65 protein-coding genes (2 of these 65 running past the window's edge) are annotated in these 54,888 nt (G+C 61.4%); 39 read left to right on the forward strand and 26 right to left on the reverse strand.

Features of this window, described 5'->3' with window-relative positions; genetic code table 11:
- The 15 genes from MWU52_RS03705 to MWU52_RS03775 form a co-directional block, all read left to right on the forward strand.
- Positions 1–114, forward strand: the final stretch of a protein-coding gene (locus tag MWU52_RS03705; protein WP_246949558.1) for a hypothetical protein. Its footprint begins 381 nt before the window's first position; the window shows 114 of its 495 coding nt (coding positions 382–495); its start codon lies beyond the left edge, outside the window; the stop codon is at positions 112–114.
- 179 nt (positions 115–293) lie between these two features.
- Entirely contained in the window at positions 294–1,265 is a 972-nt protein-coding gene (locus MWU52_RS03710; RefSeq protein WP_246949561.1) for a DNA cytosine methyltransferase, read from the forward strand.
- Positions 1,265–2,110 carry an NgoMIV family type II restriction endonuclease gene (locus MWU52_RS03715; RefSeq protein ID WP_246949564.1) on the forward strand — a complete coding sequence of 282 codons (846 nt, stop codon included), beginning with the start codon at positions 1,265–1,267 and terminating at the stop codon, positions 2,108–2,110. The genes MWU52_RS03710 and MWU52_RS03715 overlap by 1 nt, the downstream gene beginning before the upstream one ends.
- Before the next feature lie 233 nt (positions 2,111–2,343).
- Complete coding sequence (gene trbB, locus MWU52_RS03720) at positions 2,344–3,327, forward strand: P-type conjugative transfer ATPase TrbB (protein ID WP_246949566.1); 984 nt, start codon at positions 2,344–2,346, stop codon at positions 3,325–3,327.
- The gene (locus MWU52_RS03725; RefSeq protein ID WP_246949567.1) at positions 3,324–3,650 is read left to right on the forward strand and encodes a TrbC/VirB2 family protein; all 327 of its coding nucleotides are present in this window, start codon (positions 3,324–3,326) and stop codon (positions 3,648–3,650) included. Before trbB ends, MWU52_RS03725 begins: the two co-directional genes overlap by 4 nt.
- A complete protein-coding gene (locus tag MWU52_RS03730) occupies positions 3,650–3,919 on the forward strand; it encodes a VirB3 family type IV secretion system protein (RefSeq protein WP_246949569.1) in 270 nt (89 codons plus the stop codon). Before MWU52_RS03725 ends, MWU52_RS03730 begins: the two co-directional genes overlap by 1 nt.
- Before the next feature lie 4 nt (positions 3,920–3,923).
- A complete protein-coding gene (gene trbE, locus MWU52_RS03735) occupies positions 3,924–6,404 on the forward strand; it encodes a conjugal transfer protein TrbE (RefSeq protein ID WP_246949572.1) in 2,481 nt (826 codons plus the stop codon).
- Between the two features lie 37 nt (positions 6,405–6,441).
- On the forward strand, positions 6,442–7,170 hold the full coding sequence (gene trbJ, locus MWU52_RS03740; protein ID WP_246949575.1) for a P-type conjugative transfer protein TrbJ: 729 nt from the start codon (positions 6,442–6,444) through the stop codon (positions 7,168–7,170).
- A gap of 4 nt (positions 7,171–7,174) precedes the next feature.
- Entirely contained in the window at positions 7,175–7,441 is a 267-nt protein-coding gene (gene trbK-alt, locus MWU52_RS03745; protein WP_246949577.1) for a putative entry exclusion protein TrbK-alt, read from the forward strand.
- A 4-nt stretch (positions 7,442–7,445) separates the two neighbouring features.
- The gene (gene trbL, locus MWU52_RS03750; RefSeq protein WP_246949579.1) at positions 7,446–8,732 is read left to right on the forward strand and encodes a P-type conjugative transfer protein TrbL; all 1,287 of its coding nucleotides are present in this window, start codon (positions 7,446–7,448) and stop codon (positions 8,730–8,732) included.
- Complete coding sequence (gene trbF / locus MWU52_RS03755) at positions 8,732–9,415, forward strand: conjugal transfer protein TrbF (RefSeq protein ID WP_246949581.1); 684 nt, start codon at positions 8,732–8,734, stop codon at positions 9,413–9,415. Before trbL ends, trbF begins: the two co-directional genes overlap by 1 nt.
- On the forward strand, positions 9,412–10,392 hold the full coding sequence (gene trbG / locus MWU52_RS03760) for a P-type conjugative transfer protein TrbG (protein ID WP_246949583.1): 981 nt from the start codon (positions 9,412–9,414) through the stop codon (positions 10,390–10,392). Before trbF ends, trbG begins: the two co-directional genes overlap by 4 nt.
- The gene (locus tag MWU52_RS03765; RefSeq protein ID WP_246949585.1) at positions 10,389–11,588 is read left to right on the forward strand and encodes a TrbI/VirB10 family protein; all 1,200 of its coding nucleotides are present in this window, start codon (positions 10,389–10,391) and stop codon (positions 11,586–11,588) included. Before trbG ends, MWU52_RS03765 begins: the two co-directional genes overlap by 4 nt.
- Positions 11,585–11,860, forward strand: a complete 276-nt coding sequence (locus MWU52_RS03770; RefSeq protein ID WP_246949587.1) for a DUF2274 domain-containing protein — start codon at positions 11,585–11,587, stop codon at positions 11,858–11,860. Before MWU52_RS03765 ends, MWU52_RS03770 begins: the two co-directional genes overlap by 4 nt.
- A gap of 195 nt (positions 11,861–12,055) precedes the next feature.
- Positions 12,056–12,664, forward strand: a complete 609-nt coding sequence (locus MWU52_RS03775) for a hypothetical protein (RefSeq protein ID WP_246949590.1) — start codon at positions 12,056–12,058, stop codon at positions 12,662–12,664.
- Here MWU52_RS03775 and MWU52_RS03780 read toward each other — a convergent pair.
- Positions 12,661–13,170, reverse strand: coding sequence for a disulfide bond formation protein B (locus MWU52_RS03780; RefSeq protein WP_246949592.1), 510 nt, complete (start codon positions 13,168–13,170; stop codon positions 12,661–12,663). The genes MWU52_RS03775 and MWU52_RS03780 overlap by 4 nt on opposite strands.
- An 88-nt stretch (positions 13,171–13,258) precedes the next feature.
- Positions 13,259–13,558 carry an SHOCT domain-containing protein gene (locus tag MWU52_RS03785; protein ID WP_246949595.1) on the reverse strand — a complete coding sequence of 100 codons (300 nt, stop codon included), beginning with the start codon at positions 13,556–13,558 and terminating at the stop codon, positions 13,259–13,261.
- Between the two features lie 162 nt (positions 13,559–13,720).
- Here MWU52_RS03785 and MWU52_RS03790 point away from each other — a divergent pair, with 162 nt between their 5' ends.
- Genes MWU52_RS03790 through MWU52_RS03800 form a run of 3 tightly spaced genes read left to right on the forward strand, consistent with a single transcriptional unit; the run spans position 13,721 to position 17,134 of the window.
- Complete coding sequence (locus MWU52_RS03790) at positions 13,721–14,503, forward strand: DsbA family protein (RefSeq protein ID WP_246949597.1); 783 nt, start codon at positions 13,721–13,723, stop codon at positions 14,501–14,503.
- A gap of 51 nt (positions 14,504–14,554) precedes the next feature.
- Entirely contained in the window at positions 14,555–15,007 is a 453-nt protein-coding gene (locus MWU52_RS03795) for a rhodanese-like domain-containing protein (RefSeq protein ID WP_246949599.1), read from the forward strand.
- The gene (locus MWU52_RS03800) at positions 15,008–17,134 is read left to right on the forward strand and encodes a protein-disulfide reductase DsbD domain-containing protein (protein ID WP_246949602.1); all 2,127 of its coding nucleotides are present in this window, start codon (positions 15,008–15,010) and stop codon (positions 17,132–17,134) included. It abuts the gene before it with no gap.
- A 5-nt stretch (positions 17,135–17,139) separates the two neighbouring features.
- On the opposite strand, the gene MWU52_RS03805 is transcribed toward MWU52_RS03800, so the two are convergent.
- From MWU52_RS03805 to MWU52_RS03830, 6 genes are all read right to left on the reverse strand, one after another.
- Positions 17,140–17,790 (reverse strand): DUF3047 domain-containing protein, encoded by a 651-nt coding sequence (locus MWU52_RS03805; RefSeq protein WP_246949605.1) that lies wholly within the window; start codon positions 17,788–17,790, stop codon positions 17,140–17,142.
- A 5-nt stretch (positions 17,791–17,795) separates the two neighbouring features.
- Positions 17,796–18,563 (reverse strand): MauE/DoxX family redox-associated membrane protein, encoded by a 768-nt coding sequence (locus MWU52_RS03810; protein WP_246949608.1) that lies wholly within the window; start codon positions 18,561–18,563, stop codon positions 17,796–17,798.
- A 23-nt stretch (positions 18,564–18,586) separates the two neighbouring features.
- Entirely contained in the window at positions 18,587–19,549 is a 963-nt protein-coding gene (locus MWU52_RS03815) for a DUF305 domain-containing protein (RefSeq protein WP_246949610.1), read from the reverse strand.
- 80 nt (positions 19,550–19,629) lie between these two features.
- Complete coding sequence (locus tag MWU52_RS03820; RefSeq protein WP_246949614.1) at positions 19,630–21,102, reverse strand: multicopper oxidase domain-containing protein; 1,473 nt, start codon at positions 21,100–21,102, stop codon at positions 19,630–19,632.
- A gap of 110 nt (positions 21,103–21,212) precedes the next feature.
- The gene (cueR, locus tag MWU52_RS03825; protein WP_246949616.1) at positions 21,213–21,611 is read right to left on the reverse strand and encodes a Cu(I)-responsive transcriptional regulator; all 399 of its coding nucleotides are present in this window, start codon (positions 21,609–21,611) and stop codon (positions 21,213–21,215) included.
- A gap of 13 nt (positions 21,612–21,624) precedes the next feature.
- Positions 21,625–24,135 (reverse strand): heavy metal translocating P-type ATPase, encoded by a 2,511-nt coding sequence (locus tag MWU52_RS03830; protein ID WP_348645516.1) that lies wholly within the window; start codon positions 24,133–24,135, stop codon positions 21,625–21,627.
- A gap of 157 nt (positions 24,136–24,292) precedes the next feature.
- Between MWU52_RS03830 and MWU52_RS03835 the strand changes: the two genes are divergently transcribed.
- Positions 24,293–24,487, forward strand: coding sequence for a heavy-metal-associated domain-containing protein (locus MWU52_RS03835; protein ID WP_246949620.1), 195 nt, complete (start codon positions 24,293–24,295; stop codon positions 24,485–24,487).
- A gap of 2 nt (positions 24,488–24,489) precedes the next feature.
- Here the strand turns inward: MWU52_RS03835 and MWU52_RS03840 are convergent, their stop codons facing one another.
- The 10 genes from MWU52_RS03840 to MWU52_RS03885 all read right to left on the reverse strand — a co-directional run bounded on the left by MWU52_RS03840 (position 24,490) and on the right by MWU52_RS03885 (position 33,157).
- Positions 24,490–25,218, reverse strand: a complete 729-nt coding sequence (locus tag MWU52_RS03840) for a DsbA family protein (RefSeq protein ID WP_246949622.1) — start codon at positions 25,216–25,218, stop codon at positions 24,490–24,492.
- A 1-nt stretch (position 25,219) separates the two neighbouring features.
- Positions 25,220–25,705, reverse strand: a complete 486-nt coding sequence (locus MWU52_RS03845; protein ID WP_246949624.1) for a cytochrome c — start codon at positions 25,703–25,705, stop codon at positions 25,220–25,222.
- Positions 25,702–27,087 carry a multicopper oxidase family protein gene (locus MWU52_RS03850; protein WP_246949626.1) on the reverse strand — a complete coding sequence of 462 codons (1,386 nt, stop codon included), beginning with the start codon at positions 27,085–27,087 and terminating at the stop codon, positions 25,702–25,704. The genes MWU52_RS03845 and MWU52_RS03850 overlap by 4 nt, the downstream gene beginning before the upstream one ends.
- Positions 27,088–27,096: 9 nt before the next feature.
- Complete coding sequence (locus MWU52_RS03855) at positions 27,097–27,936, reverse strand: cytochrome c (RefSeq protein ID WP_246952750.1); 840 nt, start codon at positions 27,934–27,936, stop codon at positions 27,097–27,099.
- 69 nt (positions 27,937–28,005) lie between these two features.
- Entirely contained in the window at positions 28,006–28,605 is a 600-nt protein-coding gene (locus tag MWU52_RS03860; RefSeq protein WP_246949629.1) for a cytochrome c, read from the reverse strand.
- Positions 28,606–28,647: 42 nt separating this feature from the next.
- Complete coding sequence (locus MWU52_RS03865; RefSeq protein WP_246952752.1) at positions 28,648–28,962, reverse strand: cytochrome c; 315 nt, start codon at positions 28,960–28,962, stop codon at positions 28,648–28,650.
- 125 nt (positions 28,963–29,087) lie between these two features.
- Positions 29,088–29,657 carry a L,D-transpeptidase gene (locus MWU52_RS03870; protein WP_246949632.1) on the reverse strand — a complete coding sequence of 190 codons (570 nt, stop codon included), beginning with the start codon at positions 29,655–29,657 and terminating at the stop codon, positions 29,088–29,090.
- Positions 29,658–29,802: 145 nt separating this feature from the next.
- Positions 29,803–31,230: an ATP-binding protein gene (locus tag MWU52_RS03875; protein WP_246949634.1), complete on the reverse strand. Its 1,428-nt coding sequence runs from the start codon at positions 31,228–31,230 to the stop codon at positions 29,803–29,805.
- Complete coding sequence (locus MWU52_RS03880) at positions 31,230–31,958, reverse strand: response regulator (protein ID WP_246949637.1); 729 nt, start codon at positions 31,956–31,958, stop codon at positions 31,230–31,232. The genes MWU52_RS03875 and MWU52_RS03880 overlap by 1 nt, the downstream gene beginning before the upstream one ends.
- 2 nt (positions 31,959–31,960) lie before the next feature.
- Entirely contained in the window at positions 31,961–33,157 is a 1,197-nt protein-coding gene (locus MWU52_RS03885; RefSeq protein WP_246949640.1) for a sialidase family protein, read from the reverse strand.
- 221 nt (positions 33,158–33,378) lie between these two features.
- On the opposite strand from MWU52_RS03885, the gene MWU52_RS03890 reads away from it, so the two are divergent.
- The 4 genes from MWU52_RS03890 to MWU52_RS03905 are packed head-to-tail and all read left to right on the forward strand — an operon-like array spanning position 33,379 to position 35,918.
- Positions 33,379–33,831, forward strand: coding sequence for a DUF6010 family protein (locus MWU52_RS03890; protein ID WP_246949643.1), 453 nt, complete (start codon positions 33,379–33,381; stop codon positions 33,829–33,831).
- Positions 33,828–34,487, forward strand: a complete 660-nt coding sequence (locus MWU52_RS03895; protein WP_246949646.1) for a TVP38/TMEM64 family protein — start codon at positions 33,828–33,830, stop codon at positions 34,485–34,487. Before MWU52_RS03890 ends, MWU52_RS03895 begins: the two co-directional genes overlap by 4 nt.
- Position 34,488: 1 nt before the next feature.
- On the forward strand, positions 34,489–35,472 hold the full coding sequence (locus MWU52_RS03900; RefSeq protein WP_246949650.1) for a cation diffusion facilitator family transporter: 984 nt from the start codon (positions 34,489–34,491) through the stop codon (positions 35,470–35,472).
- On the forward strand, positions 35,469–35,918 hold the full coding sequence (locus MWU52_RS03905; RefSeq protein ID WP_246949652.1) for a DUF411 domain-containing protein: 450 nt from the start codon (positions 35,469–35,471) through the stop codon (positions 35,916–35,918). Before MWU52_RS03900 ends, MWU52_RS03905 begins: the two co-directional genes overlap by 4 nt.
- Here the strand turns inward: MWU52_RS03905 and MWU52_RS03910 are convergent.
- Positions 35,915–36,484, reverse strand: coding sequence for a Crp/Fnr family transcriptional regulator (locus MWU52_RS03910; RefSeq protein WP_246949654.1), 570 nt, complete (start codon positions 36,482–36,484; stop codon positions 35,915–35,917). The genes MWU52_RS03905 and MWU52_RS03910 overlap by 4 nt on opposite strands.
- Positions 36,485–36,519: 35 nt before the next feature.
- Here MWU52_RS03910 and MWU52_RS03915 point away from each other — a divergent pair, with 35 nt between their 5' ends.
- Positions 36,520–37,086 carry a hypothetical protein gene (locus MWU52_RS03915; RefSeq protein ID WP_246949655.1) on the forward strand — a complete coding sequence of 189 codons (567 nt, stop codon included), beginning with the start codon at positions 36,520–36,522 and terminating at the stop codon, positions 37,084–37,086.
- Between the two features lie 56 nt (positions 37,087–37,142).
- On the opposite strand, the gene MWU52_RS03920 is transcribed toward MWU52_RS03915, so the two are convergent.
- The 4 genes from MWU52_RS03920 to MWU52_RS03935 form a co-directional block, all read right to left on the reverse strand.
- On the reverse strand, positions 37,143–37,361 hold the full coding sequence (locus MWU52_RS03920; RefSeq protein WP_246949657.1) for a hypothetical protein: 219 nt from the start codon (positions 37,359–37,361) through the stop codon (positions 37,143–37,145).
- Between the two features lie 343 nt (positions 37,362–37,704).
- Complete coding sequence (locus MWU52_RS03925; RefSeq protein ID WP_246949659.1) at positions 37,705–38,574, reverse strand: cation diffusion facilitator family transporter; 870 nt, start codon at positions 38,572–38,574, stop codon at positions 37,705–37,707.
- A gap of 13 nt (positions 38,575–38,587) precedes the next feature.
- Positions 38,588–39,175 carry an isoprenylcysteine carboxylmethyltransferase family protein gene (locus tag MWU52_RS03930; protein WP_246949662.1) on the reverse strand — a complete coding sequence of 196 codons (588 nt, stop codon included), beginning with the start codon at positions 39,173–39,175 and terminating at the stop codon, positions 38,588–38,590.
- On the reverse strand, positions 39,172–40,101 hold the full coding sequence (locus tag MWU52_RS03935; protein ID WP_246949665.1) for a cation diffusion facilitator family transporter: 930 nt from the start codon (positions 40,099–40,101) through the stop codon (positions 39,172–39,174). The genes MWU52_RS03930 and MWU52_RS03935 overlap by 4 nt, the downstream gene beginning before the upstream one ends.
- A gap of 129 nt (positions 40,102–40,230) precedes the next feature.
- On the opposite strand from MWU52_RS03935, the gene MWU52_RS03940 reads away from it, so the two are divergent.
- Positions 40,231–40,647: a helix-turn-helix domain-containing protein gene (locus tag MWU52_RS03940; protein WP_246949666.1), complete on the forward strand. Its 417-nt coding sequence runs from the start codon at positions 40,231–40,233 to the stop codon at positions 40,645–40,647.
- Positions 40,648–40,671: 24 nt separating this feature from the next.
- Here MWU52_RS03940 and MWU52_RS03945 read toward each other — a convergent pair whose 3' ends face one another.
- A complete protein-coding gene (locus MWU52_RS03945) occupies positions 40,672–41,202 on the reverse strand; it encodes a Crp/Fnr family transcriptional regulator (RefSeq protein ID WP_246949669.1) in 531 nt (176 codons plus the stop codon).
- Positions 41,203–41,276: 74 nt separating this feature from the next.
- On the opposite strand from MWU52_RS03945, the gene MWU52_RS03950 reads away from it, so the two are divergent.
- The 9 genes from MWU52_RS03950 (at position 41,277) to MWU52_RS03990 (ending at position 47,859) form a co-directional block, all read left to right on the forward strand.
- Positions 41,277–41,849 carry a hypothetical protein gene (locus MWU52_RS03950; protein WP_246949670.1) on the forward strand — a complete coding sequence of 191 codons (573 nt, stop codon included), beginning with the start codon at positions 41,277–41,279 and terminating at the stop codon, positions 41,847–41,849.
- 71 nt (positions 41,850–41,920) lie between these two features.
- Positions 41,921–42,229, forward strand: a complete 309-nt coding sequence (locus MWU52_RS03955) for a hypothetical protein (RefSeq protein WP_246949671.1) — start codon at positions 41,921–41,923, stop codon at positions 42,227–42,229.
- 92 nt (positions 42,230–42,321) lie between these two features.
- Positions 42,322–42,816, forward strand: coding sequence for a DUF411 domain-containing protein (locus MWU52_RS03960; protein ID WP_246949673.1), 495 nt, complete (start codon positions 42,322–42,324; stop codon positions 42,814–42,816).
- Between the two features lie 35 nt (positions 42,817–42,851).
- On the forward strand, positions 42,852–43,274 hold the full coding sequence (locus tag MWU52_RS03965; RefSeq protein WP_246952753.1) for a c-type cytochrome: 423 nt from the start codon (positions 42,852–42,854) through the stop codon (positions 43,272–43,274).
- Positions 43,274–43,618 carry a copper resistance CopC family protein gene (locus MWU52_RS03970; RefSeq protein WP_246949674.1) on the forward strand — a complete coding sequence of 115 codons (345 nt, stop codon included), beginning with the start codon at positions 43,274–43,276 and terminating at the stop codon, positions 43,616–43,618. Before MWU52_RS03965 ends, MWU52_RS03970 begins: the two co-directional genes overlap by 1 nt.
- A 3-nt stretch (positions 43,619–43,621) precedes the next feature.
- A complete protein-coding gene (locus tag MWU52_RS03975) occupies positions 43,622–44,500 on the forward strand; it encodes a CopD family protein (protein ID WP_246949678.1) in 879 nt (292 codons plus the stop codon).
- A gap of 71 nt (positions 44,501–44,571) precedes the next feature.
- Positions 44,572–46,014: a multicopper oxidase domain-containing protein gene (locus tag MWU52_RS03980; protein ID WP_246949681.1), complete on the forward strand. Its 1,443-nt coding sequence runs from the start codon at positions 44,572–44,574 to the stop codon at positions 46,012–46,014.
- Positions 46,011–47,453 (forward strand): multicopper oxidase family protein, encoded by a 1,443-nt coding sequence (locus MWU52_RS03985; protein ID WP_246949683.1) that lies wholly within the window; start codon positions 46,011–46,013, stop codon positions 47,451–47,453. The genes MWU52_RS03980 and MWU52_RS03985 overlap by 4 nt, the downstream gene beginning before the upstream one ends.
- A 208-nt stretch (positions 47,454–47,661) precedes the next feature.
- On the forward strand, positions 47,662–47,859 hold the full coding sequence (locus MWU52_RS03990) for a hypothetical protein (protein WP_246949685.1): 198 nt from the start codon (positions 47,662–47,664) through the stop codon (positions 47,857–47,859).
- A gap of 3 nt (positions 47,860–47,862) precedes the next feature.
- On the opposite strand, the gene MWU52_RS03995 is transcribed toward MWU52_RS03990, so the two are convergent.
- Complete coding sequence (locus MWU52_RS03995) at positions 47,863–48,135, reverse strand: metal-sensitive transcriptional regulator (protein WP_246949688.1); 273 nt, start codon at positions 48,133–48,135, stop codon at positions 47,863–47,865.
- Positions 48,136–48,242: 107 nt separating this feature from the next.
- On the opposite strand from MWU52_RS03995, the gene MWU52_RS04000 reads away from it, so the two are divergent.
- From MWU52_RS04000 to MWU52_RS04015, 5 genes are all read left to right on the forward strand, one after another.
- The gene (locus MWU52_RS04000) at positions 48,243–48,773 is read left to right on the forward strand and encodes a DUF305 domain-containing protein (RefSeq protein ID WP_246949691.1); all 531 of its coding nucleotides are present in this window, start codon (positions 48,243–48,245) and stop codon (positions 48,771–48,773) included.
- 18 nt (positions 48,774–48,791) lie between these two features.
- Positions 48,792–48,923: a hypothetical protein gene (locus MWU52_RS17935; protein WP_281493899.1), complete on the forward strand. Its 132-nt coding sequence runs from the start codon at positions 48,792–48,794 to the stop codon at positions 48,921–48,923.
- A 19-nt stretch (positions 48,924–48,942) separates the two neighbouring features.
- Positions 48,943–49,731: a glutaredoxin family protein gene (locus MWU52_RS04005; protein WP_246949694.1), complete on the forward strand. Its 789-nt coding sequence runs from the start codon at positions 48,943–48,945 to the stop codon at positions 49,729–49,731.
- A complete protein-coding gene (locus tag MWU52_RS04010) occupies positions 49,731–50,504 on the forward strand; it encodes a DsbA family protein (RefSeq protein WP_246949697.1) in 774 nt (257 codons plus the stop codon). The genes MWU52_RS04005 and MWU52_RS04010 overlap by 1 nt, the downstream gene beginning before the upstream one ends.
- Positions 50,505–51,331: 827 nt before the next feature.
- The gene (locus MWU52_RS04015; RefSeq protein WP_281493900.1) at positions 51,332–52,246 is read left to right on the forward strand and encodes a sugar kinase; all 915 of its coding nucleotides are present in this window, start codon (positions 51,332–51,334) and stop codon (positions 52,244–52,246) included.
- Positions 52,247–52,301: 55 nt separating this feature from the next.
- On the opposite strand, the gene MWU52_RS04020 is transcribed toward MWU52_RS04015, so the two are convergent.
- Positions 52,302–54,888, reverse strand: partial view of a glycoside hydrolase family 38 C-terminal domain-containing protein gene (locus MWU52_RS04020; protein ID WP_246949702.1) — the 3' portion only. It continues 467 nt past the right edge of the window; only the last 2,587 of its 3,054 coding nucleotides appear in the window; its start codon lies off the right edge, out of view; its stop codon occupies positions 52,302–52,304.

A 54,888-nucleotide genomic window follows, 5' to 3' on the forward strand; every position in this document is an offset into this window, starting at 1 on the left:
TCTAGAGCCATGGACCAGGCGAAGGACAGGCGTTGGTGGCTGCCCGTTCTGACCGCCTTCATTGGCGCGGCTTCGGGTATCGCAGGCACACTGTTGGGAGCGCTGCTCACCTAGCTGCCGCCGCTTGACGGATTGTTGCAAACGGTCACGTCTGACCCTCCGATGCAATTTGTTATTGTTCCTGCAACCACGTCGTGAGAACATAAAGAGAACTTTTGATTTGGGAGAAGCCACATCTAGTGTCTTCCATGCCTATCTCTACAAGAGTATGGTTTAGGAAAATGAGGCGATCGATGCAGTCGAATCTTACATCTGTTGAACTTTGTGCCGGTGCAGGCGGGCAGGCTCTTGGCATGGAACGTGCCGGATTCAGTCATCAAGCGCTTGTTGAGATCGACAATCATTGTCGCAACACATTGTTGTTCAATCGTCCGTCGTGGAACGTCGTAGACGGCGAACAGGCCGATCTAGCTAGTTTTGATGGCCGCCCTTACAGGGGCGTCGATGTGTTGGCTGGCGGTCTGCCGTGCCCGCCTTTTTCCGTGGCTGGCAAGCAGCTTGGCCACGCAGATGAGCGCAACCTTTTTCCCGATGCTTTGCGGCTGATCGATGAAATTAGACCACAAGCCGTCATGATTGAGAACGTACGTGGATTTCTTGACGCGGTGTTTGCAGATTACCGACAAAAGCTTAAACGACAACTGAGCAAGCTAGGTTATCAAGCTGACTGGCATCTCTTCAACGCATCTGACTTTGGTGTGCCGCAGCTGCGACCACGTGTAGTCATCGTCGCCATGCGAAAAGACTTGTCGGAACATTTCTCTTGGCCAGTTTCATCTAGCACCTCACCTGCAACAGTAGGTGAAACTCTACGTGATCTCATGGCAGAGAATGGCTGGCGAGGCGCCACGCGTTGGAGTAAGCAGGCCGATGATATTGCCCCGACCATTGTTGGAGGCTCAAAGAAACATGGCGGTCCTGATCTTGGACCAACACGAGCAAAGCGAGCTTGGGCCACGCTCGGAGTTGACGGCATGGGTATCGCTAATGAAGCCCCAGAACGAGACTTTGTAGGCATGCCCCGATTAACGGTGCCCATGGTCGCAAGATTGCAAGGCTTCACCGATGATTGGCGCTTTTCCGGCAAGAAAACACCCGCCTATCGGCAGGTGGGTAACGCGTTCCCACCACCAGTAGCGGAAGCTGTAGCTGTCAAAATACGCGAAGCGATTTTAGCGCGCAAGTCCGTTCGGGTTGTTGCCTAATGAGCGTTGCATGGCTCACAAAAGCACGTCGTGAGTTCCATGCGACTCTTCTCGGCGGCATCTTAACCAAGAGCGCGGCAGGCGTCCCAAGTAATGCCGACAAAGCATCCAAACCCAGCAGAGAGATCGCCAGCTCTATTCTTGATCAGCTCGGACCAGCCACAACCGCACTAAAACTTCCTGGTCAGACAGCTGGCGCTGACTTTGAAAGTGTGTGCGCAAGTTTTGTGCGCGTTTGCTTTGAACGAATGCAGCATCTCCGCCCTGGCTTCTTCACTGTGACCAAAGGCGGCGGCATCGCAATGTTCGATCAGTATGCACACCTCGATGACCTTGAAGCAATCGCCAAAGCCAATCGAGAAATCGCCACAGCCATCGGCTCGGACTATTTGATCAAGCCTGACATTGTCGTAACAAGAGCACCCGAGTCAGATGAGGTCATCAATGCAAAAGGTGTATTGGTCGATACTGATACCGCGCGGCTTTCGAGTTTGCGTGCAGTCAATCAACCGCTTGAAATCCTCCATGCCTCAATTAGCTGCAAATGGACGTTGCGAAGTGACCGTGCGCAAAATGCCCGCTCTGAAGGTCTTAACTTAGTTCGGAATCGCAAAGGAAGGCTACCGCATATCGCAGTGATTACTGGAGAACCGACACCGGGGCGAGTGGCGTCTTTGGCCCTTGGAACGGGCGATATTGATTGCGTCTATCACTTTGCCCTTTATGAGCTTCGCAGTGCGCTGGTGGATCAGGGTCGCGATGAGACACTCGAACTCTTAGACACTATGATTGAAGGCAAACGCTTAAGAGACATCTCGGACTTGCCGCTCGATATGGTGACTTAAACACTGCCTAAATGTCTTTGGAATTACGAGCTATTTTCCTGTGTGGTTTGCGCCAACGCAGGAATGATCTTTACGTTACCAAAGTGTCCAAAGGCGGTGAGTGATCCCTGCTAGCGGCGTTTCGCAATATCCCTGCCTTCACGCGCCACACCCCTACTACGCCTTCACAGCTGTTGCCCGTAACCAAATAACGGTCTTCTTGATCGGTCTCGTGATCCATCGCGAGGCCAGTCATGACCGTTACCCCTTTCAAAACCGAGACGTCTTCCCGCGGCGCACGCATGTTGCGCACGGCACTTGGGCCGGGCATCGCCGCCTGGCTCGAGGATGCTGGCGTCGTCGAGGTGATGCTGAACCCTGACGGGCGGCTCTGGGTTGACCGGCTGGCCGATGGGCTGAGCGACACAGGCGCGGTGCTGTCTCCCGCCGATGGCGAGCGCATCATCCGTCTTGTCGCCCATCACGTCGGGGCGGAGGTCCATCCCGCGGCCCCGCGTGTTTCGGCTGAATTGCCGGACACGGGCGAGCGCTTCGAGGGTTTGCTGCCCCCAGTGGTTTCTGCACCCACATTTGCCATTCGCAAGCCCGCCGTCGCGGTGTTCACCCTCGAGGACTATGTCGCAATGGGCATTCTCTCCTCAGATACGGCTGCGCAGTTGCGCGACGCGGTCACCAGCCGGGCCAATATTCTTGTCGCGGGCGGGACCTCCACAGGCAAGACGACCCTCACCAATGCGCTGTTGGCGGAAGTTGCCAAAACCTCGGACCGCGTGGTCCTGATCGAGGACACGCGCGAACTGCAATGCCTGACCCCCAACCTCGTGGCCCTGCGCACGAAAGACGGGGTCGCGACCCTGTCCCATCTCGTGCGCGCGTCGCTGCGGCTGCGGCCGGATCGTATCCCCATCGGCGAGGTGCGCGGCCCGGAAGCACTGGACCTGCTGAAAGCCTGGGGCACCGGCCATCCGGGCGGGATCGGGACGATCCATGCAGGGTCCGCCATTGGCGCGCTGCGGCGGCTCGAACAGCTGATCCAGGAAGCGGTTGTCACCGTCCCACGCGCGCTGATCGCAGAAACCATCGACCTGATCGCCGTTCTGTCCGGACGGGGGGCCGAGCGTCGCCTCTCCGAGTTGGCGCGTGTTACCGGCCTGACCGCCTCGGGCGATTACGCCCTCACCCCCCTTTTCCCACCAACACAAGGAAGCCATCCATGACCCTTCTGCCATCATTTCGCACAGCCTTTGGCGCAACCGCGCTCGGCCTCGTCGTCTTCGCCCTGCCTGAGCCGGCGCTCGCCGCCGGGTCCGGCATGCCGTGGGAAGCCCCCTTGCAAACCATCCTCGAATCGATCGAAGGCCCGGTCGCCAAGATCGTCGCGGTGATCATCATCATCGTCACCGGGCTGACGCTCGCCTTCGGCGACAGTTCAGGAGGGTTCCGGCGTCTGGTGCAGATCGTCTTCGGCCTGTCCATCGCCTTCGCCGCCTCGAGCTTCTTTTTGTCCTTCTTCTCCTTCGGCGGCGGAGCACTGATCTGATGGAGAACCACAACGACATTGCCGGCTATTTCGCGCCGGTGCACCGCGCGTTGATCGATCCGATCCTGCTGGCCGGTGCGCCGCGCACGATCGCGATCACCAACGGCACTCTCGCCGCCGCCATCGGGCTCGGCTTGCGGCTCTGGCTTGTAGGCCTCGCGTTCTGGATTATTGGCCATCTCCTCGCCGTCTGGGCAGCGAAGCGAGACGCACAGATCGCCGAGGTGGCACGGCGGCATCTTCGTTACCCGTCCTGGTTCGGGGTCTGAGCCGATGATGCGTCTCGCCGAATACCGCTCCAAATCCGCCCTACTGGCCGATTTTCTGCCTTGGGCTGCATTGATCGCGCCCGGCGTCATCCTGAACAAGGACGGCAGCCTGCAACGCACAGCGCGGTTTCGGGGGCCGGATCTGGATTCAGCCACGCCCGCCGAACTGGTCGCCACGTCGGCCCGGCTGAACAGCGCCCTCCGGCGGCTTGGTTCTGGCTGGGCCGTCTTCATCGAGGCGCAGCGGATCCCGGCACAGGACTATCCGGCCTCCGAGTTCCCCGATCCTGTCTCCGCCCTCGTCGATGCCGAACGCCGCGCGCAGTTCGAAGAAGCGGGCGCGCATTTCGAGAGCGCGTATTTCCTGACGCTGATATGGATGCCGCCCGCTGACGACGCGAGCCGCGCCGAGGGCTGGTTGCTAGAAAACGCACCGGATCGCAGCACCAAGCCTCAGGATCTTGTCTCCAGCTTTGTCAGCCGCGCCGACCGGCTGATCGATCTGCTTGACGGGTTCATGCCGGAAATCGCCTGGCTCTCCGATGCCGAGACTCTGACCTACCTGCATTCGACCGTTTCGACCCGGCGTCAGCGCGTCCGCGTCCCGGAGGTCCCGATGCATCTGGACGCGGTGCTGGCCGATGATCCGTTGGTGGGTGGGCTGACACCACGGCTCGGGGCCGCGCATCTCAAGACCCTGACCATCATCGGCCTGCCAAGCGCCACCTGGCCCGGTTTGCTCGACGAATTGAACGCTCAGGGTTTCGAGTATCGCTGGTGCACGCGCGCGATCTGCCTCGACAAGACGGATGCCGCCCGGGTGTTCACCCGTATCCGACGCCAGTGGTTCGCCAAGCGCAAGTCGGTGGCCGCGATCCTAAAGGAGGTGATGACCAACGAAGCCTCGACCCTGCTCGACAGCGATGCGGCCAACAAAGCGGCCGATGCGGACGAGGCGTTGCAGGAACTCGGTGCCGATGTAGCGGGCGCGGCCTACGTCACCGCGACGATTACCGTCTGGGACGAGAATGCCCGTACCGCCGAAGCGAAGCTCAAGGCAGCAGAGAAGATCGTGCAGGGGCGCGATTTCACCTGCATCCCGGAAACATTGAACGCGCTCGAGGCCTGGCTCGGCTCCTTGCCCGGCCATCTATACGCAAATGTCCGTCAGCCACCCATCTCGACGTTGAACCTTGCTCACATGATCCCGATCTCGGCGGTCTGGGCGGGGCCGAACCGGAACGACCACCTCGACGGCCCGCCGCTGTTTCACGCCGAAACCGACGGCACGACCCCGTTTCGCTTCTCCACACATGTGGGCGATGTCGGCCATACCTTGATCGTCGGCCCGACCGGCGCTGGCAAATCGGTCCTGCTGACCCTCATGGCGCTGCAGTTCCGGCGCTATGCCAGTGCGCAGGTCTTCGCCTTCGATTTCGGCGGATCGATCCGTTGCGCCACGCTCGCCATGGGTGGCGATTGGGAGAACCTCGGCGATGCGCTGGCCGACGAGGAACCGGCGGTTCAGTTGCAGCCGCTGGCGCGGATTGACGAAGCGGCGGAACGCACCTGGGCCCAGGACTGGCTCGCGGGCATCCTCGGCCGCGAAGGCGCGATGATCGACCCGGCGGCGCGGGACAATCTCTGGTCGGCGCTGACCTCGCTCGCCTCGGCTCCGCGCGAGGAGCGCACACTCACAGGCCTCTCGGTCCTGCTGCAATCGACCGAACTCAAACGCGCGCTGAAGCCCTTCTGCCTCGGCGGGCCTTTCGGCCGGCTTCTGGATGCGGAGGTCGAAGACCTGGGCAGCGCGGACGTGCTCGCGTTTGAAACGGAGGGGCTGATCGGCTCAGCAGCGGCACCCGCGGTGCTCGCCTATCTCTTCCACCGGATCGAGGCGCGGCTCGACGGACGTCCCACGATGATCCTAATCGACGAGGGCTGGCTTGCGCTGGATGACGCCAATTTCGGCGGGCAGCTGCGCGAATGGCTGAAGACGCTCCGAAAGAAGAACGCTTCGGTGATCTTCGCCACCCAATCGCTGGCCGATATCGACGGGTCCCTCATCGCACCGGCCATCATCGAGAGCTGCCCCACGCGGATCTTCCTTCCCAACGAGCGCGCTTTCGAGCCGCAGATCGCGCGCATCTATCAGAATTTCGGGCTGAACGACCGCCAGATCGACATCGTCGCCCGCGCGACGCCGAAGCGGGACTACTACTGCCAGTCGCGGCGGGGCAACCGGCTCTTCTCGCTGGGGCTCGGCGAGGTGGCGCTGGCCTTCACCGCCGCCTCCTCCAAGGCCGACCAGACCGCCATGGCCGAGTTGCTCGCCAGCCATGGCCGGGATGGCTTTGCCGCCGCCTGGCTGCGCCATCGCGGTCTTGATTGGGCCATCGACCTGCTCGGGCCCGACATCGCACCAGCCGATCCGACACCCCCTCACCCTGACCAAAAGGAGACAGAACATGCCCCACAATCCTGAGCGCCCTACACGGCCCCGCAAACTTGCCGCCGCATTGATGGCCAGCGCCCTCGTCCTGACGCCGGTCCTGACGACACCGGCTCAGGCCTTCTTCTTCGGCGGTGGTGGGCGGATCGTTTACGACCCGCGCAACCATGCCGAAAACATCCTCTCGGCCGCCCGTGCGCTTGAGCAGATCAACAACCAGATCGCGCAGATCCAGAACCAGGCGCAGATGCTGATGAACGACGCGCTGAACCTCGCGAACCTGCCACATTCCTCACTGGCGCAACTGCAAAACGCCATCGGCGAAACCCAGCGCCTCTTGGCCGATGCCCAGAGCCTCACCTTCGACGTCGCCACCATCGAACAGGCCTTCGCGCAGGACTACGGCGCTGCCGCAGCGCAGGGCGATTTCGATGCGATGATCGCCGGCGCGCGCGAGCGTTGGGAGACCTCCGTCGCGGGCTTCGAGGACGCGTTGCGCGTGCAGGCCGGGGTCGTGGGCAATATCGACGGCGCGCGAACTCAGATGGACGCGCTCATCCGCGAAAGCCAAGGAGCCGTTGGGGCCCTGCAGGTCGCGCAGGCTGGCAACCAACTGCTCGCATTGCAATCGACACAGATCGCCGATCTGACGGCAGCCATCGCCGCGCAGAACCGGGCCGAAGCGCTGGAAGCCGCCCGCATCGCCTCCGCCGAGGCGCAGGGCCGCGAAAACCTCGCCCGGTTCCTCGATTACGGCGGCGGCTACTCCCCCGGCACAGTACGGCTGTTCGAGGAGTAAGCGCATGGCCCTCGACACCCCGCGAACTCTGCGCCTCGTCGCCTTCGGTGTGGGCGGTCTCGCTGCCCTCGCCGCCGCTGTGGAACTCACCCGGACGATCCTGCCAGAGAAAGGGCATGTGGTCACGGATAGCGCGCTGCGCAGCACGCTCGCACGCTGCCGTGACCTGACGCCCGAAGACTACGCCACCGACACCGAATGCCGCGCCGCCTGGGAGGCGGCCCGGCAGCGCTTCTTCGATCTGGCTCCTGAGCCGGCCGGGACGGAGTAAGGCAATGGGCGGCGTCAGCGTCATCGACCGGTTTCTCGAGGTCTTCGCCTCCTACATCGATTCCGGTTTCGGACTTCTCGGCGGCGACGTCGCCTTCCTCGCCACCACGCTGATCGTCATCGACATCACGCTGGCCGCCCTCTTCTGGGCCTGGGGCGCGGATGACGACATCATCGCGCGGCTGGTGAAGAAGACCCTCTTCGTCGGGGTCTTTGCATACATCATCGGCAACTGGAACACGCTGGCCCGGATCGTCTTTGACAGCTTCGCGGGGCTTGGCCTGGTCGCCACCGGCGGCACCATTTCCGCCAGCGAGCTGCTGCAGCCCGGGCGCATCGCGCAGGTCGGGCTCGAGGCCGGGCAGCCGATCCTCGCCTCCATCGCCGACCTCTCCGGGTTCGTCGCCGTCTTCGAGAACTTCATCCAGATCGGGATCCTGTTCTTCGCCTGGCTGGTGGTGCTGCTCTCGTTCTTCATCCTCGCAATCCAGCTCTTCGTCACCCTGATCGAATTCAAGCTGTCCACGCTGGCAGGCTTCATCCTCGTGCCCTTCGGCCTGTTCAACAAGACCGCCTTCATGGCCGAACGCGTGCTGGGCCTCGTCATTTCTTCGGGCGTCAAAGTATTGGTGCTGGCCGTGATCGTCGGCATCGGCTCCACCATCTTCAGTGAATTCACCGCCGGATTCGCGGGCGAACCCACGATCAACGACGCGATGTCCGTGGTCCTCGGCGCGCTGGCGCTCCTCGCCCTCGGCATCTTTGGACCGGGCATCGCCAATGGCATCGTCTCGGGCGGGCCGCAACTTGGCGCAGGGGCCGCGGTCGGCACCAGTATCGCCGTGGGCGGGGCCGCGGTCGCCGGTGTGGCCGGAACCCGGATGGCCCTTGGCACCGGTGGCGCGGCCCTGCGTGGTGCCAGCGCTGTCGGCAGCGGAACCGCCACTGCATACCAGCTTGGCGCGGCTTCCCGCAGCACAGGCCTCGGAAAAACCGTCGGTGGCGTGGCAGCGGTCGGCAAGACCGGTGCCGTCGCAGCGTTCAGCCCGCTCCGGCGCGCGATCTCGGAAGGCGCGCAGTCTGGTGCCCGCGCAGCCTATGCCGCCACCGGGGGACGGATGGCGGGTGGTGCCCTGCCCTCCCCGGCCAATGACGGCCCGCCCGATTGGGCGCGCCGGATGAAGCGCCAGCAATCCCTTCAACACGGCCTTTCCACCGCCGCCCATGTCATCCGCTCCGGAGACCATGGCGGCGGCGGCACGGTCGTCAGCCTCTCCGAAAGGTCCTCCTGATGTTCCGACGCCCCAGTGTTCGATATGGCACCACGCCCGAGCCCGTCACCCCCTACCAGAAGGCCGCCCAGGTCTGGGACGAGCGCATCGGCTCGGCCCGCGTTCAGGCCCGAAACTGGCGCCTCATGGCAATGGGCTGCCTCGCCCTGTCCGCCGGGCTCAGCGCGGCGCTCACCTGGCAATCGACGCGCAGCAGCGTCGTCCCCTACGTGGTCGAGGTCGACGATCTCGGTGCGGCACAGGCCGTCACGCCAGCCTTGGCCGAGTATCGCCCGACCGATCCGCAGATCGCCTGGCATCTCGCCCGCTTCGTCGAGCTTGTCCGGCAGGTCCCGGCCGATCCGATCGTGCTGCGCCAGAACTGGCTTCGTGCTTATGACTTCGCCACGGATCGCGGCGGGATTGCGCTGAACGACTATGCCCGCGTGAACGATCCCTTCGCCAGCGTTGGTGACACACAGGTCTCCGTCGAGGTCTCCAGCGTCATCCGTGCATCAGAGTCGAGCTTCCGCGTCGCCTGGATCGAGCGGCGCTATGAAAACGGTCAGCTCGCCACAACCGAACGCTGGACCGCCATCCTGACCGTCGTGATCCAGCCCCCGCGCGATGCAGAGCGCCTGCGGGCCAACCCGCTCGGCGTCTATGTCCATGCCATCAACTGGTCGAGGGAGAATGCCCAATGAGACGACTTCGCCCCATCCCCATTCTTCTCCTAGCGGCCACGGCGCTGACCGCCTGCACGGGGCAACGCCCGCCCGAAATCGCCTATGACGACCAGGTCCCGGCCCTTGCTCCGCCACCGCCGCCGCCCCCTGTTGAGGGACCACCACGCCCGGTCCACACACCCCCGGCCTGGACGCCCTCCCGCGGCGGCGATCCGGAAGCGGACACACCGGAGGCCCGCATCATCGCCGCCAATGCCGCCGCCCGCGTCGAACCCCGCCAGCAGGGCTATTACAACGCCATGCAGATCTTTCCGTGGAGCGAGGGCGCGCTCTACCAGGTCTATGCCGCCCCCGGGCAGATCACGAATATCGCGCTCGAACCTGGCGAACGCCTGACCGGCCCCGGCCCCATTGCCGCTGGCGACACCGCGCGCTGGATCATCGGCGACACCACAAGCGGGTCGGGACGCAGCGAGCGTGTCCATATCCTCGTGAAACCCACGCGCCCCAACATCGCCACCAATCTCGTCGTCAACACCGACCGGCGCACCTATCACATCGAATTGCACGCGAACGAAGAGACCTGGATGCCCAGCGTTGCATGGGCCTACCCGGAGGTGCGATCCACGCCCCGCGCCCCGATCCTCCGGCGTCCGGCGATCCCGCCAGAGGCCGACCGGCACTACCGCTACGGCCTGCAGGGCGACACGCCGCCGTGGCGCCCGGTCTCGGTCTTCGACGACGGGCGGCGTGTCTACGTCGTCTTCCCGCCGGGCATCGCCCAGGGCGAAATGCCCCCGCTCTTCGTGATCGGCGCGGATGGGCGTGGCCAGATCGTCAACACCCGCGTGCTCGGGAACGTGCTGATCGTCGACCGTCTGTTCGGTGCGGCGGAGCTGCGCCTCGGCGAAAGCCAGCAACAGGTCGTACGGATCGTGCGGACGGATGGCATCCGACGTCAGCCGAGCGGCCCTCGACCGGAGGCGGAGCGATGACACACCCACCCGAAATGCCCGAGCGCCCAAAGATTGAAGAGGACATCGCCCGCGAACTTCGCCTGAGGCCGGACCCACCCCGGGTGATGCGTCTGTCCCGCCGGGCCATCGCGATTGCAACGGCAGTCGGCGGGCTCGGGCTCGGCGCAATCCTGATCATGGCACTGCAAAGCAACCGACCGGTCGGAAGTCAGACCGAGCTCTACTCCACGGAACGGATCCAAGCCGCCGAAGGGCTCTCGACGCTGCCACGCGACTATGCCGATATCCCGCGTCTCGGACCGCCTCTGCCCGGTGAGCTTGGCCGCGCCATTCTCGGCGCTCAGGATCGGGGTCAGCCTGTGCCTGCTCCGCCGCTTGCGGGGCCGGTCCCGACGACCGTCGATCCGGACGAACAACGCAGACTTCAGGAGATCGAAGCCGCCCGCCTGAGCGCCCTCTTTGCCGAGGCCCAGACCGTGCCGCGCGGCGGCACGCCGTCAGTCCCGTCCTTGCCCGCGACGGGCGCGCTCTTCCCCAACAGCCCGAACGCCGGCGCGACCAACGACCCCGTCTCGAGCCGAGAGACCTTCCTCACGCGGACCGGCGATACGGGATCCGTGAGCGCTGAGCGCATCACGGCACCGCCCAGTCCCTACATCCTGCAGGCGGGCACCGTGATTCCCGCGGCCCTCATCACCGGCCTTCGCTCCGACCTCCCCGGCCAGATCTCGGCGCAGGTGACCTCGAACGTCTATGACAGCCCCTCGGGTCGCTACCTGCTGATCCCGCAAGGCGCACGGCTTCTGGGAGAATACGACAGCCGTGTCGCGGCCGGGCAAAGCCGCCTGCTCCTCGTATGGACCCGCCTCATCCTTCCGGATGGTCGCTCCATTGTTCTGGAACGCGCGCCCGGTACGGACGGAACCGGCGCGTCCGGCCTCCAGGACCGGGTGAACTACCATTGGGGTCGCGTTTTCCTCGCTGCTGGCCTCGCCACGATCCTGAACCTCGGCCTGGAGAGCGGAGCCGACAGCGAGGATGATGTCGCCCGTGCCATCCGCGAAGCCGCACAGGACACGATCGGGCGGACCGGGGACGAGATCGTGAGACAGCAACTCGCCGTCCCGCCGACACTGACCATCCGCCCGGGCTTCCCCGTCCGCGTCATGGTCACCCGCGACCTGATCCTCGAACCTCTGGGAGAAATTAGATGACGAAGCTGAAGCTCGGCCCGATCCATGACGACAAGCCGGTCAAGCTGACCGTCGAGCTGCCCGCCGACGTGCACCGCGACCTCTGCGACTATGCAGCGGTCCTGGGCCACCAGACAGGCCAGGACCTGGAGCCTGCGCGCCTCGTTGCCCCCATGCTCGCCCGCTTCATGTCAACGGACCGTGGGTTCGCAACAGCGCGCAAGACGGGGTCGCGGGCCAGCCGCAAGAAGCCTCCGGATGCGCAAGCGCAACCCGATGGCGAGCAGGGTTAAGCATCTTTGGTCGGAGACTCTGTGGCGGATCGATTTGCACACGGATCGCACATCAGCCCGCCCTAGCCGCATCAGGTCGCTACGGAGTCGGTCCGATCCTCCATGGCCAACTTGGCTCCATCGCGCTTAAACTATTTTCTAACGCGAACAGAGGCTGGTGGTTTGGAACGGTACTTCTCAACCCGTATGCCAGGAATGCAGTTTCTCAGAAATGTCCTGCTCTTCAGTTTGGCTGGATTGCTGCCTGTCCTAGTGTTCTACGTTGCGCTTTCGCCAGGTTTTGCAACCGCTTTGGCCGACGGAGGACCTGCCCTAAAGCGGTTTCTGAGACAGGTTTTGACGAATGGCCTACCAGTGGTCGTGATCGTCAACTACGTCGGTTTCTTTCTTTTCGCAGTTTCTAAAGAAAGTTCCGGAGGTGGTCGCGACCCGGGCACCTACATCGTCGTCGATTTCTTCTCCAGACTCGGTCTTTTCGTTGGCCTTCACGCGTTAATCTACGTTGTTTCAGCCGACTGGTACGGATCGTTTGGCGGAAGCCGTACGACAGCTTTGCGGGTCGTCGCACCGACACTTGCGCGCTCTGCACTCTTCGAGAACATCTCCGGGGTCTATCTCTATGCGACTCTGGTAAGCGCCATCCCTTTGTACATTTCTGCGGTCCGAAGCTCGCCACGCCTCGCACCGGTCATCCGTTTTTTTCCGGATCCGATCGGACCGGTAGCAATCGCGCTTCTGATATTTGCGGCTGGGGCGGCCTGCCTGACAGCTTTGGCGGCCCTCTTTGTTGGTCTGCAAGCCTAACTGGGCTTTGCAGCTTCAAGCGACTGCCTGTGGGTGATTACTCGAATAATCACCAGGACCCAAATCCAGGCAAGAACTGCACTCCAAATAGCGTTCCAGCTTGCCATGGACAGAGTTAGGAACTCCCAGGCGACCTCGTCGCACATGACCAGGTTGGACGGACCCGACGATGCTGATGGTAACAGATCCGACCCGGTCAGACTCGAGAGATCCAGCCCGGACCCGGTGCAAGATGTAGGCCCTTGCCACCAGTCACGTTCGACACCCGTGTGGTACACTCCGATTATGGCGGTCGTCGCTGCGGACGCCGCGCCAACAGCTAGGAGAACCAATGGAGCAAACCCAATGGCCAACAACACCCCCGCCCCAATCGCCACGGCATGGGGATATCTCTGCCAAATGCACATAGCACACGGTGCATATCCGAGTGCCTGAAAGATGAATGCTGACAGAAGAAGAACAGCGGATCCCCCCGCAGCGAGCAACCCAAGTTGTTTGCCTGTCACTTTTGCCTCGCAAAGTCAGATTGATTTGGCCCAAGGTTCGTTGAGCAAAGATCCTGAGCCTTCGCGCGCCATGCATTGACCTGCATGGCTATTCGCCTGTCAGCAGCTTCTTTCGAGCCGTGTAATCCTCAGCGTCTATTTCGCCCTTCGCGAAACGCAAATCTAGTTCGCTCATCGCGTCGGACTTCCCCCGCGTGCTCGATCCAACATCCGTATTGCGAACGAACCAAACGACACCCGCAACAACCAATCCCAGAACAACAATCCAAAGGATAGGACCAAACATCATGCCCATCCCATATCCCCAGCCCGACATGTGCCCGTAGCCGTCTGGATCGGCCAAGGCAGGTGTCGCGAACAGCGCTGCAAGCACCCCCAATCGATACATGTTGATCTCCTAATCCAAACGATGTCGCCAACCATCGATCCAAGCCTTTGATACCCGGACAACGTCCTGTTTTCACGACGAGAAATGTATCAGTTTGTAGAGTTGACCATGGCCCGAACATAGCGGTACTGCCGGTTCAGTCAGAGTAGGCGAAGTAGCGGAATGGATTCTGGAAAGCGATCGACACTCGTAACACTCGGTGCGATTGTCGCGGGATACGCGGCTTTGCGCACAGTGCCGTCGCTTTTGCCTGAGAAACTGGAACTCGAGCCGCTCGATAACCCCGATGGCTTTCGGAAATACGTCGCGGGTGACACCTCAGGCGGTTTTGATCCCTTCGTAGGGCTAGGTACCCGCGAAAGCGATGCGGTCATCGCTCGAAAGGAGGCAGCGTTAGAGCGCGTGTCGAACAATCTATGTGACGCTCTCTACGGCGAACTGGGAACCAGTCCTGCAAGGGTGCCGATCGCGTCATTCTCAGACTACTACTGCCCGTACTGCCGCATTCAGACGGAGCGGCTTGCGGAAATGACCAACGCGATGCCAAACGAGGTTGCAGTCGCATGGCACGAGCTTCCCTTGTTGGGTGATAGCTCGAATCTAGCTGCCAAAGCAGCCCTCGCGGCAAAGCGTCAGGGCGCGTATGTCACCTTTCACGAGAGACTGATGACAACGCCCTTCCAAGCAACGCCGGAGTATCTTTCGCGTCTCGCGGGCGATCTTAGAGTCGATGAAGAACGTTTGGTCGCGGACATGGAGAGTCCCGAAGTCGTGCGGGAGTTGGAAAACAGCTCAGCGCTTGCGCGTGTGTTCGCCTTTGTTGGAACGCCGGCGCTGGTCATTGGTCGTACGGTTGTTCAAGGGCAGATCAGCGACACAATGGTGCGAAAGATCATCGAACTGGAAAGAGAAGAGGGTTGGAACGCAGCGTGCGTCACAGTGTGATCGATTTCAGTCACGGAGGCCGACAAGCGCGTGACGAGAATTGGAGATACCATGAATAGAAGACAGTTCTGCGCGCTCACCGCTGCAATGGTGTTGCCTGGTATCGCATGGGCTGCGACCCGCGAAATTTGGTCGGCACCAGAAGTTGCCGAGGCACTCGACGCGGAAGCAATAACTCTGCTGGATGTACGCACTCGTGCCGAATGGGCAGAGACGGGCCTTGCTAAGGGAGCCTGGCCGGTCAGCATGCACGAGCGAGGCTTTGAACAGCGGCTCTTTGCGGCACGTGATCTCGCTGCTGGACGGCCCGTCGCGCTGATCTGCGCCACTGGCGGTCGCAGTGCGCAGCTATTGGCAGCCCTCAAACGTGCCGGATATACCGGCTTTATCGATGTCTCCGAGGGCATGCTTGGCTCGCGCCGCGGTCCCGGTTGGATCGCGCGTGGTTTGCCGATCACCGATCTCGAAACGGCACTCGCAGCGATGCCGCAAGCGCTGCGCTGAATGGCGGAAGAGGCGGTGACACCGCGAGTGAAATGGCTTGCTACGCGCGTCATGACCATATTCGCAGTGTGGGTTACGCTCGCACATCTGGACGTCGCGCAAGCCGCCGAGTCGAATGTTTTTGAAAACCCGGCGGTCGCCGCTCGCCTGATTTCAGCCGAGGATGGCATCACACCGGACGCATCCACCGTCTCTCTCGGACTGGTTCTCGAATATGGTGAAGGATGGAAAGGGTATTGGAGAACGCCCGGCGAGGTAGGTCTGGCGCCAGAAGTTGACTGGCAAGATTCTTCCAATCTAGCTTCTGCCGAAATCCTGTGGCCTGCACCGGATCGCTTTGAGGCCTTCGGCATCGAGAACTTCGGGTATTCTGGCATAGTCGTCCTGCCGATCCGAACGACGCTGAAAGACCGTGGCAAGCCCTTGAAGCTTCGCGCCAGCGTGACGCTCCTGACATGTTCCGATGTCTGCGTCCCTCATGCCTTCGACCTGGCTCTGGATGTTCCGAGCGGCACTGGCATTGATCAAGTGTCTGCCGACGCAATCGCAACTTTCGTTGCGCGCGTTCCGGCGAACGCGGACGAAAGCGATATCAAGATCACGGCCGTGGCCCGTGACGAAAGGTCTTCTGCACTCGTTGTCACAGCCGAAAGCGACCGACCATTCGAGACCGTCGACGTCTTTCCCGAATTCGGGCCTCTGGTGACGTTCGGCAAGCCTGATATCCGGCTCAACCGCGATCGATCAGATTTATGGGCTCGCATTCCTCTGAACGCGTGGTCGGACGAGCATACAACGCCGTTCCTTACGGTGACAGATAGCGGACGGGCGGTCACAGCTCCGGTGGTTTTGAGTACCGACGTCCCTGCCCCGCCCTATGAAAGAGCATCTTCAAGTACGAGCGCACTTCAGTTGGCAACGATCGCTGCGATCGCCTTTCTGGGAGGTCTGATCCTGAACGTGATGCCCTGTGTATTGCCTGTCCTGTCGATCAAGCTCGCTTCGGTTCTGAAAGCATCAGGCCAATCTCAACGGATCATTCGGAACGGGTTTCTGTTTACCGCAATGGGTGTCCTGACATTCGTCTGGATGCTTGCGATGTTCGTTCTTGGCCTCAAATGGGTCGGCGTGTCGGTTGGCTGGGGTATCCAGTTCCAAAATCCCGTCTTCGTAGCACTGATGTTCATCGTGATTTCCATTTTTTCAGCCAACGTGCTCGGTTTGTTTGAGATTTCCCTGCCCTCTGGCATCCAGAATCGCCTCGGGGCGAACAGTACAGGTTCCGGGTATGCCGCTGATTTCGGCACTGGTCTGCTTGTCGCCGTTCTGGCAACCCCATGTTCTGCGCCGTTCCTTGGGACAGCGATCACTTTTGCCTTGGCAGGCAGCGCGACCGATGTGCTGTTCGTCTTCACCGCTCTCGGGATTGGACTGGCGTCGCCCTACCTGTTCATTGCGGCACGCCCCGCCCTAGTCGAGCGCTTGCCCCGCCCTGGCCGTTGGATGCTGCTCATCAAAGCCGGCCTCGGACTTCTCCTGGTGGCGACTGCCGGATGGCTGCTTTTCATACTTGTTGGGCTAACGGGATGGCCTGGCGCTGCGTTGGTCGCCGCCTGCACCACTGTTCTGATCCTACTGCTCAAGACAGGTCGGCCACACGGAACTTCAAGGAGCAGTCTGATCGCTGCCAGTCTCATACTGCCCCTGATCTGGGTCGGCCTGTTCACGCATCAATCGAAGCCCGAAAATCCGACAGCGAACACCTACTGGCAGGCATTCGAGCCGCAGCAGATCGCAAGATATGTGTCAGAAGGCCAAACCGTGTTTGTGGATGTCACGGCCGATTGGTGCCTGACCTGCAAGGCCAACAAAACGCTCGTCCTGGATCGCGGGCCGATTGCTGGCAGGTTGAGCGACGAGACGGTAATTGCCATGCAGGCCGACTGGACCCGACCGGATGACGAGATCGCCCGCTTCCTTGAACTCCACGGACGCTACGGCATTCCTTTCAATATCGTGTTCGGCCCAGCGGCGCCGTCCGGTGTGGTGCTGCCAGAAGTTCTGACGCAAGCAGTTGTCATTGATGCGCTGGCCGCTGCTTCAACACGAAAACCCGGAAACGAATGACGAGACTATTTCAGAACCAGGTTCGCTACTGAAGCGACAATCCTACCATCTGTGTCGTCGCTGTCGGCCGAGATGGCCAGACCAATCAGTGTACCAGGATCATCGCCGAACGCTGCTCTGAAATCTCCTGCCAGATCCACGCTTTCCCGATGCTCCCCGGAGCCGCTTGTACGCAGGACTTTGGTACGCAGCCGTGGAGAATATGGGCTGGGCAAAATGGACCCGACTTCATGTGCCCCACCCCACACATAGATAAGAGCGCGGGCGGATTCTTCGCGCAAAATCCGCCTGGCGTTTCCACCAGAAAGTGCGTCGGCGCGGGTTTCATCCACAAAGACGAAATAAACTGACAGATTGCGATCGTCGCTCCCCTTGACCGTCAGATCCGTCGCAGTGACGCCCTCTTGCACGCGCCACGCCCATCTGGCCTCAACAGCGTCTCGTTCAGATTGATCGACCGGCCGCCACAAGAGTGAAACTGTCCCATCGGAAATCACGTCCAGTTGTCGTCCTCGCTGGACGTAGTCGTTGGAAAATAGCCTTAAGAACCCCTGCTCTTTCCAGCTGCCGTCGAACTCCACGAGCGCTTCGGCAAACCCCAGCCCAGGTTGCAGCGCAAGCAACGCCGCGAAGATCGTATTTCTCGTATCAATCACGTTTTTCACAACCACCCAAGTGCGCGTGCAGGCATCCACAGCCCCATGAAAATCATCATCAAATTCTCGGTCAGTGACACAAATCCCAATGGTACGTTGGAGCCGCCGCCGACGCAGGCGCACTTCAAATCCCGCTTGTCGATATAGACCGCTTTAAAGACCGAAACAGCGCCTATGGTCCCGATAAGCAATGCGACGGGCGCGCTTATCCAAACTAGGGCTCCGGCGACCATGAGAACGCCAGCCAACGCCTCGCCAAATGGGTAGACATATCCGTAGCGGACCCACCGTTGCGCCAATAGATCGTAATTCAAGAACATCGTGGAGAAGCCTTCGACGTCCTTGAGCTTTTGAACCGCGAGAAAACACATTGAGACCGCGATGAACCACTCGAAGGCGCGTAAGGTGAAGATGGACCCGAAGGAGGCCCAGCTCAGTCCGAGCGCCATTAGGAAAGCAACCGAGAAGATCGCGATGACCGGTTGATAGGTGGTTTCGTCCTCTCCTCGCACCTCCTGGCCAAAATGCTTCCGGAGCGCGTCGTACCCACCAATACGCTCACCGCTGATGAAGGTTTGAGGCGTCGTCTCGACGCCATATTCCTTCTTGAATGCGTCGGTCTCCGCACGAGACGTGAGGTGGTGGTCCTCTACCTCGTAGCCCTCCCGCTCAAGTAAATCCTTCGACTTGAGCCCGTATGGGCAGAGATGATCCTCCATCACCATTCGGTAGAGAACGGCTTTTTTCGCGTCGGATACCGTATCTTTCGGCATGGTCAGCTCCTGTCGGTTTGACGTCACGCGTCGCAGCGTGTCCAGCCGATGAACCCGGCTCGGGATCCGGCATCGAGCGTGTAAATCAGCGTCGACTCGGCAAGTGCGTCGTCCGAAGACCCGTCCTCGGTCGGCGTTATAGAAACCGCCATCCCATCGGTCGAAAGCGAGACAGCATCATCGCTCGTAGTCTCCGAAGCAGAGAGGCGGATCAGATCGCCGCTCAGCTTCATCAGAGCTACGGCTTCGCCGTCGACGTCGCCCATGGCAACAGTAGGTTTGGCCGTGGTGGTGAAGTTGAACGTGCAGGCCGCGCCATCGGGAAACAGCTTGGCGATATCGGCCTCGGTCAGAAATTCCGGATCGATGGCGGCAACCTTGGCGGTCGAGAGCGCCTCCGAAAGCGGGACGATCTGTGCTTCAGGTGCCTCCTCCTCGGTCCCGTCGCCGTTGGCCTCGATATCCTCGATCAGGTACCGCATTTCAGCGATTTCCTTGTCTTGCGCATAAACGATTTCATCAGCGAGCTTCTGGACGCGAGGGTCTGACAGGTTCGATCGCGACGACGTCATGATCGCGATGGAATGGTGCGGGATCATAGCGCGCATGAAGCTGGTGTCGCCAACTGTAACCTGGCTTCGAACAAGCCAGAGAGCCCCAGCAAAAACGACGATTGATCCGAGATAGATTGCAGCGTTCATCGCCTTGCTCTTGTACATACCGAGCATGAAGGTCAGCATTACAAGGGCCATGGCCGCACCCATCACGAAGGCCATGTAAAAGCGTGTTTCGGACCAGAACAGATGAGTCCACTGGTAGGTATTGAAGTACATCAGAGCGAGCATGATCGCCGTCGACGTGCCGATCATGGCAAAGAATTTGCCATAGGATGATGTCGAATGCCCCGATGCTCTGTCACGAGCGGTCTGCCGCGCGCCGTGTGAGGCAGTCGCTGCTTGAGTATTCTGATGCGTTGCGTCAGACATGATGATCCTCCGGAGTAGTTTCCACAGAAACAACCCTCCAGCGCTGGAGGGTTCCGAATAATCAGGATTATCTATTCTTTTCAGGTGGCTCTGACATCCAGTTCCGTCATCATGCCCGTCGCCATATGCGCCATATGGTGACAATGCAGCATCCACGGCGCCACTTCGCCCGCGTCGAAGGCGACGGTCACCATTCCCATCGCGGGGACATGAACTGTATCGCGGACAGCGCCTGCGATGCGGGTTCCGTTGATGTCAACGACCTGGAAGACATGACCGTGTAGATGCATCGGATGCGCCATCATCGACATGTTGTGAAACATCATCTCGACGCGTTCGCCCTGAAGGACCGCAATCGGTGTGTGTCGTCCCCAAAGCTGGCCGTTGATCGTCCAGGAATATGGCGCCATCGACCCGCCAAGCATGATCATATGGGTCCGGTCCGGGCGCTTGATATCGAGCGGGTGCCTCGCGCGGAGAACTAACTCCATCGTAACATCGCCTGAAAACGCGGGATGGGCGCTGCCGCTTTGGTTTGCCAACTTTGAAACTTCAGCGCCCGCTGGCGCAAGGATGAGCCCGGTCCGTTCCCGTGCGCCCTCGCGGAGAGCAAGAACCGGCACCGCCAGCCCGCTTTCCGGCATCGTGAGTTCGATATCCAGCCGTTGTCCCATCGCAAGCCCGAACCGCGAGCCGCGCAGGGGCTCGACCGGGTCTCCGTCCACAGCCACCAGTTCGCCCTGCGCATCTCCGAGATCAATCCAGAACGCAGTCATCGAAGAGGCGTTGATGATCCGTAGAAGAACACGCCCCCTCTTATCGACCCGCACAACCTCAGGATCGTCGCGTGTTCGATCGTTCGCGAGATACGCGTCAAACTCGAAATCATTCAGGTCCATCGGCACGCCGCCATGATCCATGCCAGGCATCGCCATCGCACCATGATCCATTCCTGCCATGCCAGGGATCTGCATGGGGTCCGCGCTGTGGCTGCCGATTATCCGACGTGGTGTCGTTTCCATCCGGCTGCCATGCTGGACCATGCCGTGATCCATCGCAGCGCCAGAGGTAAAATCCGCCAGAATCTCCTCCCCGGACCTGAAAGAGAAGTCATGCAGGAACATCACGACCTCCTGCCTGTCGCTTGCTGCGTCCTCGGCGCTGCGCACGATGAGGGGCGCTGCCAGAAGGTCGATCTCCTGAGCCGGAACATGGCTGTGCATCCAATAGGTGCCCGGGCGCGGCACGAAATCGAACATCCGGCTGGCCCCCGGTGCGATCATAGGCGCAGTGTTTGAAACTCCGTCCATGGAGTTCGGCGGAATCTGACCGTGCCAATGCACGATGGTCTCTTCCTTTAAGTCGTTGGTCAGTTGGACCCGAAAACGCGCGCCGGGATCGAGAACGAGACCGGATCTTCCAGACCCATCCAGAATTCCTTTGACCGTCGCCGCCCTGCCGCCAATGTCGAGCGTTCGCGTGGTGACTTGAAGACTGGCCGCGCTCGTCTGCGCGTAAACCGGCCTGCTGACCACAGCCGGAAGAACCGGCATACCGAGCGTCGCCGCAGAGCCGGAGAGGAAGGTGCGCCTCGAAAGAGACTTTATTTTCTTTTGCTTTCAGGAGGGCGCTGTCGCCCGTTGCTACGAGTTGTTGTCTTCGTTCAGGATACCGCCGGGCCGCCCGCCAGATCGCTGAGGATCGGACAGTCTGGGCGATGGTCGCCATGGCAGGACCTGACCAGATGCGAGAGTGTCTCGCGCATGGATTGAAGCTGCGCGATCTTGTCGTCAATCGCTGTCAGGTGTTCTTCGGCGACGGCCTTGACCTGAGCACTTTCCCGGCTTTCGTCCTCGTAGAGACTGAGCAATGTCCGACAGTCCTCAATGGAAAATCCGAGAGCGCGGGCGCGGCCCAAGAAAGCAAGCTTGTGCAGATCGGTTTCGCGAAATGCTCGATAGCCATTGCCACTGCGTTGTGGGCGCACCAGCCCGATATCCTCGTAGTAGCGAATGGTCTTGGGCGGGATGCCAGAGCGTTCCGCGACTTCTCCGATGTTCATGGGTACGAGTCTCCTATTCCGCCGGTTGGGTCCGGGTATGCGGGACATGCCTGCCAGGTGAGCGTTTTTCGTTCATCGCCGGCGCGATGCGACGCAGGCGCAGGGCGTTGGTCAGGACCGATACCGAAGACAGCGCCATTGCACCCGCGGCAAAGACCGGCGACAGCAAGAGCCCGAACGCTGGGTACAGCACGCCCGCGGCCACCGGGATCAACGCCACATTATATCCGAACGCCCAGACGAGGTTCTGCCGGATGTTCGACATGGTCCGTTTGGACACTTCAACCGCGTTCACCACGCCGCGCAGATCGCCCGACATCAGAACCACGTCGGCGGATTCGATGGCGACATCCGTGCCCGTGCCGATGGCAATGCCGACATCTGCATGCGCCAGCGCGGGAGCGTCGTTGATGCCGTCGCCCACGAAAGCGATCTTGCGTCCCCCTGCCCTCAGGTCATCGAGCGCCGCCACCTTGCCGTCCGGCAGTACACCGGCGATCACATGATCGATCCCGGTCTCACGAGCGATGGCCTCCGCCGTCTCCTGCTTGTCGCCGGTGATCATGGCGACCTGAAACCCGCGGTCATGCAGGGCGGAGATCGCTGCGCGGCTTGCGGGTTTCACCGGATCGGCGACCGCGATCACGGCGGCCAATCGGCCATCTACCGCTGCATAAAGCGCGGTACGGCCGCGACCAGCCAAATCCCTTTCCGTTTCGACGAGAGCGGAGATATCGACATTCTCGCGGAGCATGTAGCGATCTGCGCCGACCATGACCTCCTGACTGTCGACCATGGCCGCGACCCCGTAGCCGGTCACGGACCGGAAACCCGAGGCAGACGGAACATTGATACCTTCACTCCGCACACCACGGACGATGGCTTCGGCGATCGGGTGCTCCGACTGGTCCTCTACGGCGGCGATCTGAGCAAGCACTCTCTCGCGGTCGAACCCTTCGGCGACGACCACATCGGTGAGCGTCGGTTTGCCTTCTGTCACCGTTCCCGTCTTGTCGAGCGCGATGACGTCGACATTCGAAAGCTCCTGTAGGGCATCTCCCTTTCGGAACAGCACGCCCATCTCTGCTGCCCGGCCTGTTCCCACCATGATCGAGGTCGGGGTAGCCAATCCCATGGCACACGGACACGCGATGATGAGCACGGAGACCCCGGCCACCAGCGCAAAGGTCAGCGCCGGGTCGGGGCCGACCACCAGCCAGACCAACACCGTCAGGGCGGCCAGGGCCATGACGGCAGGGACGAACCAGAGTGTGACGCGGTCCACGAGCCCCTGGATAGGCAGTTTGGCACCCTGCGCGTCCTCGACCATGCGGATGATCTGCGCGAGCGTCGTATCAGCGCCGACGCGCGACGCCCGGAAAGTTAGGCTACCCGTGCCGTTGACCGTGCCGCCGGTGACAATTGCGCCCGCAGCCTTAACCACGGGTACAGGTTCGCCGGTGATCATGCTTTCATCGACGTTGCTGGTGCCATCGATGACTTCCCCATCCACCGGAATTCGTTCTCCCGGGCGCACGAGGATCGTGTCTCCGACACCAAGACTATCGACGTCTACCTCGACGGTCTCTCCATCGCGGAGGACACGCGCGGTGCGAACCTGAAGACCGAGAAGGGCCTGGATCGCGGCACCCGTCCGCCCCTTGGCGCGTGCCTCGAGCCAGCGTCCGATCAGGATCAGCACAACGATGACAGCGGCGGCCTCGAAATAGACCGCTCGCACGCCCTCTGGCAGCAGTCGAGGCAGGAAGGTGGCGACAACCGAGTAGCTCCATGCGGCCCCCGTTCCGACGGCGACAAGGCTATTCATGTCCGGTGCACCGCGCAGCAACGCCGGTATGCCCTTAGTGAAGAAATGCCGGCCTGGGCCGAAGAGAACGATGGTCGCCAGAACAAATTGGATGATCCACGACGTCTGCGTCCCGATGCTGTTCTCGATGGCCATGTGAAAGGCGGGGATTAGATGCGATCCCATTTCCAACACGAAGACAGGCAGGGTCAGAGCAGCCGCAAGCAGGACGTTGCGGCGCAACGCATCCGCTTCCTCGGCCTTGCGTTCGACGCGTGACTGGCTCGCGTTGGCCTCTGCGACTTCGGCGGGGTAACCGATGGCGGAAGTCGCAGCCATCAGATCGGCAGGTGTGACAGCACCTTCGAGATACTCGACCACCGCGGTTTCCGCCGCGAGGTTCACTGTGACCGACAGAACCCCCGGCACATCCGCGAGCGCCTTGTCGACCCGCCCGACACAGGACGCGCAAGACATGGACGCGATGTTCAGGGTGACCCGGGCGGTACGCGCCGGATACCCTAGCTTGTCTAGTGCTTGGGCTGCATCCTGCAGCCGATCCGAACCATCGACCGACAGGCGCGCCTGTTCGGACGCGAGGTTGACCGAGACATCGGAAACGCCTGGCAGCGTTGAAAGGGCCTTTTCGACGCGGCCCACGCACGACGCGCAGGACATGCCCTCGATGCTCAATGTGGTGTGCGTGCTATGGGTCATGACGAATCCCTTCGAATTGGCTTCGATCATGACATAGGGCTTCCAGTCACTGGAAGCTCAAGAGGGTTTATGGAAATTTCTTGCGGCCGATTTATTATGATTGACCTTCCACCTGCTGGAATCTCTATCTGGTCTTCAAATCACGAAAGGACTGTGCATGAAATTCCGCGTCCCAGATATGAGCTGCGGCCACTGTACGGCTGCAATTACAAAGGAAATCACAGCCCTCGATCCGCAGGCCAAGGTCACTACTGACCTCGAAACGCGCACGGTTGAAGTCACAACGGAACGGCCGAGCACTGCCGTGAGCGATGCGATCAAGGCCGCAGGATACGAGTCGGCGTTGGTCTGAGGTTATTGCCTCGCCGCACGGGCTTCCTCTGCAAGTTGGATCATCTGATCGGCTTCGATGACGCCAGGCACAAGCGCATCGCCGATCACGAATGAAGGCGTGCCGTTAAAGCCAAGCGCGCGACTGAGTTCCATCGAGGCCGCGATATGCGCGTCGATTTCCGGCGCCTCCATATCGCGTCGCAGCTGTGCGATATTCAGTCCGACCTGTTGCGCCACCTGAATGACAGAAGCTTCTTCTGCCCGCCCTGGCATTCCCATCAGAGCCCAATGAAACTCTTCATATTTGCCCTGCTCCCGCGACGCGAGTGCTGCGCGCGCCGCGAAAACGGAACCGTCGCCAAGGATCGGCCACTCCCGATAGACCAGCCGGACATTCGGATCTTCTTCGAGCAGTGCTTCAATGTGAGACTTCACGCGACGGCAGTAGGGGCAGTTGTAGTCGAAGAATTCGACGACCGTTACATCACCTTCGGGGTTGCCGAGGACCGGCGCATTTGGGTCGTTTTCCAAAAGATCGCGATTGTCCGACAGAACAGTTGCAGCAGCCTCGGCCTGGCGCCGCTGTTCCCGTTGCTCAATGATCTGCACCGCCTCCAGGACAATTTCGGGATTGTCGCGAATGGCCTCGAGGACCAGCTCCTTGACGCGATCTTCGCTCAAGCTCTCCGCTTGCGCGGCAATCGGGACAATCAGGGCAGTCACCGCCACCAGTTTCCAAACCAACTGCATATCAATCTTCCCTCTTCCGCGTCTCGCCTTCGGTTCGCGTGGCTTGCATCTCCTGTACGCGCTCCGGCCATGTCGACTGAATGTATCCGAGAATGTTCCAGATCTCCTGATCTGATAGCTGATCCCCGAAGCCGGGCATGCCGCTGTCGAACTCCATACCCTGGGCCGCCATCAGCTTCCGTCCCCCGAGTTTCGTGTACTCAAAAAGAACCTGATCCCCGTGATGCCAGGTGTGGCCGGTCTCGTCGTGCGGAGGTGCCGGCAGACGGCCATCTTCGCCCGGGCTCTGCCAGTCGTCCTGTCCTTCCAGATTGGCCCCATGGCAGGCCGCGCAATTCTCAATGTAAAGGGCCTCGCCTGCCGAAAGATCCACGTCTTCTGGCATCGCACCGGGACCAGAGCCCGACGCATCTGCCGTCCAGAAATAGGCCCCGGCTGCCGCAACGAGAACGAAACCGGCCACTAGGATTGCCGTTCCCCGGATCATGCCACTTCAATCCAGGTCATCATACCGGCGGCCGCGTGCGACAGCATATGGCAATGCAGCAGCCACTTTCCGGGGTTGTCCGCCACAAAGGCGATATCTCGGACCTCACCTCGCTCCAGCAGCGTCGTATCCCGAAGCGGGCCAAGGCTGCCATCAGGCTCAACCTCGTGAAAGTGCATACCATGCAGGTGCATTGCGTGGGGGAACACAGTGTCATTGGTGATCTTCAGACGCACTGTTTCGCCGTGCGACAAGGATGCCAGTGGCGCACCGTTCATGCCGCCGACACTTCCGTTGAACGCCCAGAAGTTACCGGACTGCATCATGTCGCGCATCGACGACATCCGCCGGCCCATCATTGCACCACGCATGCCACCCATCGCGCCGCCTTCCATGAGGAGACTTAGGTCGCGGGCCCCTGCCAGTTGGGGCATGGCGTGGTTGTTCGGTGGAAGCGGCCCCGGCGCGGCTCTTCGCGACTTGGCACCGTCACCTGTCACTTCGAACGCGACCTGCGAGAAACTCTCATTACGGTCAAGCTGCACGATATGTCCGGCGCTGCCCGTCTCGGCAATAACATCGACGATAAGGTCAATCCGCTGCGCGGGAGCCAGGATGAAGGTTCCCTCCACCTCCCGTGGCTGGACCAACGGCATGCCATCCAAGGCGACAATCCAGCCCTCGAGACCGTCTAGCGCCAGTCGGAAAATGCGCGCGTTCGCTGCATTGATCAGGCGCAGCCGAAGACGCTCGTGACGAATGACCGGTTTGGACAAATTATAGGTGCCATTCGTCGTGATGTAGTTCCCGAGCCGGCCTGCATGGCTCAGATCATGCATCGCCCCGAACGTCTCCGCGATCTGAGCCGTGTCGGGATCAATGAGCCAATCGTCGAGGATCAGGACCTCTTCGTGATCGATGTCGAGGGGGTCGGGCTCTTCGACGATCAAAGCGCCGTGAAGGCCGCGCGCCACCTGCTCAAACGAGCGGTTGTGCGCGTGGTACCAATAGGTCCCTGCATCAGGCACAATGAAATCGTAGTCGAATGATGCTTCAGGAGCGATCGCTTCCTGAGTGAGACCGGCCACTCCATCCATAGCATTGTCGATGCGGATGCCATGCCAATGTGTCGATGTCGCGTCGGGCAGACCATTCACCAATCGCCTCTGCACCCGTGCACCCTGCATTACCCGGATTTCTGGCCCCGGCGCCATGCCTTCAAAACCCCAGATACGCGTTGAGCCGTAGTCCTTAGGCAAAAGCTGAATATCGGCGACACGCGCGTTCAACTCGGGCGAAGCGGCCGCGGCACTTCTCGCCCCAAGGGCAGCGAATGCTGTTCCTGTCGCGATGAACTGTCTTCGGTTGAGTTTCAGGGTCATCAAGTGCTCTCAGTTCTCGGACAAGTCGTTGTCCATGATATAGCTCGCCATCGCAGCGAGGTCGGCATCACTCAGAAACGCTGTTCCGTAGTTGACAACTTCTGCCATGCTTCCCCCGAAAACATCGCCTTCGGGTGTGATCCCGGTGCGCAGTGCGTAGGCCAGACTATCCACGTCCCAACCGCCACCTTGTAGATCGGCAGGCAGAATGGAGGGTGCGCTTTTGCCACCCGGCAAGCTGTCGTTGCCAGCAAAGATGCGGCTCGCAATCCGTGCGCCTGCCAAGTTCCGATCCGTGTGACAGGCACCGCAATGGGCAGCTCCCCTCACGAGCCACTTTCCGCGATTCCAGGCCTCGCTGCGGCCTGCCTCTGGAGCTGTATCCGGCTCCGAAAGGTAGGCGGCGCGCCAAAGCTTCAATCCCCAACGTTGATCGAATGGGAAACCGGCCTCGTGTTCAAGCGACGGTTCTGGAACCGCAGGGACGGTTTGGAATGCGGCCCAGAGGTCGGCGATGTCCTGGTCCGTGAAGCCCGCGTAGAAAGGGTATGTGAAGGTCGGAAAATACGGGTCACCGCTAGGCGAAACACCCTGCCGGACGGCCCGCGCGAAATCGGACATTGTCCAGGTCCCCATCCCGTGATCGGGATCGGTCGTCAGGTTCGGCGGATAGAATGTCCCGAAGTCGGTCTCAAGCGGAGCGCCTCCTGCCAGAGGCGCGCCGCCGGCTTCGAAATTGCTGTGACAGGCAATACATCCGGAGGCGCGTGCAAGATATGCGCCGCGATCAACATTGCCTTCCAGTTCCTCAAGCGCGCTCGGAGGATCGACTCCGATCGGCCAGGCCATCAGGCCGGCAACGCCGACCACTCCAAATACACCGACGAGCAGCAAAGACCTGAACAGGCGCGACACGCTTCAGTTGTCCTCTGCGCGAAACTTCTGATGACAAGCCGAACAGGTCTGCGTCACGGCCATGAACCCGGCATTGACCGGCATTTCCGCCAGCATCTCTGTGGTCATCATCTGCGTCGGAGCGCCGCCCATCATGCCTTGGCCAGTGCCCATCATGGTTTGGTTTCCACCCATCATGACCTGCCCGGTTCCCATCATGCCCTGGCCGGATCCCATCATGCCGCCGCCCGGCATATCACCCGGTCTTTCCAGACCATTTGCGGCTGCCAGTTTCATTCCTTCGGCAGTGTTCCGGAGGGCTTCTGCCAGCGCCGCAAACTCTTCCCAATCCTCCCAGATCGTATCAAGCGCCTCGGAGGGTTCCCCATTCGAGCCTTCGGGAAACAACTCGGTCATTTGCTTACCGGCGTGACCAATCATCGTATCGGCGGCATTGCGCACCACGTCAGGATCGTACTCGGTCTGACCGCGCATCATAGGTGCGAGACGTTTCATCTCGTCTCCCATCTCGCCCATCGCGTCCATACGCTCTTTCATCACACCGGTCGCGCCGGAATGCGCCAATGCGGCCAACCCGACAGATGAAGCAACGAGGGCCGTCATCCAAATTCTTGTGTTCATGTTGCTTTTCCTTCTGCTCGGTTCTCAGTTGATACCGTTCGCCCGTTGCAGCTCGCGCACATATGCGATGATCATTTTCACATCTCCATCCGTCACGCCTTCGACCGCCGGCATGTTTCCAAAGCGCCAATGATGGGCCCGCACCCCGTTTTTCGCCGCCAGCAGAAACGCTGCGTCGCCATGGTGACTGGGTTCATAGATCTTGTGCACAAGCGGCGGCGCCACACCGTCCTGACCAGCGGCGTTTGCGCCATGGCAAACAGCACATTTCGCTTCAAAGGCAACTTGTCCGATCATCGCGTTTTCGGAGAAGGTCTCGGGCACGACGACCTGCACCATAGCACTACCGCTGGACCGAGATTCGACGGTCCCGGACGGATCGTCGCCCTCTTCAGTAGCGCTCCACCAAAAGCCGATGGCCATGATTGCCGCAATAGCAACAGCCAGAACTGTGTAGCGGCCCATCAGATCAGCTTGACCTGCGTGCCGACGGGCGTCCGGTCGTACACCTCGATGATGTGCTCGTTGTAGAGACCGATGCATCCGCTTGAAGATCGTCTCCCGATCTTTCGCGTGTCATGGGTGCCGTGAATTCGATAATACTGCCATGACAGGTGCATCGCGCGGGCACCGAGAGGGTTGTCCGGCCCAGGCGGCATGTAAGCCGGCAATGAAGGATCGCGCTCTCTCATTGACGGTGTCGGCGTCCAGTCTGGCGCAGGGTCCTTGAAAGTGATCTCTGTGTAACCGCGGCGCGTGAGTTCGTCGGTCATCGGTACCGATGTTGGGTAAATGAACATTTCCCCGCCTGGCATCCACTGTTGCATGACGCGGGAATTGGTGTCGGAAATGATGATGCCCTTGCCGAGCTCATCGAAATGATCCTGCCAATTGTGCAGTTTGAAGCCCGACGTGTTTCTCCGGACTACGCCTGAGGATTGGGCCCTGGCTACTGCGGGTGCACAGAGCACCAGAGCACCCAGGCTGCCGGCAAAAGCGCGCCGAGACATTGCAACTCGGTTTCTTGTCTGCATGGTTCTGCCTCATTTCCATGTCGAACGTCTTGATTTCTATCGAGCATTGCGGATTCCCGGAACTCTTCGGACCCTGCTTTTTTGTAAGGAAATGTATCAAAGCCGGATCGGACAGAACCGGTCAGATTTCGCTTGTTGGAACCGGCTAAGCGCCATCTGACACAGGGTCAAAACGCGCCATTTGTTCCGACGCTCGCTTGCGAGGCATCGCCAGGGGCAGAATAATTCGCGCACGGAGCCCGCCGTCGTCACGGTTCAACAACTCGATGGTTCCGCCATGCTCAAGAACAACGCTGCGCGCGATGGCAAGGCCCAAGCCGTGACCGCCAGTGTCGAGAGAGCGGGATTGTTCCATCCTTTGGAAAGGCTGGAATACGTCAGCGATATGACTCTCCGGGATGCCCGGCCCGTTGTCATCGACCCGGATTTCGACGTCTGCACCCGTCACATCCCATGACAGAACCGGATCCTGCCCGTATCGTTGCGCGTTGTCGATGAGATTGCGCAAAGCACGTCGCATGGCCATGGGCTTTATCTGCACCACCGCTTCAGGCCCCATTTGCAGCTCAAGACCGCCGTGTGTGCCCATTTGGATGTCTGAGAGGTACCCTGCCACATCGATACGCTGCAGGTCTTCGCCCTGCCCAACGCCGCGGGCATAGGCCAGCGTGGCCTCGACCATATCCTGCATTTCATCGAGCGACGCCGAGATACCCTCTTTCGTTTCGACGTCGTCCACCATTTCTGCCCGGACCCGCAGTGCCGTCAGCGGCGTGCGCAGATCATGGGCGAGTGCGGCCAGCATCCGTGTCCGGTCCGTCACGAAACGCGCGAGCCGCGCCTGCATGTCGTTGAACGCGATTGTCAGGTTTCGGACTTCGCTCGGACCGACCGGCGTTTTCGGTCCTTCTCCGCCCCCACGACCGAACTCCTCGGCCGCCGCCGCGAGCTCGTTCAGCGGTCGCGTCAAACGGGTCAGAAGAAACCAGAAGATCGCAAGAAGCAGCACCGCGGATGTCAGCGCAAATGACAGAGTGGACGTCCATGACCATTGTATCGGCGGTTTTTCGAACCGTGTAGCGACGTTCAACCAACGACCTCCCGCAATGGCGATTGAAACTTCCATTTCGATAGCCGCTAGCGTGCCTCGCATCATCTCTGCATGCATCCTGGCCATCTCGGGAGAGAGGTTGGGCAGCGGAAGGAGGCCCTGTTCGATCTCGTGGACCTCGACACGAATGTCGCGGCTATACCCGTCATTCAGAAGCGCACGGATGCGCGCTTCAACGGCTCCATTTTCGTCATGATGCGTGTGCGTCACCGATGGACCCTCGCCAAGCTCAAAACGCACCAGGGGCGAGGTTGCCGCCGCAACGATCTCATCGTGTAACTCGGGCGGCGCGCCTTCGATCAGCCGGGCAACATTGGCGGCACGTCCCGCAGCCTCGCTTCCAATCGCCGCCTGGACCGCCAGCGACCGTTCATCGACGAACAGCCAAAGGCCCACGACCTGGGCAACAAAAAGCACCGAAACGACAAGAAGCGCAATCTGCGTGCGAAACCCCAACCGCATCAGGCTTCGAACTCCACATCGCAATTCAGGCAATAGCCGCCGTTACGGACCGTCGAGATGATCCGCGGTCTCAACACATCCGGCTCGATCTTCCGGCGCAGCCTGGACACCTGGTTGTCAATGGTCCGGTCGAGCGGTCCAGCAACGCGACCGGCGCTGAGTTCGAGCAAATCGTCTCGGCTGATAACTGCGCGCGGGCGTTCCAGAAACACCGTAAGCAGCTTCGCCTCAGCTGTCGTGAGCGTGATCGTATCGCCGTCTTCCCTGATGACCTGACCGGCATCGTGGTCGAACGTGACACCGGCAAAGTTTACGCGTTTCCCGGCAAGCGCCCCGCCATGCGGCGACGTTGCGCTGCTGGCGCGTCGCAGGATGGCGTTGATTCGCGCCAGAAGTTCGCGTGGATTGAACGGCTTGGCGAGATAGTCATCTGCTCCCGTATCAAGACCCGTGATACGTTCATTGTCCTCGCCAAGTGCTGTGAGCATGAGGATGGGAGTGGTGCAGTTCTCTTGACGTAAGCGTGTGCACGCGGAAAGTCCGTCTTCTCCCGGCATCATGATATCCAAGACAATCAAATCGATACTTGCACTGGCCAATTGGGCATCCATCTCGACCGTATTGCCCGCAGCAGTGGCCCGCATGCCGTTGTTCTCCAAGTAACGGGTGACCGACTGGCGGATCTCGGCATGATCGTCGACGACGAGGATATGCGGCTGCGCGGTCATGATCAGTTGCGCTCCGCCAGAACTGCGCGTCGGATTGCTATACTGTCTCCGTTCTCGTCGGGCTGGGTCCAGGCCAGATAGACTTCCCGGCCTAACCGCGCCATACGCGGGAAATTCACTGACGCACCTGCCGAGTTGATGGTCAGGATTTCCGGTGAAATGCATCCCGCGTCATGATGGACCTTGCAAAGATAGAGCGCTTCATTCCCTTCAACCCATTCGACCCAACTTGTCAGGGCCGTCCCATCATCGAGCAGTTCAAGATCGACCCGCCCGACTGGATTGCCTTGGTCAATCCGGACCGGTGTATCGAAGTCGCGCCCGCCATTGTCAGAGAAAGCAACTTTGACAGCAGCAACGTCATTGGCACCCGTGAACCAGGCGACGGCTGCATTCCCGCCCTCGGCGTCGATGGCCGGACCGTTCACGGGACAGCCCGACAATTCCCATCCATCATCGTGGACCGAAACAGGTGTTTCCCATCCCTTTTCGGTCAGTCGTGCCACCGAGATGTCCCGGATCTCCCCCTCGGTACGGTCGCGATAGGCGGCAAGGATTGTGCCATCACCCGTCGCTGCGAGGCTAGTCTGGCAGCACGAACAGGTCTGCAAGTCGATGGCGACGTCATCGCCGAGCATACCTTCGCTTGTCAGCATGGTCGCGCGCAGTTGCATGGCGTCCGGCGCGGTAAGTGCCTTATCACCCTCTGCACCATAGGCGCGCCCATCCAGCCAGATCACGGCCAAGCTGCTCTGGCCCGCAGACCACATCGACGCGAACCCGTGCTGCGCAAATGACCGGTCGTCATGCGGGATCAGGGGTTGCCCCCAGGTCGTGCCGCCATCATGCGACAGAGAGATCTCAACCTGGTAGTCAAAACTCGATGGACCGATTTCCCGAAGCCAGTGCACGGCAATCGTTCCGTCTTCGAATACGGCAATTCCGGGAAAATCGGCCCAGTTGACGAAGAGATCGTCTCCCTGTTGCACAAGACGCGGAACGGACCAACCCTCGCCCGTCCGGACTGCCATCATGACTCTGGTCTCTGGCCCCACCTGCTCCATCCAGCTCATGTAGAGCGTATCCTCATGGTCAGTCAGTGACGGCTCATGGGCACCCGGAGGCGAAGGTGCGGGCACATCCTCGATCTGTTCAAAGAGCGTCGAACTCATCTGTGCGGCGACCGGATGCGGCGTCATTGCCAGAATCGCGGCACTAAGTACGGCGATCAGTCCGAAACAAACCGGTCCATGGCGCCACCAGTTCGGCCACGCGCGTTTTCGTATGTCAGCACCACACTTCATAAGGCCCAGAATAGTTTGGTTTTTCCCGAATGACCCGAACTTCCTTTGTCGCAAAATGTATCAAGCGCCACGGAGGCCTTGACCTTCCAGTCACTGGAAGCCCTAGGTCATGTGTCATGAAGCGTGAGATTCAAAACACCACCGACCGTGTTGTCGGATCCCAGAACACCGCCCCTGTTCATCGGCCAGCATGGGTCGGAGCAGGCCTGTTCGGGATAACCGCACCATTGCATCTTTTCCTCGAGCCGAATGCGTCCGTCGCTGTCGCCGCAATTACACTTGCACTGATTGGCGGAGCGTATATCGGTTTCGGCGCGGCGGATGGCAAAGCCCGTGTGTTCTGGTCCGAACTGGCGGTCGCCATTCTTTTCGGGACAGCTGCCGTATTGGGGATGCTCTGGCATTGGCTCGCCCTGCCGCTTGGCCTTGCGCTTCATGCTCTCTGGGACCTGCTCCACCACAAGCCGAACAAACTTGCGCGAATCCCCGGATGGTACATCCCGCTTTGCGTTGTCTACGACCTGCTGGCGGCGTCCTTCTTGATCCTGCTCTACGGAGTATGGATGTGACCCGTCTCATTCTTCTCGTTCTTCTTGTGCTCCTGATTATCGCGTTGGCTTGGCGCGATGCATTCGGCTTCGACATCGATCTTCCACAACGCGAGGAACTCCAACGATGGATTGATGCCGCAGGCCTCCTCGGACCTGTTTTGGTGGTCGCCCTCATGACAGTGGCAATCGTTGCCAGCCCCCTGCCCTCTGCGCCCGTCGCACTCGCCGCCGGGGCCGCTTACGGACACACATTTGGGACGATGTTGGTTGTCCTCGGAGCCGAGCTCGGCGCCGTAGCGGCATTCTTGCTAGCGCGCAGACTAGGGCGACCTTTTGTTGAGAGACATGTCGGACAGAAGCTGAGTGAGGGATTTCTTGGCTCGCAGAACACGCTGACGTTTCTGGTATTCGGCAGCCGTCTGCTGCCGTTCCTGTCCTTCGACATGATTAGCTATGCGGCGGGCCTTAGTAAATTGCACTTCTGGCGATTTGCTCTCGCCACTCTGGCAGGAATCATACCGGCGAGTTTTCTGCTCGCGCATCTCGGCAGCGAAGCGATGAACGGAGATGCGCGCACCGCGACTTGGACGGCGGTTGCTCTTGGCGGCTTCACGGCTCTGTCGCTCGTCTTCGCCATCTGGCGCGACCGTCACAACGCACGAAAGGAGGGCTGACATGGCTGCCCAATCACACGCCGGGCATATGCCCACATCCGGTAAAGCCCTCGTTATCTCCGCCTGGTTGACAGGCGTCTACTTCGTCATCGAACTCGCTGTCGGTCTCTGGACTGGATCGATTGCGGTGCTTTCCGATGCTTTCCACACGCTCTCAGCAGTAGGAGGCGTCTTGGTCGCGATCATTGCACAACGTATCGCGCAACGGCCTGCCGACGCGCAACGCAGTTTTGGCTGGTACCGTGCCGAGATCATCGGCGCGCTGGTCAATGGCGGCTTCCTGCTCGGCATGGCGCTTCTTGTCATTTGGATGGGCGTGATGCGGCTCGGCAATCCGATCCATCTGCCAACCGGCCCCATGCTCTGGGTAGCGTTCGGCGGATTGGTCACAGAGATCATCTCGCTTGGCCTGATGTGGAAATCGAGTCGCGATGATTTGAACGCGCGCGGCGCGCTTTGGCACATCATCCAGACCTTCGTCGGCAGCCTTCTGATCATCGTGACTGCCCTGGTGATCCAGTTCACCGGCTTTCTTCAAATCGACCCGATCCTTGGGGCCGTATTCGGGGTCGTTCTGCTCTGGGCCTCGATCGGCGTCATTCGCGAAGCCGTACACATCCTCATGGAGGGGACACCAGAGGAGACGGACCTCGATGCAGTGATCGACGATCTCCGTGATCAGGACGGTGTCCTCGATGTCCATCATGCACATGCCTGGACACTGACAAGCGGCAAACACGCTTTTTCCGCGCATTTGCGCCATACCGATCCGGCCGAAGCCGCCGGGATTCTCGAAAACGCGTACAGTCGGCTGACGCGCGACCACGGCTTCCATATGGTGACCCTGCAACTTGAGACCGACTGCCTCGACGAACGACATGCTCAAGATCTTGATGTGACGCGCGACACGATCGGCAGCACGCTCGACATGGACGAGCACCCCGCTACAACTGGTGATAAAACAAAAGGGAGCCACCACCATTGAAACGACGAATTTTTCTGATTTCCACGGCTTCTACAGTCCTGGCACGTCCACTGTGGGCAAACACCTCTCCAGTTATCCAGGTGCTGAAGACACCGACATGCGGCTGTTGCACGGCATGGGTGGAGCACGTCCGACAAGCCGGATTCGCGGTCGAGGCGGAAAACGTTGATCAGGACGCGCTTTACGCATTCAAAGACAGGCTGCAAATCACGCCTGAGTTCGCCGGATGCCATACTGCAATTGTGGGTGACTATTTCATTGAAGGCCATGTGCCTGCCTCGGACATCGAACGCCTTCTAGCTGAGCGGCCCTCGGCGCGCGGCCTGGCCGTACCCGGCATGCCGATGAGCTCGCCTGGAATGGGCGGGCCCGGCGCAGGAGATACCTTTGACACGCTGCTTGTGGGCTCGGACGGATCAACCTCCGTTTTTGCCAGCCACAGTTAGAAAGCCCCCGGTAAGCGATAAATGCCGCGGGACGGGTTTGTGACACGTCCTGCCTCAACGAGCGCCCGAAGCGCGCGATACGTCGCCTCGTGGCTCAGGCGCAAGAGCGCTGCGAAATCGATAACTTGACCATCGAGCAGTCCGGCGACAAGCCCGGCCATTACACGCTCTTCCGCGCTTCGAATGCCGACGATTTCGAGAAGCTGTCGCTGCGCTTGTATCTGTCGGGCAGCCTGACGACCATAGGCGCGCGCGAACTCAACATCTCCAAACGCTCCTAGGACAGCGGTTTTGTCGATCCTCATGAACTCACCCGCTTCGATTACAAGAGCGTCGCAGTGGTAGTGTTCCGAGAATATCGAGGCCTCGGCGAAACTCGTCCCAGCCTTTGCGCGATGGATCACGAAACGCTCGCCATTCGGCCCAACCCGCTCAAGATGCACGCTCCCGGTTAGTACGATGTACAGTCCCGTCGTCTCGGCGCCTTGCCGAAAGAGCGTTTCGCGAGCGTCGGCGGAGAAGAGTTTCTGCGCGGATTTTGGAAGGCGGGCGTAGGGATCAGGCATCATATGATTGAAATCATATGCGGAGATACGCGCTCTTGCTAGAGCTTGCCGAAATCATCTTCGCGAAGGATCAGCCCATGCGTTTTCCCATTTTGGTATTCTCCCTTTTGGTTGCAGCCCCTGCGTTCGCTCAACACAGCCACTCAGGAAACGTCCGCATGATGGCCGGGCCACAGGAGGCCGGCCAATCCGGTTTTGCCGCCCTGACCGAAATCGTGACGATCCTCAGAGACGACCCGGAAACCGACTGGAGCACGGTCGATATAGCCGCTCTCCGTCGACACCTAGTTGACATGGACTTGCTGACCACGGAGTCCAAGGTCGATGTCATACAACGCCCCGAAGGAGCCAGGTTCGAGATACGGGGAACTCAGCGTGTTCTTGAGGCCATCCGCGCCATGGTGCCGACCCACGCACCTTTCCTCGCTGCGGAGACGGGTTGGGATGTCTCAACCGAAGAACTTGAAGACGGCGTGGCCCTGATCGCCGATGGCGACGCTGCACAAATCCAGGGTCTGGGCTTCTTCGGAGTGATGACGATCGGGGCGCATCACCAGGAACATCATCTGATGTTGGCAAAGGGTGCCGCACCTCATCGATAGAAAACGAGGTCGAATAGATCGCGCGGGTGACTATGCCATTAGCCTTTGCGCTGCCCCTAGGGAATTTGCCACAACGTGTTGCGAGGGAGTTTCTGATTGAACGGAATTGCAGATACTCGAAACGTACCCGACGTAGTGCGACAGAGCCCGAACGCAACATGAACATAAGCTGCACACACCACCACGTAAGCTACTGAAATCACGCCATAATCGCCACCATCCATCATCGGCGCAGTAGACAATCGCGCTGCCGCGTAGGCTGCGTTGTTGGGCATTCAAAGCTCTCCTCGGGTCCGCCATCACTTGGGACGGACCTGCTCTGCACACCATACGCACACGAGAGACATGCCGCCACCCTGCCCCGTAGAACGACAGGGTTTCGGCGGCTCTTGGGCGGGTCAGGCTCCTATCCCGCGTATGACGACCGTTCCGGTCGCGTTCCAAACTTGGGTGATCTTTGTCGCCGACCTGCCCGGGAACGGTCGTTCGTGAAACTTGCCGCAAATGACGGCTGTGAGCCCAACGCAACCGATGCTGCAAAATGTACGAATGTCAGCTTTCAAAGCATAATCGACGCAGTGGTGCCATCTGCGATGACGCATAATTATGCTGTCCTGGCTACAGCGGTCGGCTATTTCTTGATGCCAACTGCTCTCGCAAATCAGCTCGCGCGTCGCGAATAATGGCCCAGGACGAGTGCAGGAACAGCGCCGCGATCCCGAAAGCGACGACCAAGTCCGGCCAGGCGCTGCCGGACCACGCGACAAGCCCGGCCGCGATCACGACGGCAAGGTTGCCGATGGCGTCGTTGCGCGAGAACAGCCAGACCGCCCGCATGTTGGCGTCTCCCTTCCGGTGCTTCAGAAGCGGCAGGACGGCGAGGATATTGACGATCAGCGCACCCACGGCGAAGGCACCCATCAGCCCCGCCTCGGGCGTGGCCTGATTCAGGACGCGCCAGAGAGTGCTGGCAACGACACCGAGACCCAGAAGGCCAAGGAACACGCCCTGGATCATGGCGGATCGGGCACGCCACGTCAGGCTCCAGCCGATGGCGAGCAGGCCGAGAAACGTGATCGCCCCGTCGCCGAGGAAATCGAGGGCATCCGCCTTCAGCGCCTGCGAGCCGGACAGAAACCCACCCGCCATTTCCACGACGCCATAGCCGAGGTTGAGCACCACCACGATCCAGAGCGCCCGGCGATAGGACGGGTCCTTGTAGGCCGGATCGGTCGAGGTGTCGTCGCCCTCGATCCGCTCGAAGCCGTATCCTGTCGCTTCCAGTGCTGGGCGCAGCTTCGGAAGATCGCCTTCCGCGATGCGCAGCGTCATGATGTGGGTTGCAGACGAGACCTTGACGTCTTCCGCCGCGACGCCCGCCGACCGCGCGGCACGTTCGATCTCGGCCGCATCCTTCGCGCAATCCGTCCCGTGCACCCGCATCCGGATAGGGGTGTTCTGATCGCCGGTCTTTTCTCGCTTTGTCATCTCGAAAATTCTCTCAACGTGAAGGAACGCCCCATCCCGGCCAGCCCAAGAACCGTGGAACGCGATTGCGGTAACATCGATAGGCTTCGCCATAGACATCTTCCAGCCACGGCTCTTCGGCGAACGGGGCAAGAGCCAGCGCCGCAAAACCGCCCGCCGCGATGATCCAGGCCGATGGCGATGCGGATAGAACGGCCCATCCGATCAGAATGCCCATGTCGGCGAGGTATTGCGGGTTGCGGCTGTAGCGATAGAGGCCGTCCGTCTTCAGGTGACTGCGCGCCCCGCTCGTCGCATCCATGTCGATGCCGAAAACCGCGCGCCACACAATCAGATTTCCGGCCAGAATGAGAGGCAACCCAACGCCGAACCGTAGCCAGCCGGGCCAGTCGAGCGCATTCCATTCGATAATGCCCACGAGGGATGCAGCCGCAAAAATTGCGACGGTCGGAGACCAGATCTTGATCTGTGTGAACGGGGTGACTCGACCAGTCGGCCAGAGACGGCGCGATGGAAAAAAGATCGACCAGACAAGCACCGCACCGAGAAACGTTGCGCTGATGAGCGCTAGGAAAGTCACCGACGCCACGAAAGCGCTCACGTCGCCGCCCCACCGTGCCCGCGCCCGCCGAATTCGGACGGTGCATCGCAGGCGTGTCGCGCGCATTCCAGCTCCAGCGTGGTGTGCTCGATGTCGAACCTGTCGGAAAGGACGGCTTTGATCCGTTCCTTGATCGCGTCGGCATCGTTCCAGCGTCCCTCCTCGATCACGACATGGGCGTCGAGCGCCGCGTGATGCTCGTTCATCTGCCAGAAATGCGCGTGGTGGATGCCCGTGACGCCGGGCACATTGCGCACAGCGTCGAGAACGCCGCGCGTCTCGATGTCGGGCGGCGATCCAAGCATCAGGATGCGGATGACTGGGCCGATTTCCCGGAAGGATTGCCACAGGATGTAGCCCGCGATCATGACCGTCACGATGGGGTCGATCAGTCGCCAGTCGTAGAGCAGGATCAGCGTGCCCGCGACAATCACGGCAATCGAGCCGAGCGCGTCAGCGACATTGTGCAGGAACGCTGCACGGATGTTCACGCTGGATTTGGACATCGTGTAGGTCAGCAGCGCCGTTGCCGCGTCCACGACCAGAGCGATGCCCGCGATGATGACGATCAGCCATCCCTCGACGTCCTGCGGGTCTGCGAACCGCATCGCCGCCTCGTAGAGCAGGTAGAGGCCGATCACGATCAGCGTCGTGTAGTTGATGAGCGCGGCGACCACCTCGACCCGGCCGTAGCCGAACGTCATGTCTTCATCTCTCGGCCGTCGCGCGATCTTGCGGGCAGCGAAGGCGATGATGAGCGAGATCGCGTCGGAGAAGTTGTGCAGCGCATCGGCGATCAGCGCGAGCGAGCCGGAGACGATCCCGCCGACAATCTGCGCGACGGTCAGCCCGAGATTGACGGCAATCGCCGCAAACACCCGGCGGTCGCCCGCCTCCGGGTCAATGTGAACGTGGTCATGCGGCATTCGCTGCACCTTGCCTAGAATATTTGGCCCGACATCGGGGCGGAAAAACACGAGTCATTGCAAGCCTCTGGATTCGTTGCTGCCGACAAGATAGGGTCTCTAGTCACTAGAGGTTCAAGAGGTAATCCCATGCTGTCGATTGGCGAGCTTTCCAGACGCACCAGGGTCAAGGTTCCGACCATCCGCTACTACGAGACTGTCGGCCTGCTGACCGCACCCGAGCGCACCGGAGGCAATCAAAGACGATACGATCAGGCAGGCCTGGAGCGGTTGAGCTTCATCAGGCACGCACGGGACCTCGGTTTCTCGATTGAAGCGATCTCGTCGCTGATCGAGCTTCAGGATCACCCCGACCGGTCCTGCCAGGCGGCGACCGAGATCGCCGCCGCCCAGCTCTCGGATGTCCGGGCGAAGATCAAACGGCTCCGCGCGCTGGAGAAGGAGCTTCTGCGCATCGCCGATGGGTGTGACGGCGATGGCGTCTCGGAAGACTGCTATGTGCTGGCGTCCCTCGCCGACCACGACCTGTGCCAGCGGGAGCATTGATCGGTTAGAACCTCTATGCCTCCGTCATTGTTCTTTACGGCTCCGTCGCCGTGCCAACTCTCGGTAAAGTGCGGGTGGCGAAACTCCGATCTGATTGGCAACCTCGGTCCAGCGGCCCTTCCGCGGCTCGCCGTGAAGGTCCAACCATGCGTCCAGCCTGTCTGCCACACGGCGCAGGCGCAGTGTCTCGATCCGCGCCCTCTGCGCCTGAACCTCTTTCGCGTGGGTTTCGACAAGGCTTAGGGCGGCATCCGGCTCACTCCGTAGCGCCGTGAGAAATTCCACCCTCGGCAAGTTGGCAATCGAGGCCTCCGATCTTGCAACCGCATCGCAGTGATAGGTCGCGGCAAAAAGGGAGGCTTCGGCCAACGCGGTGCCTGGCGTGGCAACATGCAGCGTCAGCGGTGTTCCGTCTTCCAGCGGGCGTTCCAGGGCGACAGCTCCTGCTCGGACCAGGAACATGGATCGGACCGCCTCTTCGCGCCGGAATAGATACGCGCCCGACTCGATCTCGCGGACAGGCGCGCCGTCAAAGATATGTATCCAGCCCGACATGATAGATATCATATGTCCGTTGTTCTGCTTTGGGTAGGGTGAGGCAACTCTGTGGATGGAGGTCGGGTATGCAAATGAAGGTCATTCTGGGGGTGGCGATCCTGATCGGTGGAGCGGTTTTTGCGGTGGCGCAAACCGATCATTCCGGCCATGGCGACGGTATGAACCACGCAGCACACAGTCAGGCAGGCGGATCGGCCCTGACCGAGCCTGGCCAAGACGCATTCGCCGCACTGTCCGAAGTCGTCGCCCTTCTGGAAGCCGATCCCGCGACGGACTGGTCACAGGTCGATCTTCGTGGCCTGCGCGATCATCTGGTCGACATGGACCGGCTGGTGAGCTTCACCGAAGTGGAAGAGGAGCCTGTCGATGGCGGTCTGCGCATGATCGTGACCGGTGATGCACAAACACTGGCGACATTGCGGCGGATGGTTCCTGCCCATGCGGGCCAACTTGCCAACGATCCCCGCTGGACAGTCGATGTGACGGAGAGCAGGTCGGCGGTTGAGCTGGTCGTCACCAGCGATGATCCAGCGGTTACGGCAAGGATAGGGGGACTCGGGTTCTTCGGCTTGATGGCAAGCCAGGATCATCATCGCGCGCATCACCTGATGATGGCGCGCGGGGAAGATGCGCACGCCCACTGAGCCGCGACAGGATGTATCGCAGCTCCGGCTTGCAAATGCCCATATACCCCATATAGGTATTTGGTATGGTTTTGTTCCGGCTTCTCCTTGTCGTCATGGTAACGCTCTCCGCTTCGGTTTCGGGCGCGATGAACGCTAGCCATATGGCTGCTGTGGAGCATAGCCACACCTCGGTGGGAGAAGTGGCTGACGATCAGCCGATCTGCTGTTCGGAAGGCTCCGAACGCACGCAGACCTGTCACTCCTTGGCCGCGCTGCTTCCCGGCGCTGATTTGAACGATACTGCGCCCGCCACCTGTGAGGACGTGTCCATTGTCACGGGCGTGCTTCTGACGGGTATCGAGCCTTCCGGTCCTCTCGACCCTCCCCGCGCGTTGTGATGCGTTTCGTGCCCTTTCGGGCGCGGAGTCTCAACTTGCAACCACACCTGAGCGGGCCTTGCCCGTGCGCATTCCTGTCGAGAGGAACTGACATGAAACCTATCAAGACTCTTATCGCTTTCACCCCTGCCGCCGCCCTTGCACTTGGCCTCGCCTCTTTCGGTGCGGTCGGGATGGCGCATGCCGACGGCCATTCCGCCATGGCCGATCACGGCACGATGCACGTAACCAAAAGCCCAACATGCGGCTGCTGCGGCGCGTGGGTCACCCTGGCCCGCGAAGAGGGATACGACATCGAGGCCACGGACATCGCCGATGTCACCGGCGTCAAGCTGGACAACGAGGTGCCCGCAACGATGTGGGCCTGCCATACCGCGACGATCGACGGCTATGTGGTCGAGGGTCACGTGCCGTTCGCGGCTCTTGCCAAGCTGCTGGAAGAGCGTCCGGACATCGCGGGGATCGCGGTGCCGGGAATGCCCGGCGGCTCCCCCGGCATGGGAAACGACCCGGCAGCGCGATATGACGTGATGGCGTTCGGCGGCGAGGCCGGTGACGGCGAGGTCTTCTACAAGGCCGGTCTGTGAACCGGATTGCAGCGCTTGGCCTCGGGACAGCGGCGCTGGCGGGGGCCGCTGTCCTCGCCTTCACATGGGGGGCGTCCACACCGGCCGGAACCGTGCTTGTTCCGTCAGATCGGGATGTCGTGGCCCTCGGGGAGACGATCTACGCCGATACCTGTGCGGCCTGTCATGGTGTGGACCTCGAAGGTCAGCCGAACTGGCGTTCGCCGGGGGAGGATGGACAGCTGCCCGCGCCGCCGCACGATGAAACCGGACACACCTGGCACCATGATGGCGACACGCTGTTTCGTCTGACGAAATACGGAACCGGCGCTCTGATCGGCGATCCCGGCTATGAATCCAACATGCCCGTTTACGAGGGCGTCCTGACGGATGACGAGATCATCGCCGTCCTCAGCTACATCAAATCGACTTGGCCGGAAGACATCCGCGCCCGTCACGACGAAATGGAAAACAGATGATGAAGAGTATCACTCTGGCCCTCGTGGCCACACTGGCAACGGCGACAGCCGCGCTGGCCCACTCGAAAGCCGAAGACACAACCCCGGCGAACGAGGCGACTGTCGAGACGGTGGAGGTCATCGAACTGCGCTTCGACGACCCGATGCGCGTCACGGCGATCAGCCTCATTGGGCCGGACGGCGAGATGGAAATCACCCGCGAAACCGGTCTCGATCCGGTGACGGAATTTCGCGCCATTCCGCTCGAAGCCATGCCCGCCGGGGCCTATTCTGTAGATTGGCGCGGGTTGTCGGCGGACGGCCACCCGATGCAGGGCGCCTTCGCCTTTACGGTCTCGGACTGATCGGTGGAAGGACTTGCCCCGATTGACGGGTGGGCGCTTCTCGCGATCCTGGCGAAAGCCATCGGATACGCGGCGGCGCTGATTGCCATGGGCGGGCCATTGTTTCTCGCCGTCTTCCGATCCGCGCCTCCCGACGTGCGGCGCATCGCCCGAAAACTCGCGGTCATTGCGGCGCTCATTGGTCTTGCGGTGCTGGCGCTGCGCTTCGGTATCCGCGCGGCCCGTATTTCGGGCATGGGGCTGTCCGGGGCAACGGATACGATGATGCTGGGTTTCGTCTGGGACAGCCCGCTCGGCACGGCGGCACTCTGGCGGGGTGCGGGTGAATTGCTGATCGTCGCCGTTCTGATCGAAGGCACCATCGGCATGACGGCAAGTCTTCTCGGCGCATTGCTGATTGCCATGTCCTACGCCTTCGTCGGTCACTCCCTGGGTGATCCGCGCTGGATACTGGCGGGGCTTCTGGTGACGCATTTGCTGGCGGCGGCCTTCTGGGTCGGATCACTGGCTCCACTGCATCGCGCGGCGGCGAAAGGCGAGAACGCGGCTCTTCTTCATCGCTTCGGCACCATCGCCAGCGGCACTGTAGCGATTCTTGTGATCGTCGGCGTGTCTTTCGCATGGCTCATGATCGGGTCACCCACCGGACTGTTTGGCACGGCCTACGGTTGGACGCTGATTATCAAAATTGCCGTCGTCACCGGCCTTCTCGGGCTGGCGGCAAGGAACAAACTCCGGCTCGTGCCCGCGCTTGCCTCCGGCGCACCTTCGGCTTCCGCCAGGCTGCGTCGCTCCATCCGTATGGAAATCATCATCGTCGCCCTGATCCTGCTGGCGACGGCCACCCTCACTTCGATCACCACACCCCCGGTAAACCTTTGAAAGGGACAACCCGAATGTCACCGCTTTTCCGCCGATCACTTCTGAAAGGGGCCGCCGCCCTCGGCGGCACGTTGGCACTGCCGACCTATGGTTTTGCGCAGACTTCGCCCCAAACCACCCTGACTGTCGGCACGCGCACGCTGGAGATTATGGGCCGCGCTGCGACCGTCATGGGCATCATGAACGATGCGGGAACGCCCGGCCTGGTGATACCTGTGGACGCGCCTTTCGACGTGCGGGTGAGGAACACGCTGGCCGATCCGACCGTCATTCACTGGCACGGGCTGACGCCGCCTTTTGCCCATGACGGCAGCAATGTCTCGCAGGCACCTGTCGCGCCGGGCGGGACGCACGATTATCTCTTCGATGTCAGTCGATCCGGCACCAACTGGATGCACTCGCATTTCGGCTTGCAGGAGGCGCAGCTTCTGGCCGCGCCTCTCATCGTGGAGTCAGCCGAAGATGCCTCGGCGGATCGGCAGACCGTCACGATCATGCTGCACGATTTCAGCTTCACCCCACCGGAAGAACTCCTCGCAGGTCTGCGATCCGGTGAAATGTCGCATATCGGGTCGGGGATGGCCGCGATGCACATGGGGATGGTGCGCGGCGGAGATGGCAGCATGGCCGGAATGGATCATGGCAACATGAACACGGGCGATGCACCCGCGATGGACCACGGCAACATCGTCATGTCCGGGATGGCGATGGATCTGAACGACATCGCGTTCGATGCCTTCCTCGCCAACGACCGCGACCTGTCGGACCCCGAAATCGTACCGGTCGAAAGAAGCGGTCGCGTGCGACTGAGGATCATCAACGCGGCCTCGTCCAGCAACTTCTGGCTCGATCTGGGCAATCTGCAAGGGCGGCTTCTGGCGGTTGACGGGAATGACGTGCTTCCCATCGACGGCACACGCTTCGAGATCGCGATGGCGCAGCGGTTGGACATAGAGGTATCGATACCTTCGGAAGGCGGTGCTTTCCCGATCATCGCGCAGCTCGAAGGTGCGAAAGCCCGCACGGGGATCGTTCTTGCGACGGCATCGGCAGCGATTGAGCGGATATCCGGGTTTGCCGAAGTCACCGCGCCACCGGTTCTGCTCGATCTGGAACGGCAACTTGTTGCGGCGAGCGGATTGCCCCGCAAACCCGCCGATGCAGCCGTGAGTGTCGATCTGACCGGCGATATGCAGCCCTACGCCTGGGGGTTCGCCGGGCGGTCGTTCGACAATCGCGCTCCGGTCGAGATCGTGTCCGGTCAGAGGGTCGATATCACGCTGCGCAACCGCACGATGATGTCCCATCCGATGCACCTGCACGGTCATCACTTCCAGGTCGTCGGATTGGGACGTGCGCGGCTTTCCGGGGCTATCCGCGATACCGTTCTGGTTCCCGCGATGGAAAGCGTGACGATTGCCTTCGACGCCGACAACCCCGGCGAATGGCCGCTCCATTGCCACAACATGTATCACATGGCCGCCGGTATGATGACGACGGTGACATACGCATGAGAAACCGGTCCAACAGGCTGCCCGGCCGCCGCACCTTCCTGACCGGTGCGGTCGCCCTCGGCGCAACGACCCTGCTGCCCCGTGGACTGTTCGCGGATACGGGCTGGCCGATCCTGCGCGCCGCGCCCTCGACCGCGCAGCTCGCTCCGGCAGGATACCCGGCCACGTCGGTCTGGGCCTACGCGACAGAAGGCGCAGGCAGGGTTCCCGGCCCTGAAATCCGCGTGACGGCGGGGGACCGGGTGCGCCGCCAGCTCGCCAACGATCTGCCTCAGGCCACGGCAGTTCACTGGCACGGCATCCGCATCGACAACGCGATGGACGGCGCGGCCCCGCTGACACAGGCAGCTGTCGCGCCGGGGGCATCCTTCGACTACGGCTTCATCGCCCCCGATCCCGGCACCTATTGGTATCACTCGCACAATCGCGGCCAGGAACAGGTCGCCCGTGGTCTGGCCGGTCCCCTGATCGTGGAGGACCGCGAACCGTGGCTCGGCCTGCCCGGTGCGGCCACGCGCGAGCTGACGCTGGTTCTCGATGACTGGCTGCTCGATGCAGATGCGGCCATCGTCGAGGACAGATGGGACGACTTGCACGCGGCCTCCCATGACGGTCGGATGGGCAACACCGTCACGGTAAACGGCGCGGCCTATCCCGATCTGCCGGTCCGCCCCGGTGAGCGTCTCCGGCTGAGGATCGTTAACACAGCCATCGACCGGATCATGCTTCTCGGCCTGCCAAACCTGTCGGCGCGGTTGATTGCGCTCGACGGGCATCCCGTCTCGCCCCGCGATGTGGAAACGCTATTGCTCGCCCCGGCGCAGCGGGCCGATGTCGTGATCGACGTGCCGTCGCAGGATGACGGGACGCATGGCCTTCTGCTCGATCCCGGAAACGGCGCGTGGGTCGAGGTCGCGACGTTCAGGTCGGACGGCGCGCCGGTGGCACCGGGCGAAGGTGAAGTCCGCCCGCTGCACGCCTGGGGCACACTGGCCCCTCCCGATACGTCCGATCCGCAACGCGAACGCCTGCTCATGGAAGGTGGCGCGATGCGCGGCATTGCTGAGGCCACTTATCGCGGTGAGCGGATGGGGTTCCGCAAACTGGCATCGAACGGCATGGTCTGGGCTTTCAACGGCATGGCGCACGGGATGAAAACTCCGATGTTCCGCGCGCCCCTCGGCCGGACAGTGCATCTGGAAATGGTGAACCGCTCGATCTTCCCGCACGCTATTCACCTGCACGGGCATCATTTCACGGTCCTGTCGCGCAATGGCGCACCTGACCCGCACCGCGACGTGCGCGATACGGTTTTGATCGGCGGCGATGAAACGCTGGAAATCGCTTTCGTCGCGGACAATCCCGGCCAGTGGATGATCCATTGCCATATGCTATCGCATCAGGCGTCCGGGATGATGGCCTGGTTCGAGGTCGCGTAGGATGGTGTTCGGCCTGCCATTTGTCGCCGGACTTGTCCTCGGGGGCATGACCCATGGGGCTATGGCGCTCGGGGGTGTCTTGCGCCAGCGAGGGACGTGGGCAACCACAATGGTCGCCATCGCTGCTTTCTGTGTGGTCTTTGCAATCTAGACCGGCGACACCGCCGAGATTGTCGTCCATTCCGGCCTCGCCGCCGGATTTGCCGCCTTGGCGATCATCGGCGCGCGGGCGTCGGCATGGATACTCGCGGCCGCTCTGCTCGGGCACGGGATGTTCGATGTCAGTGTGGGATTGTTTCTATCGAACCCCGCACCGGGCTGGTGGGGCCCGTTCTGTCTTGGCATCGACGTGGTGCTGGCACTTGGTCTGGCCGTCCTGTTGATCCGAGAGAAGACGCTGCAATGATGGTTAGCGGGACGCCTTTTGCAACAGACCGATCAGCTCGTCGAACTTGGCCCGCTGTTCTTCGGGGTCGCCGCTCTGGATCGCGGTTTCGACGCAATGCTCCGCGTGGTTCTCAAGGATCAGCTTCTCGACGCCCAGGATCGCCGATCTGATCGCAGCCGTCTGCGCAAGGATGTCCATGCAGTAGCGGTCGGCCTCGACCATGCCCTTTATGCCGCGCACCTGACCTTCGAGCCGTGACAGCCGGTCCAGCGTCTTGTCCTTGTTCGCCTTCATCGGACTGCACTCCGTGTCTTTTGGAACCATGGGGCTGAAATTACAGTTATATACCCCATATGGGTATATAGAAGAGTCAGACAATGGCACATCGAAACGACACTACAATGGATTCAGACGACACGCATCAGGACAGCCACTCCAGGAAAAGCGGCGGCTACGGCAGGTTCCTCGCCATGATCGGCACCTCGACCGTGATGATGTATGGGCTGATGTATCTCAATACCTATGCGCTGGATCATGTCTTCTTTTCCCAGACGCGCATGTGGATGGCGCTCTACATGGGCGGGACGATGGCGGTCATCATGCTGGCCTTCATGCTCGGCATGTATTCTAACCGGAAAGCAAACATCGCGATCTTCGCCGTAGCCGCGATTGCCTTCGCGGCGGGCCTCTACCTCGTCCGCTCCCAAGACACGGTCGGCGATATCGCCTGGATGAAGGCGATGATCCCGCACCATTCCATTGCGATCCTGACCAGCGAACGTGCGAACATTTCCGATCCGCGCGTGCGCAAGCTGGCCGATGCCATCATCGAGGCGCAGCGGGGCGAGATCGCGGAGATGCAGCGATACATCGCAGACATCGAAGCCAACGGAGATGCACCAGCAGGCACAGAACGAACAAAGTCGGAATAAATACAGGAGACCGTAACGATGATGATGAATGGTGAAATGATGCAAGGCAGCGGATGGATGATGGGAGGCATGATGCTGATCATGCTTCTTGTGGTCGTCTTCCTGATTACGGGAATTGCCTATTTCATTCGAAATTCCCGCGGACGCTGACATACGAAGGAGACCCACGATGCCCAAGGACACCCGCGATGTCGCTGATGTGACAACCGATCCCGCCACGGCCGCCACTGGAAAGACAGCCGTTCTCTACCGCATGGCGCTGCCGAACCATCTGTGCCCTGCGGGCCAGAAGGCGCGTTGGCTTTTGGACAGCAAGGGATTCAAGGTCGATGATCGACTGTTCCGCGAGCGGTCGGAGGTCGATGCCTTCAAGGAAGCGCACGATGTCCCCACCACACCGCAGATATGGATCGAGGGCGAGCGGGTCGGCGGCTACGACGCCCTGCGCCAGAAACTCACCGATTACGACCCGGATGCCACGACCTACAAGCCGGTGATCTACCTTTTCGCGGTGGCCGCCGCGACGGCGCTCGCGCTGTCCATCGGCTTTCTCGGCGCGATCACTTGGCAGACGCTCGGCTGGTTCATTTCGGTCTCGATGATCCTGCTGGGGATGCAGAAGCTCCGCGACATCGAGAGCTTTACAACGATGTTTCTCAACTACGACCTGCTGGCGCGGAAATGGGTGCCCTATGCCTATGTTTACCCTTGGGTCGAGACCGGGGCAGGCATCCTGATGACGGGCATGTTGCTGACCCCGCTCGCGGCCCCTGCGGCGCTCTTTATTGCCACGGTCGGCGCGATAAGCGTGTTCAAGGCAGTCTACATCGACAAGCGCGAGCTGAAATGCGCCTGTGTAGGCGGCGGATCGAACGTGCCTCTTGGTTTCGTCAGCCTCACGGAAAACCTCATGATGATGGGGATGGCCATTGTGATGCTCGCCCGGATCGCGAACTGATGGCAGCGAGAACCGACTGGAAGCGACGGGCTCTGCTGGCTGGCGGAGCCCTCGCTGTTGCCGGATGGGTGAAAGGCGTTCCATATCTGGCATCGCTGGGACAGCCGGACTTTGCGTTCGAAGACATCCCCGATCTGCCGCCCTTCCGACGACTGCAGGGGGTCGGCGCATCGACACCGGGAGCGGCGATTTTCACGGGTATAACCGCAAATGAATCGGAACCCGAAACTGATTACGAACTCGAACAGTTTGTCAGGACAAACCCCTGCGCTGCATTCTTCGGTGAAGGGTCCAGCGACACCGTTCCGGTAGCGATGTTTTCCGACTTCGCCTGCCCGATCTGTCGTGTGATGGATGACCGCCTGACCGATCTTCAGGAAAGCGAGCCTGAGACATTTCACATTGTTCGGCACCAGCTCCCACTTCTCGGCATCGCCTCGGCCACAGCCAGCCGCGCTGTGCTGGCCGCCGATTTGCAGGGCCGTTACCGTGACATGCACACGCGCCTTATTCGAACGCCTGCCGTCACGGATGAACGCTTCATCGCGGCCATTGCGGAAAATCTCGATCTCGATGCTGACCGGCTGCTCGAAGATATGCAATCGAACGCCATTGACCGCCGCCTGCGGCTGACAGCGGCCATCGCGGATGTCTTCGGCTTCTTCGGCACACCCGCCTTCGCGGTCGGTCGGACAGTGTTCATGGGGTCGATCCAGACAGGCTCGCTAAGCAAGTTGATCGCAGACGAGAAAGCAAATCTCTGTCTGATCTAACTTACTATATTCAACTCCTGCGGCCCTTGGTTCTTGTTTTTCCGAAGCAGACATTGGGGCTGATGAACTGGAGGTCCGAATTGTCCGCTATGCGGACATAACCTGTGCCCGCTTCGAACGACTGCTTTACAGTGGACCACGCAGCTCCTGCGCATGAGCCACTATTGAGCGCTCACCCCCGGTGCACACCATAAGCCCTCGAGGAAATCAGAATCGGCCGACGCACCGAAATGCGTACGACGCAGTGCGAGATTACGCGATCAAAACATGAACATGTGCTGCACACGACGCGCCGCAACCTGTTGAAATTAAGCTACAATCGCCGCCATCCATCATGGGGGCAACGGACAGCCTGTTGCGTTGGTCGAAATGCATACTCATCGCGTCATTCATTTCCCGGCGGCGGAGTTGCATCCGGTCGTATTCGCACGCGGATACTGAGGTCCGCCCCTCCAATACCCTCCGAAGCATGGCCAGTCCATTCGATGCGGAGGGGCATGAACTTCCCATCGGCAGAAGGTCCCGTGCCTGAACCTCGGCAGCGTCCTCCTGATTTTCAAGGCTGCCTTGCGCAGGTTCCGCGGGGCGCCAGGGTCGCCCTGACTATGGCTCCTGGTCCGGCCGAGAAACCACCCCCGAACATCCGTGCCAATGCGCCCAGCCCCGGCATGCGGCGGATTGAGGCCGAAGCACCGCTCGGGTGGCCAGCAAAGGCCGAAAATTCCGCCCACCTTGTGCTGTGTCCCGCCTGCGACGACAGTGCCTTTACCACCCGCACCGGTATCGAGATCGGCGGTGGTGTGTCTTTTTCCTGGCCGGAGGGGTCCATGCGCATACTGGCGATTGGTGAATGCATGGCCGAACTCGCTCCGACGGAGGCCGAAGGCGAATACCGCCTAGGTTACGCCGGGGACACGTTCAATACCGCTTGGTATCTGGCCCGCTGCGCACGGGGCGTGTCGGTGTCCTACCTGACGGCGGTGGGTAACGATGCGATCTCGCGGGGGTTGACGGTTTTCATGAGGTCGAGCGGCATCGACGACCGCTTCGTGCGGATCGCGCCGGACCGAAGCATCGGCCTCTACCTGATTTCGCTGGATCGCGGAGAGCGCAGCTTTGCCTATTGGCGCGACCGCTCGGCGGCGCGGACGCTGGCGGATGACAGCGCGTTCCTGTCCGGCGCGATGGCGGCGTCCGACATGATATATTTCTCCGGCATCACCCTCGCCATCCTCCCCCCCGAAAAGCGCGCGACCCTGCTGACGACGCTTGCCGATGCCCGACGTGACGGGAAGACCATCGCCTTCGATCCCAATCTGCGTCCGCGGCTGTGGGAGTCGAACGAGGTCATGACGGCCGCCATCATGGACGGCGCCGCGGCCAGTGACATCGTCCTGCCGTCCTACGAGGACGAGGCCGATTGGTTCGGTGACGTCAGCCCCCGCGCAACGCTGGAGAGATACGCTGCAGCGGGCGCCACTACGGTCGTCGTGAAGAACGGGGCCGCGCCGGTGCTTTACGCCGACAGGGGTGAAACGGGCGAAGTTTCCGTCGATCCACTGGAAGAGGTCACGGACACGACCGCGGCAGGCGACAGTTTCAACGCCGGGATCCTGGCCGGCCTCGCCGCGGATCACGCGCTGGCGGACGGGATCGCCTATGCCTGTGCCCTGTCGCGGAAGGTCGTCCAGCACAAGGGCGCGCTGGTCGAGACGGGCCTTCCCGCCCCCATCGGCCCGTAAGGGGGCGGAACGATCGGCGCCGGTGCCCGATGGCGTCGGATGGCATGCCGTCCAGCTACGCCCGGACCGGTCGGCATCTGAGAGAGACGATTTCGAACGGGGCGAGGTTCAGCGTGCATTCCCTGCAGGCGTGGCGGACCCGCTCGCCGTCGCGCTCAAGCAGGTCGCAGCGATGCACCTCTTCCATCGTCTGTGAGAAGGAGATGGTAACCGGCCCCCGCCGGCGACCGGCTTCGTAAAGCCGCAGGATGAATCCATCGCCATCTTCCGCAGGCTTCAGGGTTTCCAGAACGACGTTCGTCGATACGCAGGAAACGAGCGGCCGCACCCCGCCGGGTTGCCGTCCCGGAATGGCGATCGGCGGATGACCCAGCCGCCGCGCCTCGTCGCGGACGCGGTACAGGTCGCCGGAATGTGCCATGACGGCATAGGTGAGGACGTGACGGCCCTGATCCGCCTGGGGGTCGGGGCTGGTGGCGGACTTGATGAGCGAAAGCCGCATGACGTTCCCGTGGATGTCGTAGCCGTGCTTGCAGTCGTTCAGCAGCGCCACACCGAAGCCGCCCTCGCCCAGTTCCGCCCATCGCTGGGCGGGCACCTCGAACCGGGCCGCGTCCCAACTGGTATTGCGATGGGTGGGCCGTTCGATCTCGCCCCACTGGATTTCGTAGGTCGCACGGGGGCTGAGAACATCTACCGGGAACGCGACCTTGAAGAGCGTGTGCTGCTCGTGCCAGTCCACCTCGGTCACGAAATCGAGCCGGGGCGATCCGGCGGCCAGGCGAACGTGCTGGACGATCCGGCTGTTCCGCCAACGCCAGGTCAGGTGGATGGCCGCGCGCAGGGGGCCGGTCTCCGCGACCTCGACGCTTTCAGGCGGGCCGATACGTTCGGCGCGATCCTCGAAGAACGGGTCGATGTCCCAGGCGTCCCAACTGACGGGACGATCCTCGAACGCCCAGAGCTGGTTGCCGTCCTCGCCGGGGGCGAGAAGCTCGCGGCCGGTCCTCTTGTCGGTGACGGATTCAAGCTGCCCTTCCAGCGAAAACCGACATTCGATCTGCCCATTCTGAAGGATGATCGCGTCGCCCCGGTCCAGCCGCACGGCATCGGCCGGACAGGATGGCCCACCACCGCCATAAGCGGGAAGGTCGACCCAGAGAAGCGTTCCGCCCTCGACCCCCTGCCCGTCTTTCCCGTCCGGCAGCAAGGCCGGCCCCGCCGTCATCACGGGTGCGGGATTGAAAAAGACCGCGTCGTCGCCGCTCGGGAACAGTTGCGTCAGGGCGGCGTCGCGCAGGGCCGTCGCGCGCGACGTGATCGCGGCAAAGTCCCGGCGGGCATCCTCGAATACGGCCCCGATCGACGTGCCGGTCAGGACGTCGTGGAACTGGTTGGTGCAGAGCATTCGCCAGAGGTCGGTCAACTCGGCCCGGACATCCGCGCCGACGCCGCCGGGATGGGCCGTGACAAGCGCGGCCTCGGTCGCGTGCAGCAGCGCCTCGGCCCGGCGGTTGGCGCGCTTGATCCAGCCTTGCGACGTCAACACGCCGCGATGGCCCTCGAGATAGAACTCGCCGTTCCAGATCGGCAGATTTTCCGCATCCGCCCGGATCGTCTCCATCGCGGCACGGACGGTCGCGAAGGCGACCCGGGGCGCACCCGGCATCGCCTCGAACGCCTTGGCCTTCTCGATCAGTTCCTCCGTCGGCCCCCCGCCGCCATTGCCGTAGCCATAGGCGATCGGCAGGTCACGGATGCGTCCTTCCGTGGTCGCGTTCGTCCACGTGCCGATGACCTCGGCCGCGCTCAGGTCGGATTTGTAGTTCGTCGGAAAGGGCAGATGCTGAACCTCGCGCGGCGTCGTCAGGAAATGGGCAAGGACACGCGTACCGTCGATCCCCTGCCACCAGGTCGTCGAGGACGGCATCCGGTTGGTCTGGTTCCAGTTCAGCTTGTTGGTGACGAACGACGTCAGCCCCGATTGCGCCATGAGCTGCGGGAGCGACCAGGGAAAGCCGAACGTGTCCGGCAACCAGAGGACCGGGGTTTCGACATCGCCGAAGCTCTCGCGGAAATAGCTCCGCCCCAGCAAGATCTGCCGGACCAGCGCCTCTGCGCCCGGCATGTTGCAATCGGGCTCGACCCACATGCCGCCCATGACCTCCCACCGACCTTCCGCCACCCGCTCGGCAACGCGCGCGAACAGGTCGGGGAAATCGGTCTCGAGCCAGGAATAGAGTTGCGGCTGCGAGTGCGAGAAGAGGAAATCGGCGTGCCGGTCCATCAGTCGCAGCACGTTCGAGGTCGTGCGCGCGCTCTTCTGCCGGATCTGCGAGATCGGCCAGAGGTAGGCGATGTCCATATGCGCGTGCCCGATGGCGTGCAGCCGCGTGTCCAGCGGTGCGCCGGCCGCCGCTATCCCCTCCGACAGCCGCGTCATCGCGTCCGGCACCGTGGCACGCAGCGCGTCGCCGAGCGGGTCGCGCGTGTCGAGGACGAGGAACGCCGCGTCCAGCGCATCCAGAAGGCGCACGCCGGTGTCCGCATTATCGGTGGTCTGGGCCACGTCCAGCGCGACATCGGCCAAGGCAACGAACGCCTGCAGCCGCCGGTCGATATCGACGACGGCACAGGGCCGG

Origin of the sequence: Jannaschia sp. S6380 (assembly GCF_023015695.1) — a bacterium.
GTDB lineage: Bacteria > Pseudomonadota > Alphaproteobacteria > Rhodobacterales > Rhodobacteraceae > Jannaschia.

Coding starts and splice junctions, on each gene's coding strand:
- MWU52_RS03775 (WP_246949590.1), top strand. CDS start 12,056: ATGCAGTTTCTCAGAAATGTCCTGCTCTTCAGTTTGGCTGGATTGCTG.
- MWU52_RS03995 (WP_246949688.1), bottom strand. CDS start 48,135: ATGAAGGCGAACAAGGACAAGACGCTGGACCGGCTGTCACGGCTCGAA.
- trbB (WP_246949566.1), top strand. CDS start 2,344: ATGACCGTTACCCCTTTCAAAACCGAGACGTCTTCCCGCGGCGCACGC.
- MWU52_RS03810 (WP_246949608.1), bottom strand. CDS start 18,563: ATGCCGAAAGATACGGTATCCGACGCGAAAAAAGCCGTTCTCTACCGA.
- MWU52_RS03985 (WP_246949683.1), top strand. CDS start 46,011: ATGAGAAACCGGTCCAACAGGCTGCCCGGCCGCCGCACCTTCCTGACC.
- MWU52_RS03910 (WP_246949654.1), bottom strand. CDS start 36,484: ATGCCTGATCCCTACGCCCGCCTTCCAAAATCCGCGCAGAAACTCTTC.
- MWU52_RS03855 (WP_246952750.1), bottom strand. CDS start 27,936: ATGGCCTGGCCGATCGGAGTCGATCCTCCGAGCGCGCTTGAGGAACTG.
- MWU52_RS03820 (WP_246949614.1), bottom strand. CDS start 21,102: ATGCCGGTTCTTCCGGCTGTGGTCAGCAGGCCGGTTTACGCGCAGACG.
- MWU52_RS03920 (WP_246949657.1), bottom strand. CDS start 37,361: ATGCCCAACAACGCAGCCTACGCGGCAGCGCGATTGTCTACTGCGCCG.
- MWU52_RS03840 (WP_246949622.1), bottom strand. CDS start 25,218: ATGCAGTTGGTTTGGAAACTGGTGGCGGTGACTGCCCTGATTGTCCCG.
- trbJ (WP_246949575.1), top strand. CDS start 6,442: ATGGCCAGCGCCCTCGTCCTGACGCCGGTCCTGACGACACCGGCTCAG.
- MWU52_RS03815 (WP_246949610.1), bottom strand. CDS start 19,549: ATGTCTGACGCAACGCATCAGAATACTCAAGCAGCGACTGCCTCACAC.
- cueR (WP_246949616.1), bottom strand. CDS start 21,611: ATGAACATCGGAGAAGTCGCGGAACGCTCTGGCATCCCGCCCAAGACC.
- MWU52_RS03790 (WP_246949597.1), top strand. CDS start 13,721: ATGGATTCTGGAAAGCGATCGACACTCGTAACACTCGGTGCGATTGTC.
- MWU52_RS03785 (WP_246949595.1), bottom strand. CDS start 13,558: ATGTATCGATTGGGGGTGCTTGCAGCGCTGTTCGCGACACCTGCCTTG.
- MWU52_RS03830 (WP_348645516.1), bottom strand. CDS start 24,135: ATGACCCATAGCACGCACACCACATTGAGCATCGAGGGCATGTCCTGC.
- MWU52_RS03770 (WP_246949587.1), top strand. CDS start 11,585: ATGACGAAGCTGAAGCTCGGCCCGATCCATGACGACAAGCCGGTCAAG.
- MWU52_RS03925 (WP_246949659.1), bottom strand. CDS start 38,574: ATGACAAAGCGAGAAAAGACCGGCGATCAGAACACCCCTATCCGGATG.
- MWU52_RS03865 (WP_246952752.1), bottom strand. CDS start 28,962: ATGGTGCAGGTCGTCGTGCCCGAGACCTTCTCCGAAAACGCGATGATC.
- MWU52_RS03880 (WP_246949637.1), bottom strand. CDS start 31,958: ATGACCGCGCAGCCGCATATCCTCGTCGTCGACGATCATGCCGAGATC.
- trbE (WP_246949572.1), top strand. CDS start 3,924: ATGATGCGTCTCGCCGAATACCGCTCCAAATCCGCCCTACTGGCCGAT.
- MWU52_RS03730 (WP_246949569.1), top strand. CDS start 3,650: ATGGAGAACCACAACGACATTGCCGGCTATTTCGCGCCGGTGCACCGC.
- MWU52_RS03845 (WP_246949624.1), bottom strand. CDS start 25,705: ATGATCCGGGGAACGGCAATCCTAGTGGCCGGTTTCGTTCTCGTTGCG.
- MWU52_RS04000 (WP_246949691.1), top strand. CDS start 48,243: ATGGATTCAGACGACACGCATCAGGACAGCCACTCCAGGAAAAGCGGC.
- MWU52_RS04005 (WP_246949694.1), top strand. CDS start 48,943: ATGCCCAAGGACACCCGCGATGTCGCTGATGTGACAACCGATCCCGCC.
- MWU52_RS03710 (WP_246949561.1), top strand. CDS start 294: ATGCAGTCGAATCTTACATCTGTTGAACTTTGTGCCGGTGCAGGCGGG.
- trbG (WP_246949583.1), top strand. CDS start 9,412: ATGAGACGACTTCGCCCCATCCCCATTCTTCTCCTAGCGGCCACGGCG.
- trbF (WP_246949581.1), top strand. CDS start 8,732: ATGTTCCGACGCCCCAGTGTTCGATATGGCACCACGCCCGAGCCCGTC.
- MWU52_RS04010 (WP_246949697.1), top strand. CDS start 49,731: ATGGCAGCGAGAACCGACTGGAAGCGACGGGCTCTGCTGGCTGGCGGA.
- MWU52_RS03875 (WP_246949634.1), bottom strand. CDS start 31,230: ATGCGGTTGGGGTTTCGCACGCAGATTGCGCTTCTTGTCGTTTCGGTG.
- MWU52_RS03800 (WP_246949602.1), top strand. CDS start 15,008: ATGGCGGAAGAGGCGGTGACACCGCGAGTGAAATGGCTTGCTACGCGC.
- trbL (WP_246949579.1), top strand. CDS start 7,446: ATGGGCGGCGTCAGCGTCATCGACCGGTTTCTCGAGGTCTTCGCCTCC.
- MWU52_RS03715 (WP_246949564.1), top strand. CDS start 1,265: ATGAGCGTTGCATGGCTCACAAAAGCACGTCGTGAGTTCCATGCGACT.
- MWU52_RS03940 (WP_246949666.1), top strand. CDS start 40,231: ATGCTGTCGATTGGCGAGCTTTCCAGACGCACCAGGGTCAAGGTTCCG.
- MWU52_RS04015 (WP_281493900.1), top strand. CDS start 51,332: ATGCGCATACTGGCGATTGGTGAATGCATGGCCGAACTCGCTCCGACG.
- MWU52_RS03725 (WP_246949567.1), top strand. CDS start 3,324: ATGACCCTTCTGCCATCATTTCGCACAGCCTTTGGCGCAACCGCGCTC.
- MWU52_RS03765 (WP_246949585.1), top strand. CDS start 10,389: ATGACACACCCACCCGAAATGCCCGAGCGCCCAAAGATTGAAGAGGAC.
- MWU52_RS17935 (WP_281493899.1), top strand. CDS start 48,792: ATGATGATGAATGGTGAAATGATGCAAGGCAGCGGATGGATGATGGGA.
- MWU52_RS03885 (WP_246949640.1), bottom strand. CDS start 33,157: ATGACGCCGCATCCGGTCGCCGCACAGATGAGTTCGACGCTCTTTGAA.
- MWU52_RS03890 (WP_246949643.1), top strand. CDS start 33,379: ATGAAGCGTGAGATTCAAAACACCACCGACCGTGTTGTCGGATCCCAG.
- MWU52_RS03860 (WP_246949629.1), bottom strand. CDS start 28,605: ATGACGGCCCTCGTTGCTTCATCTGTCGGGTTGGCCGCATTGGCGCAT.
- MWU52_RS03960 (WP_246949673.1), top strand. CDS start 42,322: ATGAAACCTATCAAGACTCTTATCGCTTTCACCCCTGCCGCCGCCCTT.
- MWU52_RS03970 (WP_246949674.1), top strand. CDS start 43,274: ATGAAGAGTATCACTCTGGCCCTCGTGGCCACACTGGCAACGGCGACA.
- MWU52_RS03870 (WP_246949632.1), bottom strand. CDS start 29,657: ATGCAGACAAGAAACCGAGTTGCAATGTCTCGGCGCGCTTTTGCCGGC.
- MWU52_RS03850 (WP_246949626.1), bottom strand. CDS start 27,087: ATGACCCTGAAACTCAACCGAAGACAGTTCATCGCGACAGGAACAGCA.
- MWU52_RS03950 (WP_246949670.1), top strand. CDS start 41,277: ATGAAGGTCATTCTGGGGGTGGCGATCCTGATCGGTGGAGCGGTTTTT.
- MWU52_RS03900 (WP_246949650.1), top strand. CDS start 34,489: ATGGCTGCCCAATCACACGCCGGGCATATGCCCACATCCGGTAAAGCC.
- trbK-alt (WP_246949577.1), top strand. CDS start 7,175: ATGGCCCTCGACACCCCGCGAACTCTGCGCCTCGTCGCCTTCGGTGTG.
- MWU52_RS03935 (WP_246949665.1), bottom strand. CDS start 40,101: ATGCCGCATGACCACGTTCACATTGACCCGGAGGCGGGCGACCGCCGG.
- MWU52_RS03835 (WP_246949620.1), top strand. CDS start 24,293: ATGAAATTCCGCGTCCCAGATATGAGCTGCGGCCACTGTACGGCTGCA.
- MWU52_RS03945 (WP_246949669.1), bottom strand. CDS start 41,202: ATGTCGGGCTGGATACATATCTTTGACGGCGCGCCTGTCCGCGAGATC.
- MWU52_RS03795 (WP_246949599.1), top strand. CDS start 14,555: ATGAATAGAAGACAGTTCTGCGCGCTCACCGCTGCAATGGTGTTGCCT.